Annotated in this window: 53 protein-coding genes and 2 pseudogenes (1 of these 55 only partly in view); 34 read left to right on the top strand and 21 right to left on the bottom strand. The window is 34.9% G+C overall.

Annotation, left to right across the window (positions count from 1 at the left end; all coding sequences use genetic code 11):
• Positions 1 to 224 precede the first annotated feature (224 nt).
• The gene (gene bla, locus BR72_RS23040; protein WP_420482263.1) at positions 225 to 1,154 is read right to left on the bottom strand and encodes a class A beta-lactamase; all 930 of its coding nucleotides are present in this window, start codon (positions 1,152 to 1,154) and stop codon (positions 225 to 227) included.
• Positions 1,155 to 1,466: 312 nt separating this feature from the next.
• On the opposite strand from bla, the gene BR72_RS23035 reads away from it, so the two are divergent.
• From BR72_RS23035 to BR72_RS23025, 3 genes are all read left to right on the top strand, one after another.
• Positions 1,467 to 3,239, top strand: a complete 1,773-nt coding sequence (locus BR72_RS23035; protein ID WP_035437612.1) for a BlaR1 family beta-lactam sensor/signal transducer — start codon at positions 1,467 to 1,469, stop codon at positions 3,237 to 3,239.
• Between the two features lie 20 nt (positions 3,240 to 3,259).
• The gene (gene blaI / locus BR72_RS23030; RefSeq protein ID WP_035437551.1) at positions 3,260 to 3,640 is read left to right on the top strand and encodes a penicillinase repressor BlaI; all 381 of its coding nucleotides are present in this window, start codon (positions 3,260 to 3,262) and stop codon (positions 3,638 to 3,640) included.
• A gap of 443 nt (positions 3,641 to 4,083) precedes the next feature.
• Positions 4,084 to 4,785 (top strand): hypothetical protein, encoded by a 702-nt coding sequence (locus BR72_RS23025; RefSeq protein ID WP_035437549.1) that lies wholly within the window; start codon positions 4,084 to 4,086, stop codon positions 4,783 to 4,785.
• A gap of 279 nt (positions 4,786 to 5,064) precedes the next feature.
• On the opposite strand, the gene BR72_RS23020 is transcribed toward BR72_RS23025, so the two are convergent.
• The 3 genes from BR72_RS23020 to dhaS all read right to left on the bottom strand — a co-directional run bounded on the left by BR72_RS23020 (position 5,065) and on the right by dhaS (position 8,358).
• Complete coding sequence (locus BR72_RS23020; RefSeq protein ID WP_035437546.1) at positions 5,065 to 6,414, bottom strand: erythromycin esterase family protein; 1,350 nt, start codon at positions 6,412 to 6,414, stop codon at positions 5,065 to 5,067.
• Between the two features lie 360 nt (positions 6,415 to 6,774).
• Positions 6,775 to 7,773, bottom strand: a complete 999-nt coding sequence (gene dhaQ, locus BR72_RS23015) for a DhaKLM operon coactivator DhaQ (protein WP_035437545.1) — start codon at positions 7,771 to 7,773, stop codon at positions 6,775 to 6,777.
• Between the two features lie 15 nt (positions 7,774 to 7,788).
• On the bottom strand, positions 7,789 to 8,358 hold the full coding sequence (dhaS, locus tag BR72_RS23010; protein WP_035437543.1) for a dihydroxyacetone kinase transcriptional activator DhaS: 570 nt from the start codon (positions 8,356 to 8,358) through the stop codon (positions 7,789 to 7,791).
• A gap of 278 nt (positions 8,359 to 8,636) precedes the next feature.
• Between dhaS and dhaK the strand changes: the two genes are divergently transcribed.
• From dhaK to BR72_RS22980, 6 genes are all read left to right on the top strand, one after another.
• Complete coding sequence (dhaK, locus tag BR72_RS26055) at positions 8,637 to 10,394, top strand: dihydroxyacetone kinase subunit DhaK (RefSeq protein ID WP_035437541.1); 1,758 nt, start codon at positions 8,637 to 8,639, stop codon at positions 10,392 to 10,394.
• Between the two features lie 504 nt (positions 10,395 to 10,898).
• Positions 10,899 to 12,551: a pyridoxal phosphate-dependent decarboxylase family protein gene (locus BR72_RS23000; protein WP_035437540.1), complete on the top strand. Its 1,653-nt coding sequence runs from the start codon at positions 10,899 to 10,901 to the stop codon at positions 12,549 to 12,551.
• A 117-nt stretch (positions 12,552 to 12,668) separates the two neighbouring features.
• Positions 12,669 to 13,316, top strand: a complete 648-nt coding sequence (locus BR72_RS22995; RefSeq protein WP_035437539.1) for a GNAT family N-acetyltransferase — start codon at positions 12,669 to 12,671, stop codon at positions 13,314 to 13,316.
• Positions 13,317 to 13,607: 291 nt separating this feature from the next.
• The gene (locus tag BR72_RS22990) at positions 13,608 to 14,369 is read left to right on the top strand and encodes a class I SAM-dependent methyltransferase (protein ID WP_035437537.1); all 762 of its coding nucleotides are present in this window, start codon (positions 13,608 to 13,610) and stop codon (positions 14,367 to 14,369) included.
• 29 nt (positions 14,370 to 14,398) lie between these two features.
• Complete coding sequence (locus BR72_RS22985) at positions 14,399 to 14,926, top strand: DUF6886 family protein (protein WP_035437534.1); 528 nt, start codon at positions 14,399 to 14,401, stop codon at positions 14,924 to 14,926.
• A 336-nt stretch (positions 14,927 to 15,262) separates the two neighbouring features.
• A complete protein-coding gene (locus BR72_RS22980) occupies positions 15,263 to 15,466 on the top strand; it encodes a hypothetical protein (protein ID WP_141771586.1) in 204 nt (67 codons plus the stop codon).
• Between the two features lie 227 nt (positions 15,467 to 15,693).
• Here the strand turns inward: BR72_RS22980 and BR72_RS22975 are convergent, their stop codons facing one another.
• The gene (locus tag BR72_RS22975; protein ID WP_035437532.1) at positions 15,694 to 16,437 is read right to left on the bottom strand and encodes a GntR family transcriptional regulator; all 744 of its coding nucleotides are present in this window, start codon (positions 16,435 to 16,437) and stop codon (positions 15,694 to 15,696) included.
• 144 nt (positions 16,438 to 16,581) lie between these two features.
• Here BR72_RS22975 and BR72_RS22970 point away from each other — a divergent pair, with 144 nt between their 5' ends.
• On the top strand, positions 16,582 to 17,166 hold the full coding sequence (locus BR72_RS22970; RefSeq protein ID WP_035437531.1) for a Crp/Fnr family transcriptional regulator: 585 nt from the start codon (positions 16,582 to 16,584) through the stop codon (positions 17,164 to 17,166).
• A gap of 4 nt (positions 17,167 to 17,170) precedes the next feature.
• On the opposite strand, the gene BR72_RS22965 is transcribed toward BR72_RS22970, so the two are convergent.
• Entirely contained in the window at positions 17,171 to 17,893 is a 723-nt protein-coding gene (locus tag BR72_RS22965) for a DUF4386 domain-containing protein (RefSeq protein ID WP_035437530.1), read from the bottom strand.
• Positions 17,894 to 19,152: 1,259 nt separating this feature from the next.
• Here BR72_RS22965 and mraY point away from each other — a divergent pair.
• Together mraY and BR72_RS22955 are read left to right on the top strand one after the other, a co-directional pair.
• Entirely contained in the window at positions 19,153 to 20,106 is a 954-nt protein-coding gene (mraY, locus tag BR72_RS22960) for a phospho-N-acetylmuramoyl-pentapeptide-transferase (protein WP_051957401.1), read from the top strand.
• 260 nt (positions 20,107 to 20,366) lie between these two features.
• On the top strand, positions 20,367 to 21,245 hold the full coding sequence (locus tag BR72_RS22955) for a radical SAM/SPASM domain-containing protein (RefSeq protein ID WP_035437528.1): 879 nt from the start codon (positions 20,367 to 20,369) through the stop codon (positions 21,243 to 21,245).
• Between the two features lie 83 nt (positions 21,246 to 21,328).
• Here the strand turns inward: BR72_RS22955 and rluF are convergent, their stop codons facing one another.
• Positions 21,329 to 22,045 carry a 23S rRNA pseudouridine(2604) synthase RluF gene (gene rluF, locus BR72_RS22950; RefSeq protein WP_197059965.1) on the bottom strand — a complete coding sequence of 239 codons (717 nt, stop codon included), beginning with the start codon at positions 22,043 to 22,045 and terminating at the stop codon, positions 21,329 to 21,331.
• 212 nt (positions 22,046 to 22,257) lie between these two features.
• Here rluF and BR72_RS22945 point away from each other — a divergent pair, with 212 nt between their 5' ends.
• The 4 genes from BR72_RS22945 to BR72_RS22930 all read left to right on the top strand — a co-directional run bounded on the left by BR72_RS22945 (position 22,258) and on the right by BR72_RS22930 (position 26,757).
• Positions 22,258 to 22,578 (top strand): DUF4180 domain-containing protein, encoded by a 321-nt coding sequence (locus tag BR72_RS22945; protein WP_197059967.1) that lies wholly within the window; start codon positions 22,258 to 22,260, stop codon positions 22,576 to 22,578.
• A 40-nt stretch (positions 22,579 to 22,618) separates the two neighbouring features.
• A complete protein-coding gene (locus BR72_RS22940; protein WP_035437524.1) occupies positions 22,619 to 24,064 on the top strand; it encodes a DEAD/DEAH box helicase in 1,446 nt (481 codons plus the stop codon).
• Between the two features lie 346 nt (positions 24,065 to 24,410).
• Complete coding sequence (locus BR72_RS22935; RefSeq protein ID WP_035437523.1) at positions 24,411 to 26,036, top strand: ATP-binding protein; 1,626 nt, start codon at positions 24,411 to 24,413, stop codon at positions 26,034 to 26,036.
• Entirely contained in the window at positions 26,029 to 26,757 is a 729-nt protein-coding gene (locus tag BR72_RS22930) for a response regulator (RefSeq protein ID WP_035437521.1), read from the top strand. Before BR72_RS22935 ends, BR72_RS22930 begins: the two co-directional genes overlap by 8 nt.
• A 251-nt stretch (positions 26,758 to 27,008) precedes the next feature.
• Here BR72_RS22930 and BR72_RS22925 read toward each other — a convergent pair whose 3' ends face one another.
• Positions 27,009 to 28,043 carry a 2-hydroxyacid dehydrogenase gene (locus BR72_RS22925; protein ID WP_035437519.1) on the bottom strand — a complete coding sequence of 345 codons (1,035 nt, stop codon included), beginning with the start codon at positions 28,041 to 28,043 and terminating at the stop codon, positions 27,009 to 27,011.
• A 31-nt stretch (positions 28,044 to 28,074) separates the two neighbouring features.
• A complete protein-coding gene (locus tag BR72_RS22920; protein ID WP_035437517.1) occupies positions 28,075 to 29,133 on the bottom strand; it encodes an AEC family transporter in 1,059 nt (352 codons plus the stop codon).
• 511 nt (positions 29,134 to 29,644) lie between these two features.
• Between BR72_RS22920 and BR72_RS22915 the strand changes: the two genes are divergently transcribed.
• The 8 genes from BR72_RS22915 (at position 29,645) to BR72_RS22880 (ending at position 37,532) form a co-directional block, all read left to right on the top strand.
• Positions 29,645 to 31,102 carry a DASS family sodium-coupled anion symporter gene (locus BR72_RS22915; RefSeq protein WP_051957400.1) on the top strand — a complete coding sequence of 486 codons (1,458 nt, stop codon included), beginning with the start codon at positions 29,645 to 29,647 and terminating at the stop codon, positions 31,100 to 31,102.
• 657 nt (positions 31,103 to 31,759) lie between these two features.
• Positions 31,760 to 32,464: a lantibiotic protection ABC transporter ATP-binding protein gene (locus tag BR72_RS22910; RefSeq protein WP_035437513.1), complete on the top strand. Its 705-nt coding sequence runs from the start codon at positions 31,760 to 31,762 to the stop codon at positions 32,462 to 32,464.
• A gap of 3 nt (positions 32,465 to 32,467) precedes the next feature.
• Positions 32,468 to 33,220, top strand: coding sequence for a lantibiotic immunity ABC transporter MutE/EpiE family permease subunit (locus tag BR72_RS22905; RefSeq protein WP_035437511.1), 753 nt, complete (start codon positions 32,468 to 32,470; stop codon positions 33,218 to 33,220).
• A gap of 1 nt (position 33,221) precedes the next feature.
• Positions 33,222 to 33,980, top strand: coding sequence for a lantibiotic immunity ABC transporter MutG family permease subunit (locus BR72_RS22900; protein WP_035437510.1), 759 nt, complete (start codon positions 33,222 to 33,224; stop codon positions 33,978 to 33,980).
• A gap of 52 nt (positions 33,981 to 34,032) precedes the next feature.
• On the top strand, positions 34,033 to 34,695 hold the full coding sequence (locus BR72_RS22895; protein WP_035437508.1) for a response regulator transcription factor: 663 nt from the start codon (positions 34,033 to 34,035) through the stop codon (positions 34,693 to 34,695).
• Positions 34,683 to 36,044, top strand: coding sequence for a sensor histidine kinase (locus tag BR72_RS22890; protein ID WP_035437506.1), 1,362 nt, complete (start codon positions 34,683 to 34,685; stop codon positions 36,042 to 36,044). Before BR72_RS22895 ends, BR72_RS22890 begins: the two co-directional genes overlap by 13 nt.
• A 170-nt stretch (positions 36,045 to 36,214) precedes the next feature.
• Complete coding sequence (locus tag BR72_RS22885) at positions 36,215 to 37,048, top strand: GNAT family N-acetyltransferase (protein WP_035437504.1); 834 nt, start codon at positions 36,215 to 36,217, stop codon at positions 37,046 to 37,048.
• Positions 37,049 to 37,091: 43 nt separating this feature from the next.
• The gene (locus BR72_RS22880) at positions 37,092 to 37,532 is read left to right on the top strand and encodes an SMI1/KNR4 family protein (protein ID WP_035437503.1); all 441 of its coding nucleotides are present in this window, start codon (positions 37,092 to 37,094) and stop codon (positions 37,530 to 37,532) included.
• Between the two features lie 332 nt (positions 37,533 to 37,864).
• On the opposite strand, the gene BR72_RS22875 is transcribed toward BR72_RS22880, so the two are convergent.
• From BR72_RS22875 to prsA, 3 genes are all read right to left on the bottom strand, one after another.
• Positions 37,865 to 38,059, bottom strand: a complete 195-nt coding sequence (locus tag BR72_RS22875) for a DUF3955 domain-containing protein (protein ID WP_035437500.1) — start codon at positions 38,057 to 38,059, stop codon at positions 37,865 to 37,867.
• Positions 38,060 to 38,179: 120 nt separating this feature from the next.
• A complete protein-coding gene (locus BR72_RS22870) occupies positions 38,180 to 38,809 on the bottom strand; it encodes a formylglycine-generating enzyme family protein (RefSeq protein WP_197059966.1) in 630 nt (209 codons plus the stop codon).
• A gap of 565 nt (positions 38,810 to 39,374) precedes the next feature.
• Positions 39,375 to 40,223, bottom strand: coding sequence for a peptidylprolyl isomerase PrsA (gene prsA / locus BR72_RS22865; RefSeq protein WP_035437498.1), 849 nt, complete (start codon positions 40,221 to 40,223; stop codon positions 39,375 to 39,377).
• 245 nt (positions 40,224 to 40,468) lie between these two features.
• On the opposite strand from prsA, the pseudogene BR72_RS27250 reads away from it, so the two are divergent.
• Positions 40,469 to 40,540: pseudogene (locus BR72_RS27250) on the top strand (YjcZ family sporulation protein); the annotation flags it as partial.
• Between the two features lie 31 nt (positions 40,541 to 40,571).
• Here BR72_RS27250 and BR72_RS26040 read toward each other — a convergent pair.
• Positions 40,572 to 40,766 (bottom strand): hypothetical protein, encoded by a 195-nt coding sequence (locus BR72_RS26040; RefSeq protein ID WP_081904977.1) that lies wholly within the window; start codon positions 40,764 to 40,766, stop codon positions 40,572 to 40,574.
• A gap of 206 nt (positions 40,767 to 40,972) precedes the next feature.
• Between BR72_RS26040 and BR72_RS22860 the strand changes: the two genes are divergently transcribed.
• Complete coding sequence (locus BR72_RS22860) at positions 40,973 to 41,308, top strand: DUF1878 family protein (protein ID WP_035437496.1); 336 nt, start codon at positions 40,973 to 40,975, stop codon at positions 41,306 to 41,308.
• Positions 41,309 to 41,315: 7 nt separating this feature from the next.
• Here BR72_RS22860 and BR72_RS22855 read toward each other — a convergent pair whose 3' ends face one another.
• Both BR72_RS22855 and BR72_RS22850 read right to left on the bottom strand, forming a co-directional pair.
• Positions 41,316 to 41,873, bottom strand: coding sequence for an HTH-type transcriptional regulator Hpr (locus BR72_RS22855; RefSeq protein WP_035437495.1), 558 nt, complete (start codon positions 41,871 to 41,873; stop codon positions 41,316 to 41,318).
• A 298-nt stretch (positions 41,874 to 42,171) separates the two neighbouring features.
• Positions 42,172 to 42,534, bottom strand: coding sequence for a YtxH domain-containing protein (locus BR72_RS22850; RefSeq protein WP_035437493.1), 363 nt, complete (start codon positions 42,532 to 42,534; stop codon positions 42,172 to 42,174).
• A gap of 113 nt (positions 42,535 to 42,647) precedes the next feature.
• Between BR72_RS22850 and BR72_RS22845 the strand changes: the two genes are divergently transcribed.
• Complete coding sequence (locus tag BR72_RS22845; RefSeq protein WP_035437491.1) at positions 42,648 to 42,839, top strand: membrane protein YhzF; 192 nt, start codon at positions 42,648 to 42,650, stop codon at positions 42,837 to 42,839.
• Between the two features lie 37 nt (positions 42,840 to 42,876).
• On the opposite strand, the gene BR72_RS22840 is transcribed toward BR72_RS22845, so the two are convergent.
• Positions 42,877 to 43,311, bottom strand: coding sequence for an HIT family protein (locus tag BR72_RS22840; RefSeq protein ID WP_035437490.1), 435 nt, complete (start codon positions 43,309 to 43,311; stop codon positions 42,877 to 42,879).
• Positions 43,312 to 43,862: 551 nt separating this feature from the next.
• Between BR72_RS22840 and BR72_RS22835 the strand changes: the two genes are divergently transcribed.
• From BR72_RS22835 to BR72_RS22825, 3 genes are all read left to right on the top strand, one after another.
• Positions 43,863 to 44,609: an ABC transporter ATP-binding protein gene (locus BR72_RS22835; protein ID WP_035437489.1), complete on the top strand. Its 747-nt coding sequence runs from the start codon at positions 43,863 to 43,865 to the stop codon at positions 44,607 to 44,609.
• Positions 44,602 to 45,828: an ABC transporter permease gene (locus tag BR72_RS22830; RefSeq protein ID WP_035437488.1), complete on the top strand. Its 1,227-nt coding sequence runs from the start codon at positions 44,602 to 44,604 to the stop codon at positions 45,826 to 45,828. Before BR72_RS22835 ends, BR72_RS22830 begins: the two co-directional genes overlap by 8 nt.
• Before the next feature lie 87 nt (positions 45,829 to 45,915).
• Positions 45,916 to 46,632 carry an EcsC family protein gene (locus tag BR72_RS22825; protein ID WP_035437486.1) on the top strand — a complete coding sequence of 239 codons (717 nt, stop codon included), beginning with the start codon at positions 45,916 to 45,918 and terminating at the stop codon, positions 46,630 to 46,632.
• A gap of 377 nt (positions 46,633 to 47,009) precedes the next feature.
• Here BR72_RS22825 and BR72_RS22820 read toward each other — a convergent pair whose 3' ends face one another.
• The gene (locus BR72_RS22820) at positions 47,010 to 49,418 is read right to left on the bottom strand and encodes a PAS domain S-box protein (RefSeq protein WP_035437483.1); all 2,409 of its coding nucleotides are present in this window, start codon (positions 49,416 to 49,418) and stop codon (positions 47,010 to 47,012) included.
• Positions 49,419 to 49,728: 310 nt separating this feature from the next.
• Here BR72_RS22820 and BR72_RS22815 point away from each other — a divergent pair, with 310 nt between their 5' ends.
• From BR72_RS22815 to colA, 4 genes are all read left to right on the top strand, one after another.
• Positions 49,729 to 50,205, top strand: coding sequence for a PH domain-containing protein (locus tag BR72_RS22815; RefSeq protein WP_035437480.1), 477 nt, complete (start codon positions 49,729 to 49,731; stop codon positions 50,203 to 50,205).
• Positions 50,198 to 51,640, top strand: a complete 1,443-nt coding sequence (locus tag BR72_RS22810) for a PH domain-containing protein (RefSeq protein WP_035437477.1) — start codon at positions 50,198 to 50,200, stop codon at positions 51,638 to 51,640. Before BR72_RS22815 ends, BR72_RS22810 begins: the two co-directional genes overlap by 8 nt.
• A 103-nt stretch (positions 51,641 to 51,743) precedes the next feature.
• Positions 51,744 to 52,223, top strand: a complete 480-nt coding sequence (locus tag BR72_RS22805) for a GNAT family N-acetyltransferase (protein WP_035437607.1) — start codon at positions 51,744 to 51,746, stop codon at positions 52,221 to 52,223.
• Between the two features lie 336 nt (positions 52,224 to 52,559).
• On the top strand, positions 52,560 to 55,448 hold the full coding sequence (gene colA / locus BR72_RS22800) for a collagenase ColA (protein WP_035437475.1): 2,889 nt from the start codon (positions 52,560 to 52,562) through the stop codon (positions 55,446 to 55,448).
• A 266-nt stretch (positions 55,449 to 55,714) separates the two neighbouring features.
• Here colA and BR72_RS22795 read toward each other — a convergent pair whose 3' ends face one another.
• The 4 genes and pseudogenes from BR72_RS22795 to BR72_RS22785 all read right to left on the bottom strand — a co-directional run.
• Positions 55,715 to 55,921, bottom strand: a complete 207-nt coding sequence (locus tag BR72_RS22795; RefSeq protein ID WP_231559757.1) for a hypothetical protein — start codon at positions 55,919 to 55,921, stop codon at positions 55,715 to 55,717.
• Between the two features lie 52 nt (positions 55,922 to 55,973).
• The gene (locus BR72_RS22790; RefSeq protein ID WP_035437473.1) at positions 55,974 to 56,606 is read right to left on the bottom strand and encodes a hypothetical protein; all 633 of its coding nucleotides are present in this window, start codon (positions 56,604 to 56,606) and stop codon (positions 55,974 to 55,976) included.
• Positions 56,607 to 56,861: 255 nt separating this feature from the next.
• Positions 56,862 to 57,124 (bottom strand): annotated as a pseudogene (locus BR72_RS27525) (helix-turn-helix domain-containing protein); the annotation flags it as partial.
• A gap of 232 nt (positions 57,125 to 57,356) precedes the next feature.
• Positions 57,357 to 57,671 carry the end of a M4 family metallopeptidase gene (locus tag BR72_RS22785; protein ID WP_035437470.1) on the bottom strand. It continues 1,359 nt past the right edge of the window, so the window shows 315 of its 1,674 coding nt (coding positions 1,360-1,674); its start codon lies beyond the right edge, outside the window — the gene reads right to left on this strand; its stop codon occupies positions 57,357 to 57,359.

The following is a 57,671-nucleotide window of genomic DNA, read 5'->3' as shown; positions in this document are numbered from 1 at the left end:
ATACATCTTAACAATGAAAAGGATACCATACCTTTTTGTTGCTCACAAGTCATCTTTTCTTTTGGAATTTGTCTGTTTTGTTACAAAAAGAGAAAGGTTGTATATTTGAAGAGTTTGTAATAATTGAAGTAAAAAAGAGTTAGCATGACGCTAGCTCTTTTTGTACTTCTTTGTTTTATCCTTTAGATAACATTGGATTAATAAATGGGGAAACTGGGATATTATTACTTGAGAGCGTTAATTGTAATCGTGGCAGTCTGCGCGATCAGTTCATTATCATAGGTAGCATCCTTTGTATCACGACTGGACAGAATTGCAATGATAATGGGTTTTCTATTCGGTGGCCAAACGATTGCAATATCATTTCGTGTTCCGTAGCTTCCGGCTCCTGATTTATCAGCGACTTCCCAGTCTTTTGGTAATCCAGCGCGGATAAGTTTGTCTCCTGTAGCGTTTCTACGCATCCAATCTGTAAGAATTTTACGTTTGTCAGCTGGGAGTACATTTCCAACTGTGAAAGCCTTAAGATCGGTAGCAAGTGCTTTAGCTGTACTTGTATCACGGATGTCACCAGGAATAGCTTCGTTTAAATCTGTCTCAAAGCGATCTGCCTGGGTAACTCCATCACCAATCTGTTTGAGCGCTTTTTCAAATCCTTTAGGCCCGTCTAGTTCCTTAAATAAAAAGTTCCCTGCGGTATTATCACTGTAACGAACGGCAGCTTCTGCAATCTCTCCAAGTGTCATACCGGTATCTACATATTTCTCTGTAATGGGTGAATATTCAACTAAATCATCTTTTGTATAAGTGATAACTTCGTTTAATTTGTCAATTGGATTTTGCAGTAGCACTGCTCCTGCAGCTAAAGCCTTATATGTTGATGCGAAAGCAAACCGTTCATTTTGTTTATAAGAAACTGTTCGATTTGTACCGGTATCAATAGCATAGACACCTAGTCGAGCGTCGAACTTTTTCTCAAGTTGAGCGAACTCCTGATGAGTCGCATGATTTGTATGTTTGGTTTGCTTTGTTTTTTCTTTTGCTTCCACTTGCAATGGTTCACCTGTAAAGAGTTTTACACTTGCAAGACTTAAACTTAGTATGCCAACACACATCCCTATTTTTAGCATCCTTGTACTTTTCAAAATGATCATTCCTTTCACACTTTTAATACTTAAAACAAATGTTAAATTAGATACAATGTATACAATTTGAACACCGGTTTTTACTATTACATGTAAAACCTCCTAATTATTTGATTAGACTCTTATGTACGAATTGAAAGAACAACCTTATTCAAGGAGTTTCAAAAGATTACATTTGTAGTCTGATTACATCTGTAGTACAATATTACAGATGTAATCAAGTAAAGTCAACTCTTTATTTTTCATCATCAAGCTACTATAAATATGCTATATACCTGTTTTTAAAAATTAAAAAATCCAAGAGAGTTGGTGTTGAGAGACATGTTTTTAACTCATTTTATAATTGGCCTATTGGTGTCTTCATTTTCCGTTGTTGTTATTCTACTTACACGAAAATGGTTTGGAAGACAACTAACAGCAAAATGGCACTATCATTTGTGGATGTTTCTTTTTATCGCTTTAGCACTTCCATTCATACCTACTCATTTATATAATTTTAGTTCTCTCTTTAGCGGTGGGAATACATATCAGACTAATGCGCTCAGCCCTAATACAGAAATAACTGGAACTAATATGATGCAGGGTCTACACCTGATACAAGACTTTTCTGTATCTGTCAATCGGCCGGATCTGTCCTTACTTAATATGGGAGTGATGGGATTATGGATGTCAGGGGTGCTATTGTATACTTTTACTATAGTTCGTGGATGGATTACACTTAGAAGGATAAAGAATTATTCTTCTACGTTTTCCAATCAAGAAGTTCTCGTGCTTTTCGAAGAATGCAAGAAAAGACTACAGATTAAAAAATCAATAAAGATTGTTATTTCGAAAAAAGTCCAATCTCCAATGATATTCGGACTTTTTCAAACATATATCGTCTTACCTTCTCAGCATGAAAACTGGCTCAACTTGAAACATTACGAGTATATCTTTTTTCATGAACTGAATCACTATAAAAATAAGGATCTGCTGACAAATTACGTGATATTGTTCTATCAAATCGTTTATTGGTTTAATCCCCTTGTCTGGCTTGCTTTTAGAGAAATGAGATTAGATCGGGAAATCGCATGTGATACATCTGTTTTACATTTACTAGATGATAATTCATTTAGTGAATATGGAAATACAATCATTAATTTTTTAGATCTTTCGAAACGGTCAAGTAAGCTACAGTTAGTAACACAAATAAACGGTTCGAAGAGTCAAATCAAAAAACGAATTGAACAAATTGCTGCCTATAAGCCTGGAGCAAAGAAATCAATAAGAAAAAGCGTCTTTATTTATGTGTTGGCCAGTATCATTTTGACAGTCCAATTACCTGTCATTTCTGCATTTGCGACGGAGAACGACCGATACTATTTTAATAATGACGGAACAGTTTATGAGGATTTACATCAATTCTTTAAAGGGTATGAAGGAAGTTTTGTTTTATATGATCAGAGTGCAAAACAATATCGCATTTATAATGAAGAGAAAAGTGCGTTGCGGGTATCACCTGATTCCACATACAAAATCTATAGTGCCTTATTTGCACTAGAATCAAATGTGATATCACCCGAAGAATCCACCCTTTCATGGGATGGGACGGAGCAACCCTATGACGCTTGGAATATGGATCAGGATGTCTCATCTGCTTTACAAAAATCTGTAAACTGGTATTTCCAAGAACTAGATCGTAGAACAGGAATTGAAACAATACAATCTAATCTACAAGATATAAACTATGGAAACTCCAATGTATCTGGGGGGGTAGGTGAATTCTGGCACGAATCCTCATTAAAAATTTCTCCAGTCGAGCAAGTGCAACTGCTGCAAGCCTTTTATTATAATCAATTGGGATATAAGGAAGTGAATATCCAAGCTGTGAAAGAAGCACTATTCTTAGAAAAGAATGAAGAAGCTCGCCTATCAGGAAAAACGGGTACAGGAACAGTGAATGGAAAAAACATCAATGGTTGGTTTATCGGGTATGTAGAGACGAAGAACAATACTTATTTCTTTGCTACCAATATACAAAATGAAGATGATGTATCTGGAAGCAAGGCTATAGAAATTACTTTATCAATTTTAAAGGATTTAGGAATCTATTAAAGAAAATGGAGGGGATAAATATGGAGAAAAACATCCCTAGTATATCAGAATCAGAATGGGAAATCATGAACGTGCTTTGGGATAAAGCTCCTCAAACAGCGAATGACATCATACTTTCCTTACAGGAGAGTACTGATTGGAAACCGAAAACCATACGTACTCTTCTCGATCGGTTAGTTCAAAAAGATGTAGTAGGTGTCAATAAAAATCTAAGAGTTTACACCTTTTACCCGCTCTATACACAGGAAGAGTTCCAGCGTGCCGAGACCAAATCATTTATTAAGCGTATCTATGGAGGTACCCTGAAATCCATGCTTGCCCAATTCATTCAGGAAGATACCCTATCTGATGATGAAATCAATGAACTACGCTTTATTTTAGATAGGAAACCTAAAAAGTAATAATATTAAAAAAGGCGATTTGGAATTTTTTTAAATCGCTTTTTTCGGTCGAAATCGAAATAGTGGGGGACATATTACTCATGTAATTATCATTTCTACTCAGATTAAAAAGAATCACTTTCTTCCCGTCCGTTAGTCATAATGAACGAAACGACCCCATGCTCATTCCACCCCCATACGATAAAATGAGCTTTTTGGTTACAAGTTAGCACAAAATTTCGTTCTGGGGGCATTATGAGATCTTAACTTGATGGGCATGGACTGTTACTGCTTCTTTATTTGCAGGGTTTACTACATGGTCGGATAAAAAATCTTTAGGAAAGGTAGCAGTTACTATAGAGCGGATTTATTCATACTCATTGATAGGAATAGAAACGTCTTATATATTTTCTTATTGTTATTATATTTAAATAATACATAAAGATGAAAAAAGGGGTAAAGCCATGGATTATAACGCATTTCTTAAGCAAGTAATTAATGGAGATTGGAAGTCAACTCAAAAGGGTTTTATTGTTTATACTCCTGAAAAAACCATTGAATATTTTGAAGATATATCAAATGAAAAGGATATATTTTTAGCGGATTTTAAGTATGTTGAAGATTTATTTTTTGAAGCATGTTCTAATGTCATAGAAAAATTTTCTCGTTCCGAAAATAATAAAGATGTATTTGTACTCGCATTGTACGTTGATACTGAGGGCGGCTATTTTGGTATATCAATAAATACAGAACCGGAATACCGAAAGATAATTGATAAGTGGTATCCTGATGAATCAGAAGAAGAGCTTAATAACTTATATGGAGTTCGGTACCATGATTCAGCATTTCCGTTTACCTTTTTCAGTGAATTAATCACTCCGCAATTAGAAGAAATCACAAACGCATACTATTGTATAAATACGGAGCATCCAATACTTGATGTTCAAAGAAAGATAGCATTTCGTAAATCCTTTTTTGAAGAACATCTAATATTAATAGGAATCAACGTGATGAATAGACTTAAAAATATATTTTCATTGTTGGATACAACAGAAGATTTTTTTGCTTATGTAACCTTGCATGATGTCAATGCTGAACTTTCCGAATTGTTGATCAAAAAAACAGTTCCAAATTTATTGTTCGAGCAGCTATTTTCCAAAAAATAAATGAAATGAATACAAAAGTCATTGAGGGATGTTCATCCTACGAAGGAATAAATCAAATCCTTTTTATAATTATTTTTTGAGGTGAAGAGAAAAGGAATAGTTCTAACTAGTTTGTATGATACATGAGACTCTTAGGCACCTATATAAAGTGTCTTTCCTTGTTCACATTCAGCAGAATACGTATAACCTAATCGTTTCATAAAATTAAAGAATAATATATTTCTTAAGGAACTATAAAACAAAAAGCGCACCATTTATTGCATTGGCGCGCTTTTTGTTTTACTTAATTCGTGAAGGGCTAATATGCTCTAGCCATAGAATCCCATCATATTGTTGGTTAGGAATCATGACTTCATCTAGACATCCCCAATACTGTCCGATAATAGGCATATACATCCAAGAGGTTTCAGGACGATTTTCCTCACCTTTTAAATTTACAAATACTTGCGGATGTTGTGCAGCCTTCAAAATTTCTTCGACACTATTTGTTTGATGTTTTTCTATTACAGAATAAGGCGTCTTATTATCCGTATCTAAACTACTACCACTATATGCATATAAACCGACTGTGTACATTTGATTTTTCAAATACTGTGGTATCATATCCATCATATTTGGGAATGGGCGTTCGGTTGCGGCTTGAATCATTTTAGAATTTTGTTTTCTAATATGATAATTGTGTCCCCACACAATTATTTTTTTATTCTTAAATTGCATCTCGCTTAACCATGCTAAATTCTGTGCCATCCGTTGATCTCGAGTGTAAAATGAGTAATCATCTGGATATTTTTCACGTGGAATTTTCTTCTGCTCTTTCACATCGCTTGGCATATATGTTTTAAGCGCATCGATTCGAATCTTGATTGATTTTTCTAGAAGATTTACATCATAGGATGTTTTAGGTGCTACTTGTTGCAATTCATTTTTATGTTGTTGGATAAACTCTTTTATGTTTTCATATTTGTCTAAAAGGGGTGCCTGCATTGCTTGAAATTCCTTATAAGAAGAGACAGAACGGTATTTTACGATTTCTTTTTCTGCTTCTACAAGTAATTTACCTACTTCAGGATCCAATTTCCCAATCCATTCATTTGCATATGTTGCAAATGTAGCAGTATTGACATTCCAAGGTATTTGTATATCAAATCCTGTTAAAATAAGAGGTGTTCCTTTTTCTTTTTGTTCTTTTATGTATTGAAATAATTCTTCCACATCTTCTGTAAACCACGGGTTATAAATAGCTTTCTTCATGGCTTGTTCAGCTGTTAAATCATCTATATTTTGATACACAGCATTCGCTTCCGCAAAGTTTGATTCAAATGCAATCACATCATAACCCATTTCTTCATGCAAATACTTAATGATACGAACCTTTGATTGATTCATTTCTGTTGAACCATGAGTAGACTCACCTAGTGAAACAATCCGTTTGCCCTGTAAGATTTGTTTCAAAAATGATAAATCTTCATTCGAGCTAGCAGTTGGTTCTTGTAATTTAACTGCATGTTCGCGAACCCAACTCTGCCATTTTTGTTGATCTGCAGGCATTTCTTCAGCAGATGCTACTGTCGAAAATGTTGTTAGCGCAAATAAAGTAGTTATGAATCCTTTTTTCCATTTTGAAAACACACATACCCCTCCTGATTTTTTATAACCTTTATTACATAAATCTAATTATCTATCATTCATTTGAAAAAATAGGAATAATTAGATTTATATATTTATACTAGAGGATAGGGTTTATAAAAATCAAGAAAAAGGTGATAATTGAGTTAAGTCATAAAATTCTGTAAATTTAAAAAGAACCGTTAGAGTAGAGTTCTAGGAAATATTCTGCATGGTTACTACAAGTATATGGCGTTATTAAGATTTGAGTTAGATAGGATTTAAAGAAAGACGGCTGCTATTTAATTTGTTGAAGTAATCAATATGTTTACGAAACACACAAAGCCTCAAGTGTGTTCATACATTCACACCTGAGGCTATTAGCTACCAGTTAGCCACTTCAACATTTGTCTTTAGCCACTTTTCCCAAAGGGGGTCCTCTATTTTCAGTAAACTTAATGACGTGCCTTGCATGTCTAAAGATGTTAGATGGGTTCCGACTTTGACAAATCGAATATCTAATCTTTCAAGTTCACATAAACGACGAATGTCATTGGCGAAGATATACTGTTCCATTAATGGGGTAGCACCTAAGCCATTAATTAGAATGGCAAACCTGTCTCCTTGTTTCCAGCGGTAAATGCTTTTGAGTTTGTTCATAAGCTCGATTGCCAATTTTTCAGAAGAAAATAATGCCTCTTTACGGTATCCTTTTTCTCCGTGGATGCCGACTCCATAAAAAACTTCATTGTCTTGCAAGGTAAAAGAAACTTTGCCTTGGATAGGATTGGTTGCTGGAGAGAGGGCGACTCCTAATGTATGCAGATTATGAATAACAGAGTGACCAACGTCTGTTAATTGTTGTAATGAATAGTTTTCAAGAGCTGCTGCTCCGAGTATTTTATGAACAAAAATCGTTCCAGCTACTCCTCGCCTTCTTTTATTAAAAGAAGCATCATCTTCAATGGAAACATCGTCATTTACAATTACATGATCAACAAGTCTTCCTTCCTCTTTTGCCAAAGCTTCAGCAGTTAAGAAGTTTTCTACGTCAGCTTTAAAGTTTTTAATGATTAAGAGGACACTCTTATCCTTAGGAACAGAGCGGATTGCTGCTAATATTTGTTCTGGTGTAGGAGGAGTGAAGATTTCTCCATTGACTGCTACTGAAAGCATTCCTTCACCTACATAACCAATATCAGCTGGTTCATGCCCGCTGCCGCCGCCGCTTATGATTACAACGTTTTGTCCAATTTCGGAAAGATCTTTCTGATAAATAATGTTATGTTTTGCGTTGTAACATATTTTATCGTTATGTTCAAAATAAAAACCATGTAACATATCCTGAACAATATTTTGAACATCATTCATGATTTTTTTCATTGTTTTTCCACCTTATCATTTGTTTGCTGATTGCTGGAGTAAAAGTACTAATTGATTGTTTATCATATTTTTCATCATAGAAGACATGATAGATGGATCTACAGCGCAGTGGTTTTCAATCCAGTCTTTTATCGTCCCAACAAATCCATGACTATAAAAAGAGGCCAGTGTATCTTTTTTCACTTCAGAAATAGCTAAATTACAGCCAACTAATAGCTCATCGATAATTTTGATGTATAAGTTTTTCGTATGTTCAAATAGATAGTAATTAAATGAGTTTTGCTCGATTACTTTAAATGCATTTTGGTAGAAGTGTTGATTTTGGTGAAAGTAATCAAATAATAAGTCGAAAATATTTTCCCATTTTTCATAATCAAGAAAGTCTATAATATTTTCCTTCGTTTCTTCTTTATAAATCCAACCTAACAGTTCAAATTTATCTTTAAAGTGATAATAAAAAGTTTGCCTGCGCATCTGACAAATTACCATAATATCACTCACAGATATTTTATGAAAAGGTTCTGTTTCCATTAATTGTTTTAGCGAGTTGGCTATAATTTTTTTGGAAATAATAGAAGAGGTCATTTGAATCCTTTCTACAACTTTATTCTTTTCTAATAATTAACATCCTATCTATAAATAAATAGGGATGTCTTTAGACAAATCGTAAATTCTGTCCGTTTATTGTAAAACGCTTTCATTTTAATATAGTTAGTAATAATACGCTTTCAAATATATCATAATTCAGAAGGGAATGTACCGTGGCAGCAATACTCTATGAATAAAGAAATCTATGAAAGTGTGTATACGAATAAGATAAACAATTTAAGAAAATAGCAAAATGTATAGAGGAGGAGTAATAAGTGAAAAAAATTATAAATAAACCTGAAACTCTCGTTATGGAGATGTGCAATGGAATGGTTATGGCTCATCCGGAGCTGGAATTGTTGAAAAAGTATAAGGTAATGAAGAAAAAAGAAATGGACGAAAATAAAGTAACGTTAATTAGCGGTGGCGGTAGTGGACATGAACCGGCACATGCGGGTTTAGTTGGGAAAGGGATGCTGGATGCTGCAGTCTGCGGGGATGTGTTTGCTTCACCTTCACAAATACAGGTATATCAAGCGATTAAGGCAACAGCTAGCAAAAAAGGTACGCTGCTCATTATTAAGAATTACAGTGGAGATATCATGAACTTTAAAAATGGAGCTCACTTAGCTACTGAGGATGGCATTCAAGTAGAATATGTCCGCGTAGATGATGATATTGCCGTAGAAGATAGTCTGTATACAGTAGGACGCCGCGGTGTTGCAGGGGTTGTATTCGTACATAAAATAGCCGGTGCAGCCGCAGAAGAAGGTATGGACTTGCTGCAGGTTAAAGCTGTGGCGGAAAAAGCAGCGGCAAATGTTCGCACAATTGGCCTAGCGCTAACATCCTGTACAGTTCCTGCTAGTGGATCACCTACTTTCAAATTGGGTGAAGATGAGATGGAATATGGCGTTGGTATTCATGGAGAGCCGGGCAGAAAACGGGAAAAAATGGCGACTGCAGACGAGTTGGCTTTACGCATGACAAATGACCTTGTGAAGGATTTACAGTTAGATGGTAATGAGGGTGCTGAAATTGCTGTTTTAGTAAACGGATTTGGTGGTACACCGCTTCAAGAACTTTATTTATTTAACAATGCGATTACTAGGGAGTTAAGCGGCAGAAATATACGGATAAATAGAACGTTTGTCGGTAATTACATGACTAGTATTGATATGGCCGGAATTTCTCTAACAGTAATGAAGCTGGATGATGAGCTGAAAACGTTGCTATCGAAAGAATGTAATACACCTGCATTTAAGGTAGACGGGCCAGTTGAGAGTGTAGAATACGTTGCTGTTGAGGAGAAAGAGGAAGAGAAACCAGTTTTCTTTGAGACGGAAACAGCGGAAGAACATGCGATCATCAAGAATGAGGTCATCACATTAGATAACATGGTTTATCTTGTAGATAAAATGAGCGAAGTCATTATCAAGAATGAAGTGCCTTTCTGTGAATTGGATACCCATGCAGGTGATGGCGATTTCGGAATGAGCGTCGCGAAAGGATTCAAGCAATTAAAACGAGAATGGAGTTCGATTTTGAATCAAGAACGTTTACATATAGGGAAATTCCTAGATGCATGTTCTATGGTTATTATGGAACATTGCGGCGGAGCATCTGGTCCAATTTGGGGCGGAGCTTTCCGAGCTGCAGCTAAGGCTGTAGAAAACAAAGAGGAATTAACAGTTAAAGATTTTGCTGACATGTTGCAAGCTTCACTTATCGGTATTCAGTCTATTGGAGAGCGATCTTTCGGAAGAGGGGCAGAAATAGGTGATAAAACGCTTGTGGATGCACTTGCGCCTTGTGTAAATTCTTGGTCAGAAAGTGCGATAACTGGCGTGGACGTTAAGACTGCTTTTGAAAAAGGGGCAGCGGCTGCCGTTAAAGGAGCGGAATATACGAAAGAAATCGTTGCTCGAATGGGCCGCGCTGGAACAGTTGGTGAAAGAAGCTTAGGTTATCCAGATGCAGGAGCCTACGCTCTAGGGGTTATATTTACAGAGCTCTCTCGTAGTTTAAAATAATAGCACTACTTTAGAAACGTTATCTTTTCTAGATATGACTAGGAAAGATAACGTTTTTTATGTTAGGGGGTCCCCATATAGTAAAAAATATATGAATAGGTGCCTATATCACTTCACGATAATCCTTTATAAAATGAACTCCCGCTCCATGATTAACAACCAACAAAGGGAGCTATCTCCAAATTTATTAACATAAAAAAACATATATGTTTGTTAATTTAGAATTTATTGTTAATTATTTATCAATTTCAAAAATACATATTCTTACATAATATACAAATATATACCTTTACTTTAATTTCCAAGGGAAATATAATTTTCTATGTAATTACATTTTTATGGGATTTTATCGTAAAAATTGGAAAAAGGGTAGGGGAAACAGAGTTAAACAGTCGGTGTTTGTTAATTTATTAACTTTGTTAAGTTTTTTATTCTCCTGTAAGTAATTTAAGTATTTTCATATAAAGAAATTGAAAATAGATATCTATAAGGAGATGAACACATATGAAAGATATTTTAGAATTATTCCCAAGTGCTGATGGTAATCCAAAAACACAAGAGCTATTTTTGGAATCGATAAAAAGAATAGTTAGCAATCTTGGTCATTTAAAAAATGAAAATCGAGCAACCTTAGGAAATATTGAGGAAAAATCAGTAGAATATTACAATGAATTAATTTGTAGCAGTCATATACCAGAAACGGGTATTGGTATCCCTAATGTTATTGAAGAGCTAAACCAATTTATGAACGGACACCCTTATCCGAATAAATATTATTTATCTAATGCTGTACCTCTTCCGAGCATTCCATCATTACTAGGTACATTGACCATGACACTATTAAATGGTAATGGCGTTTGGGATGTATATGGTCCTGCAGCAGCAGAAGCAGAAGTAAAAGTTGTGTCTATGCTCTCGAAATTGATTGGTTATGATCCAAATAATAGTGGTGGTTATACAACATGGGGGGGACAAGGCTGCGTATTTTCAAGTTTACGCTTAGCTATTTCAAAAAGCTTTCCACAAGCAAAAGAACAAGGTGTTCCTCGAAATGTATATTGCTTTGCTTCTGAGAATGCACATTATAGTTTATTGAAATCGGCGGAGGCAACAGGAATTGGTACAAATAATTTAATTAAAGTAAAAGCTGATCCTTATACAAATTCTATAGACATAGAAGATTTAGAGAAAAAGATCATAGAAGTTATCGACAAAGGAGGCATCCCTCTTTATATTCTAGCAACTATGGGTACAACAGATACATTTGCGATTGATAATATAAAGAAAATTAAAGAGGTTGCTGAATTAATAGAAGATCAATACAAATTAAACCCTATTTACATTCACGCTGATTCTGCAATGGGCGGTTTCTATAGTTTCTTTAATCATTATGACTTTGAACAGAATCCACTATTGTTTGAACCTTTCGTAAGAGATGCCTTGCAACAAATACAAGAACAAATGCAATACATGTATCTTGCTGATAGTGTATGTTTTGATTTTCATAAATTGGGTCAAACCCCTTATGCTACAAGTATTTGGATTGTTAAAAATCATAATGATTTGCGCATTATGGATATAGAACAAAATGACACCCCTTATCTTGGTAACAGATCATATGGTAGTTATCATACAGGCTATACATTAGAATGCTCACGGTCTGGAAATGCTATTCCAATGTACGTGAATTTACTAGCATTTGGCGTGGAAGGATATCAAAAATTATTAGCAAATTATGTTCGAGTAAATCTTTTATTTAGAAAAAAATTAAGAACAGCTTTACCTCAAGTAGCCGTAACGAATGATTACACGTATGGTCCAATTACGACATTTCGTTTCTATATGCATGGCGATGGTGAAGAGAATTGGAATGAAGAAAGAACAGGAAAATCAACGCAAGAAACTATAGAGGAAACAAACAAATTAAATATTGAAATATTTAATCACCTAGGAAAAAATCGAGATCAGATCTTTTTAGGCGATACAACTCGTTCTTGTGTAGTTAACGTTATAAATGGAAGTGAACGCTATCCAATTTCAACTATTAAGTTTTTCTCTATATCCCCATATACAACAGTTGAATGTTTAGATGAGATTGTGGCATTTATTAAAAAACATGTTCTTATTGTAACGAATAATATCTATGCTTGTGTTTAATAAATTCATATATTATTGATTTAATATTCAAGGTTTAGTTCATTTTTCATTAAGAAATATCACTAATATCTTTATAAACATACCTAATTTAATTGTCTATGAAAAGAGGAATAATAGATGAACATAGAAATACTAGGAACTCAACATATTAAAGATGCAGCTACCTTAATTGCACAATCTTTCGTAAATGGTGAACCCCTTGTGAGTGGTTTGCAAATTCCTTTCGCTTCTTTTAATAAAATGTGTGAAGAAATGGTAAGTCAAGCCGTTTCTCAATCTATGTCATTTGTAGCAATGGAAAATTTCCAAATGATAGGCGTTCTCTTAGTAAGAAAAGCCAATCAACCACTTATAGATAAAGAAAAAGCAAACGAAATATGTCCTCAAATGGGCTCTATTTTTCAACTATTAGATACATTAGAAGTAAACTCAATAGAATTCTCCCATCTACATAAAGAAAATTTAGTTTACCTAGATATGGGAGCTTGTCACCCAGATTGGATGGGGAACGGCGTAGTCACTGATCTTCTTTCACATGCAATGCAAGAAATAGCTCTAAAACGAAATTTTGATATAGTTGCTGCTTGTACAAATAAAATTTCTCAACAAGTTCTCAAAAAACGATATAAACCTGTTCAGATTAACGAAATTGTATATAGTGACTTTCTTTATCAAGGTATGTATCCATTTTCACACATAACATCTTCTTTAACAGCTCAGTTGTTATATATACCTCAATCACAATTAGTAATTAAGGCTATTTAAAATATATAGAGGCCAACACATATTGAAAGATTTGGGTGTGAATGCCACTGTTTAATAAAATGGAACAAAAATACAGTGTAAGTAAAGGTTTATAAAATATTATAGGAATTAAAAAAGCCAGACATCCAATTCAGGATATCTGGCTTGATTTCGTATTAAAAAAGACATGACACTATCTACATGATATAAAAAACTGAATTATAAGTCTATATCTTTTTTTGAAAAAATGAAAAAATAAGAGTGTGCACAAGAAACGTAACGTTACGACCAATATAGAAAAGAGGGCGTACGATGAGAAGAACAATGACGACTGATGAAGCAATTAAGCGTTGGAACAAACATGCTGAACATTTTACAGCAAACTATGATGAGCATGGCGGTATTCATAGAGAGGTATTGTTAAATCCTGCACTTTTTTCATTAATAGAAGATGTGAAGGGAAAAAAACTTTTAGATGCTGGATGCGGAGAGGGTTATTTAAGTAGAATCCTTGCCAAACAAGGAGCCACTGTGACAGCTGTTGATTATGCGGAAAAGATGATTGAAATTGCTAAACAAAGAACGAAAAGCGATGAAGCAATCGAATATAAACAAGGGAATTGTGAGAAACTCGATTTTCTAGCAGATGCACAGTACGATATGATCGTTTCAAATATGGTTATTCAAGACTTAGAAAATTATGAAGCAGCATTAGGTGAGATGTACAGGCTCTTAAAGCAAGGTGGTACATTTATTTTCTCCATTCTTCACCCTTGTTTTATCACGCCAAATAGTGGATGGATGGGGCGTGAACAAGTCGATCAACAATATTGGAAGGTTCAGCGTTATTTTTATGAAGGGGTATATGATCAAAGGTTTCCGATAGATTCTGATGAAAAGATTGTATTTTATCATCGGACATTGACGAGCTATTTTAAAGCGATTCACCGAGTTGGGTTTACTTTAGTAGATGTTATCGAACCGATGCCTTCTGTAGAAATGCTAAAAAAGTATCCGCAATTTGAAGAGGATTTACACTGTGCGGACTTCATTATATTTAAATTAAGAAAATAAGCAGTCATATATGATAAGGAGGGAAATGTGTGCGGATATTTCATGTCAGTGAAGAGAGTGATATTCAAGTGTTTCAGCCCCGATTACCGAATCGACCGGATTTAGATCCAATGAAAGGGCTCGTATGGGCAATAGAGGAACGGTGCTTACCTAATTTTTTAACACCGAGAAATTGCCCGCGTGTTTGCTATTATATCGGTCCAAATACATCTGAAGTTGATATGCAAGCATATTTATCATCAAAGTCATGTTCGCATGTTGTCGTTATTGAAAACAAATGGTTTGAAACGATGAAAAATACGAAATTATACTTGTATGAATTTGATAGAAAGCAATTCACACTGCAAGACGAGAATGCTGGCTATTATGTAAGTGAAACAGTGCAAATTCCAATTGCCAAGTGGGAAGTAGTTGATATATTTCAAGAACAGTTCACACGTAATGTTGAATTGCGCCTAGTAAATAACTTGTGGGATATTTGGGATGAAATTCAAAACACAACATTTCATTGGTCAATGTGTAGAATGCAGTTTGCGCAGCCGAGGTTTGAGGGATAAGTTGTGATCTGATAAGGGAACCTCTTTTGAATAATCTTTTCAAAAGGGGTTTTCTTGTTTTGATGTAATAGGAGAGTTTGAGAAGGATTTTTATAAAGTGAAACTTCCGTCAGTGGGGGGGTCTTCATCCCTCACTGACGGTTAGTTGAACCAATCGGGCTTTTACGGGCAGTAAGACCCCACCTATCTTCTTTGCTTCTCTCTAAATCTTGAGGTGGGGGTCTTACTGCCCACGAATAGCGGGATAAATCTGAAATAGAGTTGTACCGTTTTAAAAAAAGGGATTTGCAAATGTTAACAGAAAAGAATATTGAGAAAGAAAAATGGAGGGTATATATGACGAATTACTTATTGCCGAATTTTATTATTAAAGAACGTAGTAAGGTATCGGAATATTTTATTAAATTAAACATGTATGATTTTCACCGTTCTTACATACCGATGTGGCTAGAAAAACATAAATTGAATCAAGAATTTGATTTGGATAGTCTATGGAAAGTTAGAGAAGAATGTATCCAAGAGTTGTCAGCAACATCATAAGAATTTTAGCTTCCTTATGTAATTAACAGGATGTCTTATTTATATAAACATCATGGAAATTAGTTGTTTTTTATAAAAAGTAAATTTGTGATTATGTATGTAGAGCAAGTTTTGATCAATCTGCTTTCTCCTTTTGTTTGAAACATTACATGTGGCAGAAAAGAGGCCCTGACCGCTTCTATGTACGGCCAGATCCTCTCGCCCTCCTAAAAAAGGGGTTTCTCTCATTACTTCGATGTTTTAATCTTAATCTGACTAAACTCTTTCGGTATATAATATTTGTTATAAACAACAGGATACTTATCGCTAATATAGACACTTTCTAAAATTAAATCACATTCCTCACCGTGGAACAGCTGATATTTTAATGACGACGGTGTATTGACAGAAGTAGACCGCTTAATTTCAATGGTAGAGGAATTAGCGAGTTCATATATTTTCTCCTCCAACAGTTCTAATAATTGGTTCTCGTTTTGTAAGTCAAGGTTTAACTTTGAAACTGCTTCGATTGGCATCATCGTAAAAGCAAAAGCTACGATTTTATCGTTACTTTTATACCAGCGTTCCAATGCAACCACTGCAGTCATTTCTTGATTTAATACTTGCATCGCATAGTCTGTGACTAAATCAATTCGAAAAATAAGTTCGATATCATCTATTTTTTCTGTATAGCATTTATATAAAGGGTTCCCTAACTTTTCCAAGCCATCCATACTTTCATTATGATGAAAGTATGTAATGAAATTTCCTTTTCCATGGATATTTTTCACCAATCCATCTTCTTGCAACAGTGCTAAAGCATGTCGTAATGTCATTCTGCTTACACCAAATATTTTCGCTAATTCGGGTTCTGTTGGAAGTTTGCTGTTTGGAGGAAATGTTCCATCCATGATTAATGTATACAACTGGTCATATACAGTGACAAATAACGGCTTTTTTTGTTTGCTGAGTTCTTTAAGTTTATTGTTCATGTTTTTATACCCCTATAGCTTTTTCAAATTCATAACTATCAATTGCGAATTCTTTGTTCTATTGTAACTTACTTTTTGCTGGAAATTAATGCGCTTTCAAAAATTCATTATTTCGATTGAATCAATCGGTGAAAGGGAAGTTATATGGAAAAAATATTATTGAAGTATTTAAGTAAATTTACAACGTTTAACGAAAAAGAGCAACAGCAAATTGTTAAAGACATACTGATTGAAGAATATAAAAAAGGAACAATGCTCCTTAGACAAGGGGATGTTCCTATAAAATGTTACTTCGTATTACAGGGCTGCGTTCGGCAGTATTCAATAGATGAAACTGGGAGGGAAGTCACATCTAATTTTTACACAGAAGAACAGGCGATTGCGAATTTTAATCATCATAAACAAGATAAGGCATCGTCGTATTCTTTAGTTTGTATAGAAGACTGCATATTGGTCGTTGGTGATCTTGCTGCCGAACAGGACATGTATAACAAATATACACAATTGGAAACAATGACCCGCAAGATGATTGAGGAAAAACTAGGTGACATGCAAGATGAATTGGCTTCATTTATCGCCTCTACACCTGAAGAACGCTACAAGTCACTATTACGGAAACGACCTCATTTAGTCAATCGTGTCCCTCAACATCAGTTGGCGAGCTATCTTGGGATTACTCCAGAGTCGTTAAGTAGAATTAAGAAGCGCATTTATAAAGAGAATTGTTAGGAAATTATCGTCCATTTTGCGAGGTTTTTCCGCCTTTCAATAAGAGCCATATGCCAAAGCCAAGTTCTCCGGCAATCATCGGTATACTAAACAAAATTTGAAGTATGGAAATGAACTTGTCATTCTCTGGAGAAAACGTGTTGCAAAAGTGAATGACAATATAACCTACTGAGGCAAGAAGCAATAAGATGCTAATGACTTTTGGTATGCTGGCTGATTTAACAGTTAAGTAGCCGACAATCATAAGGTGTCCACCAAAAATGATTAAGCCAATCGACCAAATCGATTCAAATGCTTCTAAAAATAGCATAATATGTGCTTGAAGTTGATCAATTTTAAAGAATGATAGATAAGTTGTATTTTTCGTGAGAAGCAGTACAAATAGTAAATTGAGTATGGCAATTCCTAATACCGTCGCATAAATAAGACGGAGCCATGCCGCGAGCAATGAAAAGTTTTTATGAATGGGCTTTAAGAAGATATAGAAAGCCCAGGCGACCACAATATCCGTTATTAGGATGATGAACCAGCCAAAGATTTCCGCCTTGAAAAGAAGAAGTGCCGCCATGATATTGTGATAGGTTGCACTATCGTCCCCTTTTACAACGAGGTTTGCATGGGCAAATCCAGAGGAAAAAAATGCAACAACTGCCATGATGATAAGAGATATGCCAGCAGTCAGAGCAACTTTTCGCTGATTGGATTGCTCTTCTATTGAAACGGTCATAAAGTAACCTCCTAATTATATGTTTGGTTTTATCCCGCATTAACGGGCAGTAATACTCCCACCTCAAAATTCGGCGAAAGCAAAGAAGTTAGGTGGGAGATAAACTGCCCGTAAAAGCCCGATTGGTTCAACTAATAATCAGTGGGGGATGAAGAAAACCCCCACTGATTAAAGTTTCACTTTATTTTAAGGGGGAAGGTTATGTGCGGGCATTGACTTAAGTCAAGAGCAGGAATTCTTTTTTCTAAAAAAGCGAGTTTCCTACTCATACAAATGAGCTCCATAGGATTACGGCCCCTACCCTTGTTCTTTGCGGTGATAAGAAAAACGTCGGACCGGAGGAGAAAGCGGGGACTATTATATTTAACCATATTCCAAAAGCTACTCTCGGTGTATTTAAAAATGCTTTTGATCCCTTAACGACGATGAGACGGGATATCTTTAACGAAATGGTACTGGATTTTCTTGGAGATCGGCCGTTGCAATCTTATGAAACTGTGACGTATACAAGTAAGTAACTTAAAAGAGGTAAAGTGAAATCTTTATTTTATTGTAACTACTCAGTCCTTCTATGAAAAAAAGGCAGAAAAGCCCTTTTTTTCATAGAGGGACTGGCAATGTATGGCTGAGTAGTTACATTTTATTTCTTATAGCAGCTTCCAAACAAAATATAGTAACAACAGTTTCCTCAAATATGCATATTTTCGTTTATGAGAGATTATGCTGTAATAGTGATAGAACAATAGTTAATCCTGTTTTAAGATTTAGAGATAACCTGATCCCTGAACAGGAAAAACGGCTGGCTCGTCATCAGTAGGGAGTAAAATAGTAAAAAAGATGGTAAAGGCAAGATAGATTTTATAGTCTCTTATGAAAAATAATTTAATTCTTCTTAAGTCACCCTAAGTTACATATAAATACTTTATTGTAAATTACCATGCTTGTATGGTAATTTTTATTATATAAATTTATGTTTGGAGGTAAATATGGAACGTTTCTCAATTTATATTTTTTGAAATTTGTACTTCTGTGAGGTTAAGTTGCATACATAGAACTGTATTAGTGTTATTCACTATGAAATTTGTGAGATTTCTAAAATATTTACTAGATTTAGAAGGTGAATTTGTCCAAGTATACTTAAATAAATGGAATTACATTCGCCTCTCTTTAGCTAAAATGGATGCAAAGAAATCTTTAATGAAAAATTCTTAACTTAAAAATTTTGAATATACCAAAAACGAGAAACGGGTGAATAAATTATGTTAGTGGATCTTAAACTACTTATACTGTCATTTGTTTTAGTCGTTATTGCTACACCATTTATTCTCTTTATATTGAAAAAAATCAACTTTACCCAACCTATTCGAAAAGAGTTACCTTCTGACCATCAGAAGAAAAAAGGAACTCCTCTAATGCTGGGGATTGTTTTTTACATTGGAGTAATTATTTGTCTATATTATAACCATTCGCCTTTAATGATACTTTTATGTTCTACATTTATACTATTTGGATTTATCGGATTTCTTGATGATTTTTGGAAGGCTTATAATCAAGATCCTGGTGGGGTATCTAGCAAAACTAAATTAATTTTACAGTTCGCGTTTACTAGTTACATTCTTTATACTTTAATAATGAACTTTGACTTTGAGTTCAAGATTTCTCTTACTCAAGATAATACTTTATATTTACCTAGCTTTGTATACATCATTCTTATTACTTTATTTATTGTAGGTACGGCCAATGCAATAAACTTCACTGATGGAATGGATGGACTTCTAGCTAATGTTTCTATACCTTCATTTTTATTTTTTTTCTTAATAAGCGAGCATCAAGAAATAAGGATTTTTTCATTAGTGATGATTGGATGTCTAATAGGATTCTTAATTTATAACTTGTACCCTGCAAAAGGGTTTATGGGTGATACAGGTTCTCTTGCAATTGGTGGAATTTTAACCTTCTTTTCTGTTATTGAACACGTAGAGATTTTAGTACCATTATTATTTATTATTTATTTTGCAGAGCAATTCTCAGTAATTATGCAAGTGTATTATTTCAAAACAACCGGATCTAGAATATTTAAAATGACTCCTATACACTTTCATTTCGCATTAAAATATGGTTGGCGCGAAAATCAAATTGTAAGTATATTTGGTTTAGTTTCTTGGATAACTATGCTGATTTGTTTTGTTTATTATAAATTATTTTTGATTTGATTAATAAATTAAAAATAATTTCTCCCTCTTACTACAATTGAATTTCGGGAGCACGACAGAGGAGGTGTCAAAGATACCTTCTCTGTTTAATATGCGACAAGGAAATTACTTTAAGATATCCTTCCATTCTTCCAAACAAAAAAATAGAAACAATAGTTTCCTCAAATAAGCATGTTCCCATTTATGAAAAATTATGCTGTAATAGTGATAGAACAATAGTTAACCCAGTTCTAAGTAGTCAAAGAAGTGAGGAATTGAGATTGGGAAAGTTTAAGAAGTTTTATTTAGAGATTACGAGTGTATGTAACCTCGCATGCAGCTTTTGTCCGCCAACAGAACGACAGAAGCAATTTCTTTCTGTGGAGGATTTTGCAAAGCGATTAGATCAAATTAAACCTCACACAGACTATATTTATTTACATGTAAAAGGTGAGCCGCTGCTTCACCCTAAAATAGGTCAATTGTTAGATATCAGTCATGAAAAAGGGTTTAAAGTTAACATTACAACGAACGGAACATTAATTAATAAAAAGAGAGACAAATTATTAAATAAACCTTCGCTCAGACAGATGAATTTTTCACTTCATAGCTTTGATGGCCATGAAGGTTCTACAGATAAGGAAGGATACGTGCGAAGTATACTTTCTTTCATTAAAGAAGCAACGAGTCAATCAGACTTGATTGTTTCGCTCAGACTGTGGAACTTAACGCAAGACAATAAGACGAACGTTGAAATAAAGCGAAACAGAGAGTTGTTAGCAATCATTGAGAAAGAATTCGATTTACCATACAAAATTGAAGAGAAGATCACACCAGGAAGTGGCATAAAAATTGCGGAACGCATTTTTATCAATCAAGATTACGAGTTTCAGTGGCCGGCGCTGCATGAAGAAGAAGACGATGGAAAGGGCTTCTGTTATGGCCTTCGCAATCAAGCAGGTATTTTGGCGAACGGAACGGTGATCCCTTGTTGTTTAGATGGTGAAGGTATTATTAACCTTGGAAACATTAACGATGCCCCGTTTTCTGACATTATCGAAGGGGAACGAGCAACAAACTTAGTAGATGGTTTTTCACGAAGAGAGGCAGTAGAGGAACTATGTAGAAAATGCGGATATCGTAAGAGATTTGGAAAATAGATAGAAAAACGAGTGCCACGCAAAACGTGTACAGTAAAAAAAGATGGACCAAAACAGTTTCTTACTGTTTTGGTCCATCTTTTTTACCATTCCTTTGGCTCATAGTTCAAGTCTTGGAATAATCGATTGCGCTCTTTTTTAGATAAGTCTCTCCATTGTCCAACGGGTAGATTACCTAAATGAATATTCATAATTCGAGTTCGCTGTAGTCTATAAACATCGTATCCAAGCGCTTCACACATGCGACGAATTTGACGATTTAGTCCTTGTGTTAAAGTGATTTGAAAAACATATTTAGAAAGTTGTTCCATCTTACAAGGCAGCGTTTTCGTACCTAAAATTTTTACACCTTCAGACATCCGTTTTAAAAATTCAGGAGTAATCGGCTTGTCTACTGTAACAATGTATTCTTTCTCATGCTTATTTTCAGCACGTAAAATTTCATTGACTATATCACCGTCGTTCGTAAGGAGTATTAAGCCATCTGAATCTTTATCTAGTCGCCCAATATTAAAAATTCTTAATGGGTGATTGACTAAATCAACAATATTACCCTTAACATTTTTTTCTGTTGTACTCGTAATACCAACGGGTTTATTTAAGGCAATATAAACATAATTACTTGCCATTCGTATTTGGTTACCGTTTACACGAACATCATCCCCGGGCTCGACTTGGCTGCCTATTTTCGCAACCTTTCCATTTATCGTGACTCTTCCTTCATTGACTAATTTATCTGCACCACGTCTAGATGCTTTTCCGGCTTCACTAATGAACTTATTAATACGCATGTTAAACACAACCTTAAGTAGAGAGTTAATAGTATTAGAATATTGGTTTCACATAAGATTTTCAAGGGCTTATTAAAATCTTATGTAGATTAGTGTCGGTGGTAGCATAAATGACGTGGACTTTTTATCAAAAAATTGGCAAGAAAACTCCATCTTCAAAACGTTTTGGGCATAGCACAGTTTAAGGTGGAGATGAATTGCCATCGCATTTGTAAAAATATATTGAATGTGTTTCTGTTGAGAGACAACTTTGTTCAGAAAAAGATGTGTTAGATTTTGTAGGCATATGTGTTGAAAATGACGTATACTTATTAATACTCTACGTTGATGCATTTTCGGAAGACTTCTTCAATCTGAAAACAGGTCTTGCAGGAATGATGTTGCAAAAATTCATAAACTATCATATAAGAGTTGCTGTTATTTTAGAACATTTAAGAATATTGCAGATGCTGAAACTTGGATTTCGAGTTTATGATACCAAGGAGAAATTAAAACGCCATAGAAAAAATGGAAGTATGCATATGGTATTCATACAATGGTGAAAAATAAATAAAAGAATATATAACAAAATGAGGTTAGTATATGAGTCCACAAAGTTTTAACAATTACGCATTGAGTAAGGAAATTATAAGAGCACTTGCTAGCTTACAATATGAAAAGCCAACAGAAGTGCAAGAGAAAGTCATCCCAATTGCATTAGAAAAGAAAGATCTTGTTGTAAAATCACAAACAGGAAGCGGTAAGACAGCTTCTTTTGGGATTCCGCTTTGTGAAATGGTTGAGTGGGAAGAAAATAAGCCGCAGGCGTTAATCCTTACACCAACAAGGGAACTTGCTGCGCAGGTAAAAGAAGATATTACGAATATAGGCAGATTTAAGCGTATTAAAGCAACTGCGGTTTACGGGAAATCTCCATTTGCGCGTCAAAAATTAGAACTAAAGCAAAAGACACATATTGTTGTCGGCACTCCTGGACGTGTATTAGATCATATTGAAAAAGGGACTTTCTCGTTAGAGTGTTTGAAGTATTTGGTGATTGATGAGGCAGATGAAATGTTAAATATGGGCTTTATCGATCAAGTAGAAGCGATTATTGACGAACTACCTACGAACCGAATGACGATGCTATTTTCTGCGACATTACCAGCAGATGTTGAAAATTTGTCTCGTACATATATGGAATCACCAATCAACATCGAGATTAAAGCATCTGGTATTACGACAGATAAAATTGAACATAGCCTTTTAGAAGTGAGGGAAGAAGAGAAGTTCTCTCTTCTGAAAGATATAACAACTATTGAAAATCCAGATAGTTGCATTATTTTCTGCCGTACGCAAGAAAATGTAGATGATGTATTTAGACAGCTAAAACGTTCTGGCTATCCTTGTGATAAAATTCATGGTGGTATGGTGCAAGAAGATCGGTTTGCAGTAATGAATGACTTTAAAAAAGGGAAATTCCGTTATTTAGTAGCGACAGATGTAGCAGCACGAGGAATTGATATTGAGAATATTACGCACGTCATCAACTACGATATTCCATTAGAAAAAGAAAGTTACGTACACCGTACAGGAAGAACAGGACGTGCTGGTAATAGCGGAAAAGCAATTACATTTGTAACTCCGTATGAAGAGAGATTTCTAGCAGAAATCGAAGAGTATATCGGTTTTGAAATTTTAAAAATAGATGCACCTTTAAAAGAAGAAGTTACAAAAAGAAAGGCGGCATTTGAAGAAAAAATAAATGCTAAGCCAATTATTAAAAAAGATAAAAGTGCTAGTCTAAATAAGGGAATCATGAAGCTTTACTTTAATGGTGGGAAGAAAAAGAAAATCCGAGTAGTGGATTTTGTTGGTACAATTGCCAAAATTCCAGGTGTTACAGCGGATGATATAGGAATTATTACGATACAGGATAATGTTTCTTATGTTGATATATTAAACGGAAAAGGACCACTTGTTTTAAAAGTAATGAAAAACACAACGATAAAGGGGAAGCAGTTAAAGGTTCATGAGGCAATTAAATAAAAGGTAAACTATACCCCGAATCATGGACACTTAAAAAAAGCTCCATGATTCGGGGTTTTTGTGTATTTTTATACTTTTCGGTATGACTCAGCTCAGCGAATCGACTACTTGTATGTTGAACATCGTCGAAGGATCTTTATATCGTGTCGAATCGCCGATATATTGCAAAGAACGGTCGATAACGGAAAACGTACTAATCTTAGTATGTTTTTTCAACACACAATTGAAGGCAATGCACTTCATTTTCGATTGGTAAATATATACTTGTGACGTATTTTTGAAGAAGTAGAAGCGGAGATAGAAAATTGTTAAAATAGCAATAAACTAATATAGAAGGATTTTAGATATGATGCGAAATAAATGGTTATCTAAATTATCATTAAAAACAATGACGACATTATTGGTGTTACTATCAGTCATCGTTTCGTTAATAGCAAGTGCGACTCTGTTACATTTTTATGTATTGGATCGAGAAAAAGATGTTGTAAATGAAAAATTGAAAAATACTGCTAGAGTGGTTGCAAAAGATCCTCGTGTCATAAATGGAGTCGCGAATGATTCGTCTAGTGCGGCTATAGAGCAGTATACGCTGGAAGTGATGGAATCAACCGGTGTTAGCTTCGTTGTCGTGCTTAATAATGAGCTCATTCGAAAATCACATCCAGATAAAAGCGTCATAGGAAAACCTTTTTCGGATATTGAGGATGCCAAACAGTCATTAAATGGTTCTGAGCACTTTTCTAAGCAAGTTGGTGTATTAGGAGAGGGAACACGTTTCTTTACGCCGATTTGGAATGAAAAAGGTCAGCAAGTTGGAATTGTTTGTGTAGGTTTTGTACAGAAAACAATAAATAAAGAGTTATGGAATGCACAGAAAAATCTATACTTTGGCTTAGGGGTTGGGCTTTTTGTAGGAATATTGGGTGCGTTATATTTAGCGAAGCAATTAAAGAAAATATTATTAGGATTCGAACCTACGCAGATCGTAGCGAATATAAAGGAACGCGATACGATTATAGATTCTGTAGGTGAAGGAATCATTGCGGTGACTCCAGATCGAAAAATCCTTTTACAAAATTTAAATTTTACAGAACTCATAAAGAAGGCTAAGTTTATCGGGAACAATATGAAAGAAGGATACCTTGATAAAGATATCTTTTCAACATTTTTTGGAGAAGTATTTACAACAGGAGAGTCAATTTCCGATCATGTAATTGTCGTGAATCAGTTTGAGTTCATCGTTAATATTCAGATTATTCATATAGATAAAAAGGTTTATGGAGCGGTTGCAACGTTACGTGATCAATCAGAAATGCAGCAACTTATTCGAGAGCTTAGTGGAACAGAACAATATATTGACGCCTTGCGTGCGCAAAATCATAAATTTATGAACCAATTGCATACGATTTTAGGATTGATTGAATTAGAAAAATATCAAGACGTCAATCACTTTATTCGTGTGTTAAATGCCGATTATCACCGAGAGATCGGGTTTGTAGCTGATAAAATTAAAAGTCCAGCAGTTGCAGGGTTTTTAATTGGAAAAACGAGTGAGTTAAAGGAACAAGGTGTAACGTTAATAATAGATGCAGACTCTTATTTTCCAAGTATGAAAATGGGTGAGATGCTTCATGATTTGTTATTGTCAATGGGGATTTTACTAGATAATGCTAAGGAGGCTATGTCGTTAACGTTGATAAAACAAGCGACGATCTTTCTGCACTATGATGATGAGGAGGAAGTGATTCTAATTGAAGTGAAGGATACAGGAGTAGGCATAGATGAAGCGCTAATGGAACGAATATTTGAGAGAGGATTTTCAACAAAAGGCGGGGCCAGAGGCTACGGATTGGATGCTGTTCAATCAATTGTCAAACAATATGATGGGCTTGTTGAAGTACAATCAGAAGTAGGGAACGGAAGTGTTTTTCGAATGGAAGTACCTTATAAACGGAGGAACATAGATGATTAAAGTTATCATAGTTGAGGATGACCCTATGGTTGCAATGATCAATCGGCAATTTATTGAGCGGTTTGAAGGTTTTCGAATTATCGCTTCTGTCGGCAATATTGGAGAGCTATGGGATGTAATTAATAAGAATGTACCTGATTTAATCTTACTTGATGTTTATTTACCAGGAGAAACGGGAATTGATTTTTTACAAACGGTACGTCAAAAACAGTTTTCCATACCAATTATTATGATTACAGCAGCTCATGATATACCTACCATTAAGAAATCACTAGAGTATGGGGTAATTGATTTCTTAATTAAACCCTTTTCATATGAAAGGTTTGAACTGGCAATAGAAAACTTTCTTCAATATCATTCACTAACTACTAAGTTAGAAGAAACCGATCAAGATACGTTAGATCAGTTATTAATAAAAGAGAGAGTCCCTTCTCTTGTAAATCCTGCTTGTAAGGAATTGCGTTCAAAAATTCCTAAAGGATTATCTAAGCTAACGTTAAAAAAGATTCTTCATGTGCTAGTGAAACAAGAGGGGCATTTTTCAACAGAGGATATTGCGAAAGAAGTTAATTTATCACGTATTTCAACAAAGAAGTATTTGCTGTTTTTAAATGAGATAGGTTATTTAAGTGAAGAATTAAAGTATTTAGCAGTTGGACGACCAATTATGGTATTTCATGTTGTTCCTGAGAAAGAGCATTTGATCATGGCTTTTAAATAAGTAGCATTGTTGACAGATATAAAACCCCTTTCTTTTTATGGGAGGAATGAGAGGATCTGACCGTGCATAGGAGCGGTCAGATCCTTTTTTCTGCCACATGCGAAGTAAAACAGATAGAGCGAACGAGTGTAGTATGCATAGCAGGGATTGAGAGGTTGAAAAATTTACATCTTATACGTCGAGGCGTTGAAGCCTTATAAAAAAAGAGTCAAACTCGATACAGTTTGACTCTTTTTTATGGAATATAGTAATCAATTCATAGAAACAAGTTCTCGTTTGTTCGGTAAAGGAACAGCGTTGGCTGTGTGCCCTTTTGTAATGATATCATGAAGGTTTTCGTAGCTTGTTTCAATCATATTCGTAAGTGCTTCATCTGTATTCGATCCCATATGAGGTGTCACGAGGACACGAGGGTATAGGTCTAGTAGCGCTTGAACGGTTGGATCTAATTTTTTAGTTGTTCTGTCAAACTTTTGAAAGAATATGTTTTCTTCATTCTCAAATACATCTGTCGCAAATCCTTCTAGTTTATGAGATTGCAGCGCATGAAGAATGGCTTCGTTATCTTGCAGTTCACCACGAGCAGTGTTAATGAGAATGGCGCCATCTTTCATTTTTGAAATGAATTTGGCATCGATCATTTTATCATTTGCTCCTGGAATATAAGGGACGTGTATACTTACGATATCACTTTCTTTTAATAAATCGTCCAATTCCATAAAGGTAACCGTCTGCTGTGCTGCATCACTTTGGAATACATCATATCCAAGCACTTCAGCGCCAAGCCCTTTAAAAAGTTTCGCTTCCGTTAATCCAATTTTACCAGTACCAATAATACCGACTTTACAGTTTCTAATTTCTTTGCTGAACATAGTTCGATCTACAGTAAAGTCTTGATTCGCAGTTTTTGTTGTTGTGTAGGTTGTATGTCTTAATAATGACATAGCAAGTGTTAAAGATAGTTCTGCAATGGCATTTGGAGAGTAGGAAGGAACTCTTGCCACGTGCATATCGTAATCTGCTGCGGCTTGCAAATCAATATGATTATAGCCAACTGTACGTGTGAACAAATATTTTACACCGTATTCTTTTAGTTTTTTAATATTTTGCAAATCTGCTATGCAATTTCCTCTTAATAAAACAGCATCCATTCCTCTAGCAGTTTTAATATTGTCGTGTCTAAGTAAATCTTCAATCAAGCATAGCTCGAAATGATGCTTATTTAATTGATTAAAAAATGGTACTTCATTGTCTCTAACTCCGTAACAAACTACTTTTAATGTCATTTTTCATCTCTCCATTATCATAATAATTTTTTTATCCAAATATCCCTGTAACGCTAATTAAATTAATGACGATAATCCAAAGCGGAATCATGACAACTGCACAAATTGTAGAAAGTAAAGATGCATTAGAAGCAAGCAGCGCATCTTTATCAAAACTAATTGCATAGGCGGCTGCTACAGTAGCGGTTGGTGTCGCCATCATAATGACAACAACACCTACGGAAATCGCGCTCATTGAAAGAATTCCTGTTAGTGAAAGAATCGCTAGAAATACAATATTGATAATAGGAACTAACACAATTTTGTTTATGCTGTAGATGAAAGATGTTCGATCTGTAATCGCTGTTTTGAAGTTTACAGCGCCGAGTGTTGCCCCAATAGAAAGCCAAGCAAGTGGTGAAGCTAGTCCTGATAAATAAGTCATCGGTTTATAGAGCCAAAGGGCAGTCCGATCAATTCGTAAAAATGCAACATTTGATAGTTTTCCATTAGCAGCTGCAACGGTCACTTGAGGTAAATATTCCTGGAACATCCAGATAAATAATCCGAGAAAAGTTGCAATGACAATCGGATTTACAAACATTTCTTTTATATTTTTTGCTTCCATTTTCAGTCCGCTCATCTTGATATAACCATACGAGTATAGAAAAATGCGGTAGCCAATATTAAAAATGGAGGCGTATAGGACACCTTTAGGTCCATATATAGCACCTACAATAGGAATACCAAAGAAAGTTGTTGAACCGAAAATTGTTAAAACACGCAACGTATCTTGCTTGTCACCTTTAAATTTCAGGTACATCGGCTTAGAGGCAACAATTAAAATAATGTAAATAAGTAATCCCCAAATTAAAATGTTCATTCCTTCAGCCAAAGATTCCTGATTAATATCCATCATAAAAGATGTAAAGGCTAAAGCAGGTAAAGCAACGGATAATACGACTTTTGATAGCATCTTTCCAACTTGATCATTAAAAATCCCTTTTTTACGACAAAAGAAACCTAGTAAAATAATGAAGATTGTTGAAGTAATGGCACTGACAATATTCATATCAGTAACGGTCTTCTGAATAATTTGAAATACATTCATGGATTTTTCCTCCAAACCAATTTTTATGTGAATAAATTCACAAATGTTGATAAAATTTTAGCCGGCTATTTCTTATAAGGTCATCATAAAGTTATTTGACTTATTCAAAAATAATTTGAAATTAACATAAATTATGTAATTAAAGTAAGTGAAACATTGAGCAAGGTTTATGCAGCTTTACAATAATAGGAAATGATAGGATATCTTTCGATAGTTTCAAATCACTTTCGTTAATTACGTAATATAGAATTGAGGGAATATTTCGTATAAAATTAAGTCAAAAAAGGAAAGATAATGAAGTTGTAGGTGGAACAAATTATTATGATCGCTGAGATTTCATTAGTGATTGAAGCGGGATTAACAGCAGAAGAAGATGTAGCTTTAACGATTCATGTTGTTAAATGATAAATTGCTAGTTACAACTTCTGTAATGAACGAAAGTGATATGCAATTTGTAAAGCGCTTTTATTAATTTCACGATAGATTGTAATAACAAAAGGTGGAGAATAAATTGGAAAAGAAAAAATTGATATTCATTTGCCTCGCATTTGCAGTATTTTTTATAATCGTTTTGCTTCCAACACCTGATAGTCTCCCGGTTGCAGGACAAAGGGCACTGGCAATATTAGCTTTAGCAGTTATTCTTTGGGTGACTGAAGCGGTAACGTATCCAGTAAGTGCTGCGATCATTGCCTCATTAATTACGATTTTTATAGGACTTGCACCAACGATTGAAAATCCATCCGTAACTTATACGAGTCAAGGTGCTTTAAAATTAGCGCTTAGCGGATTTAGTTCTTCGGCTGTTGGACTTGTGGCTGGAGCACTATTTATCGCTGCCGCTATGGAAATAACAGGTTTGCATAAACGTCTTGCTCTATTCATTATGTCAAAAGTAGGAACAAAAACGAGTAGTTTAGTATTTGGAACGATTGTAGTCAGTATCATTCTTGCTTTATTCGTACCGAGTGCAACGGCACGTGCAGGTACAATTATTCCGATTCTAATGGGAATTGTAGCAGCTTTCGGCTTGCCAAAAACAAGTAGATTATCGGCTTTACTTATGGTAACGGCTGTTCAATCGATTTCTATTTGGAACATTGGGATTAAAACGGCGGCTGCACAAAATATGGTTGCTTTAGGATTTATAGAACAATCATTTGGTTCTAATATTACGTGGGGACAATGGTTGTTGTACGCTGGGCCTTGGGCTGTTATCATGTCAGTTTTATTATTCTTTGTTATGAATAAGCTCATCAAACCTGAAATCGGAGAATTACAAGGTGGAAGTGAGATTATTGGTGCTCAATTAAAAGAATTAGGTAAAATTTCATCAAAAGAGTGGCGATTAATTATTATCTCACTTGTATTGTTGGTCTTATGGGCAACAGAAGGAACTGTTCATCCATTTGATTCTACTACGGTTACTATTGCTGCTGTTGCAGTTATGTTGTCCCCTGGCATTGGAATCTTTTCATGGAAAGAAGTTGAAAGTAAAATTCCGTGGGGAACAATTCTTGTATTCGCAATTGGAATTTCGTTAGGAACACTGCTATTGCAAACGAAAGGTGCATCATGGTTGTCCGAAAAAACATTAGAATCTTTTGGATTAACTAGTATGCCGCTGATTTTCATTATTATGGTGCTAACTTTATTTAACATATTGATCCATTTAGGTTTTGCAAGTGCAACAAGCTTATCTTCAGCTTTTATTCCAATTGTTATTGCACTTGTGATATCAATGGAACCAACGTCCTTTCATGGACCAGGGCTTGTATTAATTCAACAATTTGCTGTTAGCTTTGGATTTTTATTACCAGTAAGTGCACCGCAAAATATGCTTGCGTATGGAACAGGTGCATTTACAACAAAAGACCTTTTGAAATCTGGTATTCCAATTACTCTCGGAGGTTATATCTTAATTGTCATTTTCAGCTTAACATACTGGCAATGGGTAGGTTTACTTTAAAAAGAGGGAGAATTAAAAACATCATCATGGAATCGGACTATGCCAAAAACTTTGCAAAGCAGCATGGCGGGGCAAAAGTTATTTTGGAAATAGCGGTGTAGTGGAGAAAATGAAAAAAAACATCAGACGTTAATCTGATGTTTTTTTTTGATTCTGTAAATCAGCATCTCAAAAAGAAGGAAACCCATAAAATTATTATGAGACCAAAAGGCGCGCCAGATTAGGAATGTATAAAAAGATATATAGAATCATAGAAAAGGAAAAAGCGAAACCTATTGATAGAGCTGGGGTTTCGCTTTTTCCTTGCTACTGATAATGATGTCTTATATATGTATACAACATTCATTGTAATTCGTTGTTTGTTCGGTAAGGTTTTTGTGTCGAATATCGTCGGAGGGTCTTTAAATCTTGTCGAATCGCCGATATATTGTGAAAATCGCTGATATATTCTAAAAAGAGGTCGATATATCGTGAAAATCGCCGATATATTGCGAGGAACGGTCGATAACGGAAAATGGGTTAGCTTCTTATTTACGTATATAACGCGGTGAACCAGTAATTAATAAATTTTCAATTGCCATGTTTTTTCATTTCCTTATAAAATCCTTATAATTGTCATTTATTCTAGACTCACCAAATACAAGGAGGAAGTTTAGAATGAGTGAGATGATTTTAGAAACAAAGAATCTTTGTAAAACATTTCAAAAGCAAAGGGTGGTACAAGATATTTCACTTTCTGTACCGAAACATTCAATCTATGGATTGTTAGGTGCGAATGGGGCAGGGAAGTCGACTACTTTGAAAATGATAACGGGCATGCTTGCGCCTACTTCTGGTGAGATTTATTTTGATGGTCATACATGGACGCGGCAAGATCTACATTCTATTGGTGCCTTAATTGAATCCCCTCCGCTTTATGAAAATTTAACAGCAAGAGAAAATTTGCTAGTTCGTACGACTGCTTTAGGATTGCCAAAGTCAAGAATTGATGAAGTATTGCGTGTTGTGGAGCTAGAGAATACAGGTAAGAAAAAAGCAGGGAAGTTTTCGATGGGAATGAAGCAGCGATTGGGAATTGCGATTGCGTTGCTTAATCATCCGAAGCTTTTAATATTAGACGAACCAATGAATGGACTTGATCCTTTTGGAATTCAAGAATTAAGAGAATTGATTCTTTCTTTCCCTGGCAAGGGGATTACTGTCATTTTATCCAGTCACATTTTAAGCGAAGTAAGCCAGGTTGCAGATCATGTTGGGATTATATCGAACGGTGTATTGGGGTATCAGGGGGAACTGAATAAGAACGATGACTTGGAAAACTTATTTGTACAAGTTTCGAGGAAATATAAAAGGGAGGCATAAGAAATGATTCCATATGTTGCAGCTGAAAAAATAAAAATCAAGCATACTTTTTTGAATAAACTCATATGGCTAGCACCATTCGTCCCCATACTGTTTGCTTTTTTAGTATCGGGTGATTATGTTCAATTAAATAGTTACAACTGGTGGTACACTATGATTCTTCCCGGAATGCTCTCTTTAAGTTGTGTCCTTATTGCGGAGAAGGATAAAAAAATGAATAATCGGGCTGTTTTATCGTTACCTATTTCCTTAAAACGAGTATGGCTTTCTAAAATATTACTAGTTTTAGGGATTCTGATTTGTTCTTGCGTGATTTTTTTCTGTGGAATTCAGCTATTTGGTTTACTTGTAAATATAAAGGATTTCAAAATGATTCCTGCGGTGAATGCATTATTAGGAATTGTTGTTGTAATCGTTACTTTTATGTGGCAAATTCCTATATGTTTGTTTTTAGGTCACAAAATAGGTGTATTTCTGACGATTTTATTAAATATGGGTGTAAATGTATTTTTAGGAATTCAATTTGCAACAAAAAGTATGTGGCTGATTAATCCATTTACATATCCAAGCAGACTCATGATTCCGATTGTAAAAATACTACCGAATGGTTTGTATGCAGAACCAGGAAGTGTAACGTTCACACCAGAGCTTCTTTCCTATCATGTAATACTGCCAGGAGTGGTTATTTCTGTAATGCTGTTCCTTTTGTTCACTTATGTGACAGCAAAATGGTTTGAAAAACAGGAGGCAAAATAAAATGGGAGTTTTGTCAAGGGTATTAAGAGCTGATTTTCTAAAAATGAAACACACAGTTTTTTTCTGGATACATATAGTGATGCCAATTATCGGAATTGCTTTATTTTTAGGTTACTATTCCTTTTCAAATTTTGCTTCTATTAATAAGGCTTCAGGCTATATACAAGTACTATCGATAACTTTTCCGCTCTTAATTAGTATTGTAAGTTCTTTCGTTGTGGAACAGGAAGCGTTGGCAGGAAACTTTACAGAACTTTTATCAACGGAATACGGAAGAAGAAAAGCATTTATTAGTAAAGTATGTTTGCTTTTAATATGCGGGTTTTGTTCTACCATATTGGCAGTCTTTGGGTTTGCAGCAGGGTTTCATTTTCTGCTAGGGCAGAATGAACTTCCACTGTCTTTCTATGTTGAGATTTCTTTCGTCCTTTTTGGATGCCAGATTTTTATGTATCTATTCCATCTGTTTTTGAACTTTCGCTTTAGTAAAGGTGCTTCCATTGGGGTGGGCATTATGGAAAGCTTGCTGGCAGCTTTAATGTATACTGGACTGGGGGATGTGATTTGGAAATACATGCCGTGTGCGTGGGGGATGAGGTTGAGTAATAGTTTTTTTACATACAGATTAAATCCAGATTCGTTTCATGCTTTACTAGTAGATATTCAAATGGGAGTAGTTATATGTATTTGCTCGACGATCATTGCGTTTGTTATATCACTTATATGGTTTTCCTACTATGAAGGGCGAAAAGAAATGTAAACACATTTTGTAAACACATCATTATAATGGAAGTTGAAGGAGGGGGAACTATATGGCAAAAATATTAGCAATTGATGATGAAGAAGGCATTCTTTATATTATAAAAAGCGCTTTAGAAAAAGAAGGACATGAGGTAACTGCCGTTCGTAATCCTCTAACAATTTCCAAAAATAAATTTTGTCATTATGACTTAATTCTATTAGATGTCATGATGCCGGAAATAGATGGATTTACACTCTGTCAGGAGATCCGAGACTTGGTTGATAGTCCGATTGTGTTTCTAACTGCGAAAACAATGGAAAAGGATTTGATCACAGGGTTTAGTCTTGGCGGAGATGATTATATTACAAAACCTTTTGGGATCGGTGAACTGCGTGCAAGAGTGTCGGCACATGTAAGGCGTGAACATAGAGAAAAGCAAAATGCATTTTCTCTATCAGGTCTTACATTTCATCTATCGAGTAAAGAAATATCGTATGACGATACAGTTATTCCATTTACGAAAAGCGAGTACGGAATTTGTGAGTATTTAGCTCTGAATCACGGCCAAGTATTTTCAAGAGAAAAGATTTATGAAAATGTTTTTGGGTATGATGGCGAAAGTGATAATCAAGTCATTGTGGAGCATATTAAAAACATTCGCTCTAAATTATCTAAGTATGGTATGAATCCAATAGAAACAGTATGGGGAATCGGGTATAAATGGAAAAGGTAAAAAAACAAATCAATCTTCGCAAAATTTTTATACGGTATATTTTCGCATTTTCAATAGGGACAATTGTTTTAGTCATTTTTCATCTTAGCTTGTTCAGTACTGGAGTTAACACAGGGGTCATTCTTCCGGCAAATTATTATGAGAAACAGATTGAATCGCAAAGAGACGCCATAGTAAAAGCAGAACAGGGCGATGATCGGATTTTAAAACAATATAAATATGTTGTGTATGACTTTTCAGGAAACATCATTCAAGGGAATATTCATAAAAATGATGCGAGGAAAATATGGGATAACGTACAGAAGAATGAAATAGGTGGCGGAGGATACTACTATGCAGTTATAAAACGAGATAAAGATATTTGTGTCGTTTTATACACTTTGCATACTAGTTATAAAAATCCTATTTTGCAGAAGTATTTACCAATCCCGGACATTTCTTTGATTCTCTCTTTTATCCTATTATTTGCTGCAGAAGTGCTATTTCTATCTCGTTCTTTTGGAAAATCATTGTCAAAGGAAATGCTGATTTTAAAAAAGGTAACTGATAAAATTCAAAAGGAAGATTTAGATTTTCAAATAGGGAAATCTAGAATAATAGAAGTGAATGAAATATTAGATTCCTTAGTAAAAATGAAAGATGAACTGAACGAATCACTGCGTAAACAGTGGGAGATGGAATCGAATAGAAGAGACCAGATTGCTGCTTTAGCACATGATGTCAAAACGCCATTAACGATACTGAGAGGGAATGCCGAGTTGTTAAACGAAATCATGCTGGATTCGGATCAAAAGAAATGTAATGAGCATATTTTGAAAAGCGTTGCTGAAATGGAAATGTATATGCAATCTTTGCTCGACATTACGAAAAGTGAAGAAGGTACTTCACTTCAATTTAAGCAAATAGACCTTCAAAACTTTATTGATAATATTATAGAAGAAAGTGCAATTTGTGCTTTGGACAAACAGTTAAATCTAATAAAAGAAGTTAAGGACATACCGAAATGTATTCATGGTGATGAGGCTGCTTTGAAAAGAGCGATTATGAATGTAATGATGAATGCGATGGAATATTCCCCAGTAAATGGTGACTTGATGTTTTCAGTTGAAACGAGTAATAATAAGATCCGGTTCATTATCGAGGACTCGGGAAGAGGATTTACAAAAGAAGAAATGACTTCAGCTACAGAACAGTTTTATCAAGGAGATAAAAGTAGAAATTCAAAACATCATCATGGCATCGGACTATACATTGCCAAAAATTTTGCAATGCAGCATGGCGGAAATATTTACTTAAGTCATTCAGAAAAGCTAGGCGGAGCAAAAGTTATTTTGGAAATAGCAGTGTAGTAGAAAAAATGAACAAAAAACGCATCAGACGTGGATCTGATGCGTTTTTTTTATGATTCTATGAGATGTTACAAATATATTTTCATATCTTTTGTAGGAAATCAAAGTATTGTAGAGAATATTTTCATGTTGGGGAGCAAGATGAAATTTCAATTAGAGGAGAATTGTACATGATAAGGGAATGTAAGTTTGAAGATTTAGAGCAGCTTATAAACATGGGTAGTATGGAAGTAATAGATTATGATTTGAATTATATGATGAATATTTTTAAGGACGCTAAAAATTTTTTAGTGTGGGATGAATTAGGAGTAAAAGGCTTCGCTTATGTAATTGTAAGAAATGAAGAGAAAAGAGAGTGGGATGTCCAAGTTTATGTAGATCCAAAGGAAAGAAGAAAAGGAATCGGTACGTTACTTCATCGAGAAATTTATAATATTGTAGAAAGAGAAAATCCGAGTGTTTTAGTTACAGAAGTGAGAGTGGATAAGGAAAATCCAGCTGTTTTTTACGAAAGAATGGGGTATAAAAAGTGGTTTGGATCACCAAGTATGTGTTATACGGGAGGAGTTCAACCAGATGTCGATATTGAATTTATTCCGTATGAAGATAAGTTTTACGGACAATATGCTGAATGCAGGGCAGAATGTTTTTATGATATAGCTGTGAAAAATGATTTTAAGCCCTATGTAATCCCGCTAAGTGAAAAAGATAAAAATGCGTTATCTAAAAGGCCGATATATGTAACGTTACATAATGAGCAACTTGTTGGAGCAGTTACTGTTGAGGATGGACATTTAGATCATATTATGGTTTCCCCGGCATATCAGGGGAAGGGATATGGTAAGAAAATTACGCAGTTTGCGATGAATAAAGCATTAAGTAAAGGGGCTACTTCTGTTCAACTTTGTTATATAGAAGGGAATAGTAAGGCGGAGAATTTGTATCAATTGTTAGGGTTTGAAACGGTTCAGATTATGCATGTGTATAGGAAATTTATGGAGTAATGATGCTTGGATAGCAAATAGAAAATCCGAGGGGAGATTTTGAATGAAATGGATAAACTTCATTAAGAGTATCTCAGTAGACTGCAAGTTTTATCCGCCAGCACGAGAAGAAGAAATCATCCGTATAGAAGAGAAGCTTCAAGTGCAATTTCCAGATGAATTGAAAGATTTTCTTCGTGAAACGGATGGAGTGACATACACTGCGTATGACCTATCTTTAGTTTGGAGCGCTAAGCTAATTCAAAGAGAAAATTCTTATATGTGCGGACAGGAATGTTTTGAAGCGTTTCATATGCCTTTTGATTCGATGCTATTTATTGCTGATGCTGGGAATGGAGATCTCTTTGGCTACCGCGTAAACAATGGAGTGATTGGAAAGCGTGATATTTATGTTTGGAATCATGAAGATAACAGTACAACTTGGGTTGTGCATTCTCTACAGTCATTCATAGATGGTTGGTATAATGGAAGGATTTCTATTTAGGGAAATAAGCAGTTTTCGGTATGATTCAGTTCAGTGAAGCGACTGCTTTTGGGGCAGCTTTTTCACCCTGCCATAAATAAGAAAAAGAACACCTCGTTATGACATCCCGTACAGCTATCTCCCGAGAAACACCAAATCGTTCTTTTAGTTCAAACTAATATAGATAGCTTTAAATCTCCTAATAGATGTAAGTGTAGGTAGTCATTACGTTCAACTAAAAATGAAGAATAACTTCTATTTAACAAAGTTATTTATAAGTAATTGGGCATCTATAAAAAAGATAATAAATTTAAAATTAAAAAAGAGCCTTATTAAGGCTCTTTTTTAATCTATTACTTAACTTTTTTCATTTTACTTACAAAAAGACTAACGATACCGATAGCAATTAATGAATAACCAATTGGTAGTAAATAAAATGGTGCGACTAGAGTACCATCCGAAGCGACTGTAGATCCGGCAGTATTAAAGCCAACGATACATCCGATTCCGAAAATAAATGGTAGTGAAGCTAAAATATATTTTTTCATATGAAACCTCCAAGTGTAGGCCTTTTTTTATAAAATAACTGCTTTATAGTTGTAATTATAGTACTGTCATATAGTTAGTAGTATTTATATAGGTGACAAAAAGCTTACAGTATTGTCATGTTAATAAGACCGGGCAAGACGAAATCCGAGGTCGTCGATGCTAAACGTTGGATGGCTACGCCGACGACAGGAAGCCCCGCAGCCTCTGGCCTCTTCAGCCCAGCTGCCTCCTCGGAAAATGCGGTAGGAGCCGTAAACTTGTTCATCATATAAATCCCAGCACCACTCCCAAACATTCCCTAACATATCATATAGGCCCCATTCATTCGGTTCCTTTCTTCCTACTTCATGGACCCTGCCTCCTGAATTTTCATTATACCAGGCAATTTGATCAAGCTCTCCGTATCTATAACCAGTAGTCCCTGCTTTACATGCATATTGCCACTCTGCCTCTGTAGGAAGGCGGTAGCCATCTGCTTCCCAATCACAAATTATGTTGTTACCATCTTTATTTATTGAATAACACTCTTTCAGTCCAGCTTTTTGTGAAAGGAGATTACAAAAGGAAATAGCATCGTGCCAAGAAATATTTACAACTGGTTTTAAATCTTCATTAAAAGAATGAGGTGCACAGTATAGACCCATAGTTACAGGATACTGGGCAAGAAGAAACGGTTTTATGTCAGCTTTCCATTTACTTTTTATTCTGTCGTCTCTTAATTCTACTTTGCCCCCTGGAATTTTTATCATTGGATAGTCAATGTAACTCTTTATTTTATTTGACACTATGTCGACCTCCTAATGAACTTTATTTTACAAATTTTACCTCGTTTAGAGGTGTTAAAGCAATCTAAAAATTACGCTGTTTTTTGCAGATAACGGCTTGTTAGTGTTGCTTTAAATGAAAGCCTGTATTTACAATTAGCTACTGGTTGGGGAATTTATCAACTGCTATTGGAGGAATTATTGGAGCATTTCTTTTTAAAAACTACATGTTTGAGTTGTTTATTGGGATTTCACTTATCTCTTTGTTATCTGTATTCACGACCGTACTCTTCATCACAGAAACCTACACACCGAAACCTTCATCTAAGTCTTCTAATAATAAGAAAAAATTTTCATCAAATGAAGGAAAAGTACCTGTTTCTTATTAAAGGGCTAACGGATGAAAAGAAACGAACTAGGAAACGATTTTCCGCAATCGAGCGCGATATTTTGCTTATTTCAGATTTTTAATCAAATTTTATTCCAAACGAACAGTTAGCCTTATATTCAATCTTAAAACAAAAAAGCCCGGCAATTGCCGAGCTTTTCATTATTTCTTAGCTTCTTTGTCTGCTTTTGGAGCTTCGAAAATATCTTTTAAGTCTTTATCTTCGATTTTCACATCTGATTTTTTCATTTCTTTTGTAACAAGATCGTTCATAAATTGAGCATCTTGCATTTTCTTGTCAACAAGATCGTTTTTAATGCGGTCTTTTTCTTGATCAAGTGGTTTTAATTCTTTAATATCAGTTACTTTAATGATGTGGTAACCGTATTGTGTTTTTACAGGCTCACTGATCTCGTCTTTTTTCAATTTATATGCAGCATCTTCAAATTCTTTAACCATGCTACCTGATTTGAAGTATCCTAAGTCGCCGCCTTTATCTTTTGAACCTGGATCTTGAGAGTTTTGTTTTGCTAACTCTTCAAAAGATTTGCCTTGTGCAAGTTCACCTTTAATTTTTTTCGCAGTTTCTTCATCTTTTACAAGAATGTGGCTTGCTTTAATTTCAGGCTTGTAATTGTCTTTTATTTCTTTATCTGTGATGCTTTTCTTCACAGCTTCTTTCATTGCAAGTTCACCGCGAACAGTTTCTTTTAAATCTTTTTCAGTCATGCCGCTTTGTTTTAATAAAGTAGCAAATTGATCGCCGTATTGCTTCTTATATTCGTCAAATTGTTTATTAACGGCATCATCTTTAACTGGGTAGTTTTTAATAAATACTTTTTGCATTACTAGGCTACGTAAGACGTTTTTACCGCCTTGTTTTTTCATTGCATTGTATAGCTCGTCTTTTGTTACGTCCCCAGCTTTTGATGTTACAACTTTGTCAGAAGTGCCGCATGCTGATAATGTGAATACACTTGTTACAGCTAGGGCAAGTATTGCTTTCTTCATGAAATAAACACTCCTACTATTATGTATTTTTGAATCCCGCATAAACGGGCAGTAATCCCCCATTAATGGAAGTTTCACTTTATAGTATAAGCAATATGTACAAAAATTAATATAACATATTTCGATGCATTTTCCTATTGATAAAGAAAAAATACCCATTTGCCTGCGGCGATTGTCAGATTCGATCATGGCACCATTCTGGGCTTACATGCATACAAAGAGAAATGAGGAGGTTGAATTTATATATGAATCAACAATTAATTTTGTGGCTTGTGTTATTTATTTTATTAGTAATAGTAGGTATAATTTGTTTATAGAGGAAAAAATGTGAGGAAGGGGTTTCCTTCCTCACTTTGCATGAAATATAATTTCTATATAACTAGAAATTAATAGAATGGTAATACATACGTTAATGAACCGAAAGACACTCGTTTGACGTCGGTCAGATAATTGTTTCTGTTGACACAGTGAATGTGTCATAAGGTTTGTATAAGTTAGAACGATAAGTGCAAAAGCGATAAATATAATTGTTATAATTGTCACGAGGAGAGTCCTCCTTTAGAAAAAATACATATAATCCTATTGTATCATACGATAATTTATTCGTGTTATAAAATTCTGAAATGGGAAAATCTAGATTATATACATATCAAAATGAAAAAACATGTCCTCTTTTTAATGTGGGCGAGAACGGGTTTGTTTTTATATGCTGCATAGGAAACGATTTATATAGAAAGAGAGGGAAGAAAGTGAACGTTGTGAAACGGTTAGAACAAGCAGAATATTATGTATCACTTCTTTTTAATATGATAGATGAACAAAAGTGTCCATTTTATTCTTTAATTATAAAGAATAAAGTGATGAAACGTGATGTGGAACGTTTGTTAGCTCTTTGTGAACAAATGAATGAGCAATACATAATGGAAAAGCAAGAAGGTTTGCTTTTATTTGATGAGCTGCTGGATAAATTTGAAGAAGCGCTTCCAGAAAGTCTCGAAGGAAAAGAGACGGCGGAAGCGCTCGATCGTCAAGGGTTGTTTCAACCATTGATGCAAGAGTTTTTACGTATGATGGCGAAAAAATAATGAATTATCACTTTTTAACAAGTTTTTCATCGTGCTCTATAAAATTATCCTCGATATTATCCAGTGATTTCTCGAAAATGTCGATAAAGTCTTGCCCGTAAATATTTCGCAAAATGGCGATTAATTCGATGTTTTCTGGAAATTTACCGTAGAAATTGCGAAGAGCTAAAGCTCCATTAAAGACAGAATTACTTTCAGGCTCGTATTCCTCCATTAATTGTAACAGTAATTCTTCACCTTTTTCTGTAATTTCAATATACGTGTTTCGTTTGTCATCTTCTTTCTTTGAAAAGATAAGAAGACCGCGTTCTTCTAGTTTTTTAGAGAAGTTAAAAGCGGTGGATACGTGCATGACACCGAACTTCGCAATTTCTGAAATAGAAGCCCCTTTTAAATGATACGCAATCCATAAAATATGATGTTCATTAATATTTAAATCATATGGTTTAATCCACTGTTGCCAATCTTTTTCCACACACTTCCATAATGCTTTTGATAATTGAGCCATGCGTTGGCTGAAAATCATCGCTTCTTTTATTGAATAATTTTTGTCACCGTTTTTCATCGATTCACCCACTTTATACAATTCTTATTCATTACTATCTATTATGCCAGTAAAATAAAAATTAATAAAGTGTTTTTGTTAGAATTGTGAAAATTTTTCGTTAAAATGACAAAACTATACAAATTTCGAGTAATTATAAAAGTGTTATCTTGTTAGACAGGACAAAGATTGACGGAATTTTATTCTGATTTGGGCGTAGCAAGGAGAAGAGGATCATTGTATAAAAAATACGGCACATGTATGTCATGTGCCGTAAAAGAGACGGTAAGAATCAAAACGATTTGTTATATACGAAAAATTACGCTTTATCAGGAACCGCTTGTTGTAATTTTTCAATTGATTTTTGAATGTTTTCAATTTCTTGTTCAATGTGGCGCTTATTTTGAGAAATATCTTGTCTCCATGTTGATAATGTTTCGTGCATATCATCTTTTAATTCTTGAATGACTTCTTTTCCTTCAGAAGCTGTTTCAACAATTTGTCGACTTAGTAATTTTGTATCTGCTGTAATATCAGCTAATGTTTTTTTTATATCATTTCCTTTTTCTTTTAACTTATTGCGCATATCTCTTCCAGATGAAGGAGTAGAAAAGAGTACAGCAAGTCCAGCGACAGCTCCGCCGCAAATGATGCCAGTTAGAAAGGATTTTGATTTTGACATAAAAAGTGCCTCCTTAATTTGTAAAACTTTCCGTCATAGATGGAAGCTTTATAACATTGTTATACTCATGATGTGTGAAACTGTGCATATGCATAAGACAAGGGGGGAGAAAAGTGAAATGGATTACAAGCATTTGTTTTATTGTCAGTCTTTTCTTTCTTGTACGAGCAATGCAATTATTATTTATTTTAAAACAGAAAAGATCGTACCCGCCAATCCTTTTAGTAAAGCAGCAAATTGTTAGGTTGGCGTTTATTGGCGGGGTGTGCACGGCATGTACAATCTTATTGTACATACTACAATAGATCTAATCTTTTCAATTCATCGTTTTAGGTGCAAGTGTTATTTTACGCTAGTTGCAATTGTGTTTGCGATGTTGTGTAATTCTTCCATTGTGTAATCACTTTGGTGAGATTTCCACACAGCACCGAAACCATCTTTTTCGCCGTAGCGTGGGATTAAATGAAGATGGAAGTGAAAGACAGTTTGTCCTGCTTTTTCTCCGTTATTATTTAATAAATTGAAACCAACTGGATTATATTCAGTTTTTATCGCATTCGAAATTTTTGGAACGACAGAGAAAATGTGTGAAGCAATTTCTGGTGTTAATGCAAATACATCTTGTTTATGTACTTTTGGAATTACGAGTGTATGTCCTTTTGTCACTTGGCTAATATCAAGAAAAGCGAGTACATGTTCATCCTCATATACTTTTGCGCAAGGAATTTGCCCCTCAATAATTTTACAAAAAATACAATTATCCGCTGTATGATTCATATTCCTCATCCTTTCAGTAGTCTTAGCCGTATTTTATCATAATTACATAATAGAAAAAACACGAAAAGCAGGAAGCTGGTGAGCTTCCTGCCTTCGGAAGAAGGTTTGAAAAAGCATTTTCGTTTAATCTACCTTTAGGAGACACCTCATTTGTTAGGAAATGCGCGGTAACTCGACATATATTCTGCCGTGGACACCCCATTTTCAATGAAATGATGTTGCAATCCTTCAGAAATGAATTGTTTATTTTATAAAACAGTATCTACTCTCCTCGAGACACCCCGTTTCTAAAATGAAACAACTTATATGACTCCGTGTAAATTACCTTTGTCCATTATAGACACCCCGTTTCATGATGAGTTCGCTAGGCTGTGTTCATCACTTTTGTGGTTGCTTTTTCAATGTGTTCCTTCCTCACTAATTATGATGTCCGCTTTTGCTTAATATATGCAGAGGAAATTTTTTCTTTTAATCGTAGGTCAGTACTATGAAGGAGCTTTACTTTTTTGGTAAGATGATTACATATAGATAAATGAAGAAAGTGGTGTCATATGGAACAATTATTACGTGTGGAAAATGTTACAGGCGGATATACGAAGCGACCTGTATTACAAAATATTTCATTCTCTGTTAAGAAAGGAGAGCTTGTCGGTTTAATCGGTTTAAACGGTGCAGGAAAAAGTACAACGATCAAACATATTATCGGATTAATGGAGCCGAAACAAGGCCACATTACGATTAATGGTAAGACGTTAAAAGATGATATGACCGCATATCGCTCTAGTTTCTCGTTTATTCCAGAAACCCCAGTGCTCTATGAGGAGCTAACGTTAGAAGAGCATTTAAAGCTAACCGCAATGGCGTATGGCATTGATGAGAAAGAGTATGATAAGCGCGTAGACAAGCTGTTAAAAGAATTTCGCATGAAAAATCGTATGAAGTGGTTTCCATCTCATTTTTCAAAAGGGATGAAACAAAAAGTAATGATTATGAGTGCGTTTTTAGTTGAGCCTTCATTATATATTGTAGATGAACCGTTTGTTGGATTAGATCCGCTAGCGATTCAATCATTGCTGCAAATGATGGATCAAATGAAAAAAAGCGGTGCGGGCATTTTAATGAGTACACATATTTTAGCAACAGCAGAGCGTTATTGTGATTCCTTCATTATTCTGCATCAAGGTGAAATCCGGGCACAGGGTACTCTCAAGCAGCTGCAAAGCGAGTTTAACATGCCGGGAGCAACGCTTGATGATATTTACATAGCACTAACGAAGGAAGAAGATGCTGATGAATAGTAAAGGGTTATGGAAAGAAAGGTTTCGTTATTTTTTAAAGGAAACGCGCACATACGGTAAGTATGTATTTAATGATCATTTGAAATTTATTTTTGTGTTTATTATCGGTGCCGGTGCATTTTATTATCAAAAATGGCTACAAACATTAACACCTTCATTTCCAACCGCAGTTGTGATGGCGGTGCTGCTTGGACTTGTCTTAACCGCAGGATCAGTGCAAACGTTATTAAAAGAAGCGGATCTTGTATATTTACTTCCAGTAGAAGAAAAATTAAAAGCATATTTCGTAAAAGCATTTCAATTTACGTTTACGATCCAGTTATATATTGTAGCGATGGTAAGTGCAGCGCTTGCGCCGCTCTATTTCCAGCAGATGAAACAATCAGGACAAACATACATAATCATTGTACTTGCGATTGTGCTAAGTAAAGTTTGGAATTTATTTGTGACGTGGGAGAAGTCTTATATGACAGATGGCCGTATTCATCCTACAGACTGGCTTATCCGTTTTGTACTTAACTTTTTCCTTGTTTATTTCCTTGTTGAGCGCGCTTCAGCTTTGTATACGGGAGCAATCGCCTTTGCGATGGTCATCTATCTCGTATTTTTACAGCAAAAAGTAAAAGGAAAACCGCTGAACTGGGAATATTTAATTGTTGAAGAAGGAAAGAAAATGATGCTGCTATACCGCATCGCCAATATGTTTGTTGATGTACCGGCATTAAAAGAACGGGTCGCTCGCCGCAAATGGATGGATTTTGTACTGCAAATCGTACCCAATAAAAGTACCTATTTATTCTTATTCTTGCGCACGTTTTTACGCTCAGGAAATTACTTTGGACTGTATGTCCGCTTACTAGCAATTGGCGGTATCATTTTATCCTTCGCGCCGTTTCTTTATGTCCGTCTTCTTGTCGGTGCTGTGTTTTTATATTTAATCGGTTATCAGCTGTTAAGCTTATGGAAGCATCATCGTTTGAAATTATGGCTTGATCTATACCCTGTCCCAGAAGAAGCAAAAATGAAAGACTTTCTGACGTTATTATGTACGTTGCTGTGCGTAGGCGGCGCTATTTTCACTGTACTCTTTGCGTTTGCAACGAAAGATATGATGATGACAGGACTTGTTTTTCTTGTAAATATGTTATTTAGTGTGGGATTTGTTTATCAATACGGGGCAAAGCGCTTGAAAAAATTATCCCGCATAAACGGGCAGTAAGCTGGAGAAGACGGGGAAGCGAACTGCCCGTAAAAGCCCGATTGGGAAGTTTCACTTTATTCCGCATATAGGGAAAGGAAGAAGAGCATGACTGAATATGAACAAAAGGTCATCTTAGAGTTACAGCAGTGGAAAAGAAAAATTATTAAAAGCTCATCTGTAATGACACGTTTCTCTAAAACAGTTCAAACGAAAATGCAGCAGCTCATTCCAGAAAAAGTGCAAAATATCCTTACAGAAACGATAAAAAAGATGGTGCAAGGCATTAGTATTGGTTCGAATTTCATCAAACCGAGGCTAAAAGAAACAGATTGGTCACTGCAAAGAAGAGATGAAGAAGTGCTAAAGAAGATCGATGAGTACAAAAAGGTTGCAGCGGCAGAAGGAGCCGGAACAGGAGCAGGTGGTTTTTTACTCGGGCTTGCTGACTTCCCGCTCTTGCTTAGCATTAAAATTAAATTTTTATTTGATGCGGCAACATTGTACGGCTATGATACAAGTAAACAAGAAGAGCGCTTATTCATTCTTCACGTATTTCAGCTTGCGTTCTCAAGCGATAATCACCGAAAAGAAATATGGAAGGCGATTGAGACGTGGGATACAAATAAGGAAAATCATGTAGACTGGGAGAAGTTCCAGCAAGAATACCGCGATTATATTGACCTAGCCAAAATGCTGCAACTCGTACCTGTCATCGGTGCACCGGTAGGAGCGTATGCGAACTATCAACTCCTGCAGCGGCTTGGTGAAGTGACGATGAATTGCTATCGGCTGCGGTTATTGCAGCGGGAAGGTAAGATGTAATTTATATAAAGGACCTGACTCTCATGTCAGGTCCTTTTCGTGTACTGAACGTGTCGGACATTGCCGAGAAATCTTTAAATCGTGTCGAAGCGCCGATATATTTTAAAAAGTGGTCGATACATTGTGAAAAGCGCTGATATATTTTAAAAAGCGCCGATATATCAGTGAACATATAAGAAGGAGCCGATTCAAATGATGAGTCGGCTCCGTTTTTCTTAAGAAGTTAGGTGGGAGATAAACTGCTGGCATGCGCCCGATTGGTGAGGGCAAATAATCAGTGGGGGATGAAGAAAACCCCCACTGATTAAAGTTTCACTTTATAAGTCGCTCCTATGCATGGCCAGATGCTCTCGTCTTATACAACAACTTTCGTTCTATCATCTACTAATAGGGAGAATAACTTCAATCGTTGTTCCCTCATTCACTTCACTTTCAATCCATATCTTGCCTTGATGCATTTCAACAATTTTGTAACAAATCATTAATCCTAAACCAACCCCATCTTCTTTAATGCTATAAAAAGGTTCGCCAAGGTATGGGATACGTTCTTGCGGGATCCCGCATCCTTGATCAATAAATCGAATATTGATTTGATTATGATCAGCCAGGTCGATTTGAATGGAAATTTCTCCTCCCGTTGGCATCGATTCAATGGCATTTTTTAAAATATTAATGAATACTTGTTTTAATTGATTCCCTTCACAATGTATCATTGGAATAGTAGACATAACTTCAGTCTTCATTTGTACATTATTCATGAGTGCTTGGGGTTCAAGTAGCATGACAACTTGATTCATTAACACACTTATATCATTAGGTTGAATTTTCACTGCTTGGGGTTTGGCGATTGCCATAAATTCATTCGTAATGCTTTCAATTCGATTAATTTCGGATGATACTATATCTATATAGTGATGATTCGTTTCATTTTCCACCGTTTTTAATAATTGCATAAATCCTTTCATTGCAGTTAAAGGATTTTTAATTTCATGAGCGATTGCTGTAGATAATTGACCTACAACAGCAAGTTTTTCAGATTTTCTTAATAATTCTTCCGTCTTGATTCGTTCGGTAATATCGCGAGAAATACTTAAGAAAACCTCTTTTCCATTCAATTTGAATACACGAATACTAAACTCTGTCACGATTTTCTTTCCTGTCTGAAAAACATATTCATCTTGCAAAGTAAAGGAATCTTCCCCGTTTTTCATTTTTTCTATTAAATTTTTTAAAAGGGGAGAATCCGTAGAAACAAGATCAGAAAATGGGGTACTAACAATTTCATCTCTACTTAAATTAAACCTTTCACACCCAATCGCATTTACTTCAATCACTCGAGTGGGAGTTCGATTTTGATCCAATTCTACTACGTAGACCGCATCCGCCGCCTGTTCAAATAGGGCACGATATTTCAATTCACTTTCTTGCAGTTGTTGATATAATTGATGTCGTTCTTTTTCTGCTTGTTTTCTTTCAGAAATGTCCCTGCATATCGCAGAGAGAGCCATTATATTCCCTCTTGCATCTAGAACAGGTGAAATTGTCATGCTTATATCAATTAAATCCCCGTTTCTTCGTTGTCTAACGGTCTCTAATCGAGTAATGGCAGATTTTCCAGACAAAATATTTTGAATAATTTCTATCGATTCATTCATTAAGAAATCGGGCACACAAGGAATTTTTTTACCGATTACTTCGTGTACAGACCAATCAAATATCGTTTCATAAGCTTTATTTGCTTGTAAAATATGCCCTTCGCGATCAATGATCACAATCGCATCTATGTTGTTATCTACAAATGACTCCAGCAACTCTTTAGTCGTTTTTAATTCATCTTCCACTTTTTTTCTCTCTGTAATATCAATTGCAGAGCCAACAACTTCAATTACTTTTCCATTTCGTTTAATTGGCCGAAGTGCGATTAGCGCAATGGTTTCATTATCCGGCCAGGGGATTTCAAATATAACTTCACTTCCTTCCCATGCTTGTACATAATACTTCAGTAATTGAGGAACGAGATGGGGAGGGATAATGGAAGGATCGATTGTACGTAAACTTTTTCCTACCACTTGTTCAGAATAAAATCCCTTTTGATAATAAAATTGTCCATCACACATCGTATGTATAAAGTGTGTATCTACTTTAATAAATTTAAAAATTCCACCTTGTAGTTCACGGACAGTATCTTTGAGTTCTTGCTTCGATCCTTTTAATTTTTGATTTGTTCTAAATAATTCTTGTGTTAAGAAATATAACTTTTGATAAGCTTCCATCAGAAAAATGCCGCTTAAAAGGCCTAAACTTATAAAAAATAAGTTTTGCATGTAAAGAATGTTAGATATTACAGCTGGAATGAAAAATTCGCCTACCAATCGAATCATAGCTATATAACAAATCAAATAAAGAAAGCTAGCTTTAAACGGATGTAAGTTTTTGAAATATGTTTTAAAGATAGTAAATAGAATGCCTATCCCTAATAAAGCAACGAGATACGGTACACAATATCCATCCATATAAGTAACACGCATGATAAAAATACTAAGTACCGTAATCCAACCAGCAGTACGACCAAAGTAAACAAACGAAAAAATGAGAGGAACAGCTCGAAGATCGTAGTAAAACCCCATGTATTTAAAAGAAAAGGCCATCAAAATAGCTGCAATAATTGCCCCATATATTTTTTCAATGAACTGATTGGATTTCAATATAAACACTTGAATGAATATAGTTGAACTCACTAGGAAAACAAAAATAAAAAGGTTAATGAAAAAGTCTTTGATAAACATATTGTGAACCTCCCTATATCAAACAAATTCGACAAAAAAGGGTAAAATCCTACAAATATTTTATAGAAATAGAGAGACTGTTTTTTTTTTACTAAGCTGCTGCTATGCAGAATACAACATGACTGCTTCTATGCATGACCATTTGCTCGCGGTTGCCTAAAAAGAAAGAGGGTTTTTATGTTGATTATTTAATTTGTAGCTTTGATAAAGGAAAACATTCCCTTTATATATCTTGTTTTCCAATTATGTTTTTAATATGATTATAGAGTCATAGAAAAGCCGCACTAGACTAAAAATTAGAGGTGAAAGAATGCAACCATTAGAAAATGAAATTAATCCAAAGATGGTAAGAGTATGGCAAATTAGCTCGCTCATTACATCTGGAATCGGTCTTATGATTACAATTGCTTATTCTATATTTATGATTAAATTTGATTGGACAGGCTGGATATTTGGTGCACTTGTAATTGGACTTCTTGCGTATGCACCGCTCGGTTATCTTGTTTTTCCAAGTTTACGTCAGCGCTATTATAGTTACGAGTTAAATGAAGAAGAAATGGAAATTCAAAAAGGAATGTTTACTGTAGAGCGAGTACTTGTCCCAATGATTCGGATTCAGCATATTACAATTGAACAAGGCCCTATTATGCGTAAGTTTGATTTAGCTGAGTTGAAAATTTCAACAGCCGCAACAGCACATAGTCTTCCAGGGTTGACGATGCGCGAAGCCGAAAGGTTAAAGCGTCAAATTGCAGAACTGGCAAAGGTGAGTGATGAGGATGTATAAGCGGCAGCATCCGATTACGATTTTATTTGAGGTAAAACTAAGTAGTATTTTACCCGTATTTTTTGTTTTCGTTGTGAAAGACGGTTCATTTCCGTTTTGGTATTTAATCCCGATTCTTATTATTGGTGTAGGGGGGATTTTTAACTTCATTTCATGGTACTACAAAATGTATTGGGTTGAAAATAATGTATTGCATATTAAGGAAGGCCTCTTTACAAAGAAAGAAAGCTACTTAAATAAAGATCGTGTGCAAACCATTAATACGAGCTCAAATATTTTATATCAAATATTAGGTCTCACAAAGTTAAAGATTGAAACTGCTGGTGGAGCTGACAAAGCAGAAGTACAGTTAGTAGGGATTACCCAAGAAGAAGCAAAAAGTTTAATTGCCATGTTAAATAAAAATAGCGATGTGAACGATGAACCTGCATTAGAGGTTACTTCGATTGAAACAAAAGAACATAATGCAGTCGCTTATACAGTAACATGGAAAGAAATTTTACTAGCAAGTATTACATCTGGGAAATTTGGCCTTTTATTTTCAATCCTTTTCATTTTAGCAGATAAACTTCGAGAAATTTTGCCGAATAATATCGTGAAGAAGGTTGAGAATTATGTGGAAACGTATGTATTTGAAAGCGACATAGCTGGCTGGGTATATATGTTCGTTGCTTTATTTCTATTATCGTGGATTGTTTCAACGATTCAATATGCGTTACAGCATGCGAATTTTACTATTTCACGTAAAGGAGATGAAATTCGCATTTCACAAGGTTTGCTGGAGAAAAAAGAGCTTGTCTTGAAAACGCATCGTATTCACGGTATTAAAATAAAAGAAGGTATTCTTCGCAAGCCTTTTGGATATTGCTCTGTTCATGTAGAAGCTATTCAAAAATTTGAAGAAGGACAAACAGGCGTAACGCTCCATCCACTTATAAAAAAGAAAAAAGTACGAGAGATGCTGCACTACTTACAATTGCCATATGATATAAACAGTGAGATGACAAAATTACCAAAAACGGCAATGAGACGTCACATGTTAGATAATTTTATTTTCGCTTGTATTGTAGCAGTACCAATTATTGGTTCGAGTATTTATTTTCACAAACACTTTCTACTTGCGTTATTATTACCACTTTTCTTAGTGTCCATCTGGCTTGGCTATGCGCAGTACAAAGCAGGCGGATATCGAATTGATGACGATCAGTTAACAATGTCCTATCGCAAAATCGCAAAATATACAGTTTTTGTGAAAAGAAGACATATTCAATCTTTAAAGAAAAGTCAGTCATACTTCCAGAAAAAAGATGCACTTTGTACATATGACTTCCATAATGCCTCGGCTAGTCATGAGCTACAACATGTGCGGATGGAAGACGCGGAGAAGATGCAAAGTTGGTATAAGAAGAGTAATGAAAAAAACACCCTCATGTAAGGGTGTTTTTTTATGTGTATAAATTTGGTAAAATCATGGTGTGAATTCCTAAAAAAGGAGCATGCCTATGGAATATGTATTAGAAACATCTGACCTTACAAAAATGCATCAACTAATCTTTAAGAAATTTGAAGCAACAGACTTTAACGATTATTTCCAACTAGTGTCGAATGAACAAGTTATGGCACAAATTACAGAACGAGCGATTCCGTTAGAAGAGGCTCAAGTAAACTATCAAAAATTATTAGAGCGTAATGAAAAATATGAGCTATATGGCTCATATAAAGTTTATATGACGGATGAATTTATTGGACTTGGACATGTAACATTAAATGAACAAAAAATCGAAGAAGCTGAAATTGGCTATATGATATTGCCGGAATATTGGGGTAAAGGATATGGAGGTGTAATTGCCAAGCAATTAATTGAATTAGCGAAGCAAACAAATTTGACCATATTAAAAGCGATTATCGATCCGGAAAATATTCCTTCTAGAAAAATTTTAATACAGCAAGGATTTATATCAGAGAAAATTTGTGAAATCGAAGGGTTACCTGGAGAAATTTTAAGTAGGTTTATATAGGGAGAAAGTAGAAGATATCCCGCATAATAAACAACTTTAAAGGGCAAGGCTACTTACAAACTGTAGTCTTGCCCTTAGGTTTTCAATGACTTTATAACCATATATAAAATGGTTCAAACTCTAAAATAGCTGGAAAGAGAGTATATAATTTTGATGTTTCTATTAAAAAAGAAATGTTATTCAGTTTATTTATATAGTTAGAAAATGCTGATATCATTGAGTTTTTATAATTTGTTCATAAACATAAAGAAATAATATGCAATCTTGCATAAGACATTGCCTTATCGGAATAACGTGTTATTCTTTTGGATGGATTATAGAAACGGAGGAAATGTTATGAACAAGAAATTAAAATTTACGCAAGTGATGCTCGGTATTAGTACAGTGGCCTTATCATTTGGAAGTATTCAAACACAAGTGTCAGCGGAAGAAAAAACACCTTATAATGTGTTACAAGTGAAACCACCTGGGATCGGAACTTCAAAAGATGAACTTGCCCATTCTACAAAAGCAGACGAAACATTGTCTTATGAAGAACGTTTAAAAGTGAACAATTTTTCACAACGTCCAGCTCCGGCCGTGAAACGAGCAGCGGCAAAACAATATCAGCAAAAGTATTCTGCAGCAGAGCTGAATAGAATGAGTAATGACGAATTAATTGATACATTGGCAAATGTTAGTTGGGATCAAATCGCGGATTTAGGTCAATTTAATCAAGAAACAAAAGCATTTTATCAAAATAAAGAGCGAATACAGGTTATTATTGATGAGTTAGGTCGTCGTGGAAGCACATTTACAAAAGATGATACAAAAAGAATTGAGACGTTTGTTGAGGTTTTATATTGCGGTTTTTATTTAGGCTTTAATAATGAAGAGTTAAGCTATTTAAATGAGCAAAGCTTCCAGGATAAATGTTTACCGGCATTAAAAGCAATTGCAAAAAATCCGAATTTTAAACTTGGTACAGATAAACAGGATGCAGTGGTATTTGCGTACGGTAAATTAATTAGTAACTCTTCTTGTGATGCCGAAACTGTTCAATATGCAGCGAATATATTAAAACAATATAACGATAATATTTCTACATATGTAGGTGACAAGAAGAAAGGGGACGCCGTGTATGAGATCATGCAAGGGGTTGATAATCACTTGTATGGTAAAAGTAAAGAAGCGAATGAAACAATATGGTATGGGAAAATTGATGGTTTCATAAATGAACTGAGTCGAATGGCTCTTCTAAATGATGTAACAGCAGAAAATAGCTGGTTAATTAATAATGGTATTTATTATACCGGCCGTTTAGGGAAATTCCATAGTAATCCAAATAAACCTTTAGAAGTACTTACACAAGCAATGCATATGTACCCTCGCTTAAGTGAAGCTTATTTTACTGCGGTAGAGCAAATTTCAACAAACTATGGTGAAAAAGATTATTACGGAAATACAGTAGATTTAAAGAAAATACGTGAAGAAGGCCAGAAGCAGTACTTACCAAAAACGTATACATTCGATGACGGTGCTATTGTATTTAAAACGGGAGATAAAGTAACAGAAGAAAAGGTTAAGAGACTATATTGGGCTGCTAAAGAAGTAAAGGCGCAATATCATCGTGTAATTGGAAAAGATGGAGCGCTAGAAGCAGGAAAAGCTGATGATGTACTGACAATGGTAATTTATAATAATCCAGATGAATATAAAAAAAATAGCCAACTATATGGATATGACACGAATAATGGTGGACTTTATATTGAAGGAATCGGAACGTTCTTTACATTTGAGCGTACACCAGAGCAAAGTCGTTATAGTTTGGAAGAATTGTTCCGTCATGAATTTACACACTATTTACAGGGAAGATACGAAGTTTCAGGATCATGGGGACAAGGAGCAATGTATCAAAATCAACGCTTGACATGGTTTGAAGAAGGAAATGCAGAATTTTTTGCGGGATCTACTCGTACGAATAATGTTGTTCCGCGTCAAAGTGTCATTAGCGGATTATCATCTGATCCTGCACAGCGTTATACAGCAGAACGAACATTATTTTCGAAATATGGAGACGGACCAGATAAATGGGACTTTTATAATTATTCTTTTGCACTGCAGTCTTATTTATATACTCATCAATTTGAAACTTTCGATAAGATTCAAGATTTAATTCGTGCAAATGATGTGAATGGTTATGATGCATATCGTGAAGCTTTAAGTAAGGATCCAAATTTAAATAAAGGATACCAAGACTATATGAAGCAGTTAGTTGATAATCAGGGTACATATAATACCCCGCAAGTATCAGATGATTATTTAGCTGACCATGCACCAAAACCACTAGCCGATGTAAAGAAAGACATTACAGGTGTAGCAAAGATAAAAGATGCAACGATTACAAAGCATAAGTCTCAATTTTTTGATACGTTTACATTAGAAGGAACATATACGGGCGGCGTAACAAAAGGAGAATCTGAGGATTGGAAAGCGATGAGCAAGCAAATCAATCAATCTTTAGAAAAGTTAGCGCAAAAAGAATGGAGCGGCTACAAAACAGTTACAGCCTATTTTGTTAATTATCGTGTGAATGCGAACAATCAATTTGAATACGATGTTGTATTCCATGGCGTTGCAACGGGAGAAGAAGAAAAACAGACTGTTAAAGTAAATATGAATGGACCGTACAATGAGATAGTAAATGAAAAAGTTGAGTTTCATAGCGATGGTACAGAAAGTACAGGTGGAAAAATTGTTTCTTATCTTTGGGATTTTGGAGATGGTACAACAAGTACAGAAGCAAATCCTACCCATGTATATGGGAAAGAGGGAACATATACTGCAAAGTTAACAGTGAAAGATAATAAAGGAAAAGTGAGCCGAGGACAAACAACGGTTACCGTGAAAAAAGATGAGCCAGCAGGTCATAACTATCAAGATGCAAAGGTACTTAGTTTTAATAAGCTTTCAAAAGGAAATATGGATAGACCTAATATGGCGTATATGTACACATTCAATGTCACATCTCCAAAAGAAGTAGATATCTCTTTTATAGATGAACAAAGAATTGGGATAAACTGGGATGTATATCATGAATCAGATCTAGGAAATCCTGTCATTACGGGCAAAGCGGATGGAAATAATATAAAAGGGAAATTTGAAGCGAAACCTGGGAAGTATTATATAGTTGCATTTTTTGATCAGGAAAATGGAAAAGGAACATATTCATTATTGGTGAAATAAAACGATTTCCAATGTATATGTAACTTTATTTTATGTAGAAAAGATATACAATTTTTGAATTTATCCCGCTATTCGTGGGCAGTAATACTCCCACCTCAAAATTCGGCGAAAGCAAAGAAGTTAGGTGGGAGATAAACTGCTCGTAAAAGCCCGATTGGTGAGGGCTGATAATCAGTGGGGGATGAAGAAACCCCCCACTGATTAAAGTTTCACTTTATATTTGCAGCAATAAGCACTTGAGAAATAGATTTCAAGTGCTTATTCAATTATTTACTCTCTTTTGTTCTTTCAGGAAAAAAACTAAAAGCGAAAATGATAACAGCTAATGTAAGCCCGAAGTTTTCAGTACTATCAATCTGTAAACCGTTTTTCCATTGGTATATAAAGGATAGCAATATGAAAAGTATAGCGGCTCCAGCCGTATATCTTACTATTTTTTTCTTCGTTCTCGTTTCGTTTGTTTTCATATTCATATGTATCCCTCTTTCTTATTTATTAGGTAAAGTGTGCAGCATTGTTATTCCTTTAATGGAATGCTGTCTGTTTAATCCATTGTAAGACTATTAAAGGCATCATGATTTTTTTGAAATCGAATGACAACTGAATTCGTTCTTCTAACTCTCCGTGTATATGTAATTTCTTTTGTAAGGCTAACATACATTCTGTAGCTTGCTCTTTTAACTTTTGATACATAAATTCTTTTGAATGCTGTATATTTCCGCTTTGGTTTATCATATATCCGATAGCTACTGGACCCTTTTGTTCACCTATTTTCGCCTTCAATTCCTGAATATTTATATCCTTTAAATGAACAAAATAATCATTACAAAAATCAATTGAATAAGCACCTGGTGTCGATATACCAGTTACAATACTCGGTTGAAAGACAAATAGAATAGGCACTAAAGCTGTAAATGTTTGATTGTGAAATGCTTCGTATAGAATTTGAGCTAACGTATTCATATGAATCAATGGTTTAACTAGGCTACTCATTTCTTTTTGTGGTGCTTGTTTATTCAATGAGTGTTTATACACATGATATGGCAATACTTCATATTCATTTGAATAGATTTTTAAATATTGATTATTTTTCTTACTCTGATTCAAATGATAATTTATATTGTCTATCATATTTGCAGAACGCTTTATCCCTAGCATCAGAATGGCCACACCTCCTTGCTGTTTGACTTTCTGTACTTAAAATATACGTGTTAATTTATGTTAATAACAATTAGTAAAATTTCATTAAAATTTAGGCGAATTATTATGTATTTTAAACGAGATATTTTACTTATTTTGAAATATTAGGAAATGTTTAATCTTCTTAGTCTGTATATTTGAAGAAGGGAATGCACTTGTATGGAAGAGTTCTAGCGTGGACGAATACATAAGAACCCCCACTTAAAGTTACGTTTAAGTGGGAGGGAGTTGGCTTGATATTTTCAGATATTTTGCTGACATTTATAAGCACGATTATCATAAAAATAGTTTCCTAGTTCAGTTATGAGTTCGCGAACTAAAGGGTATTGTTTCTTTTCTGGGCTCATTTCAATAGCTTTTTGCATATATTTTTCATATCCATAGTGATCTCCTCTTAATTTGGATATCTTCCCCTTAAATCCGTATAGTTGAACATGAGCGAAAGGAACATCAGAAATTGTTAAAAAATGAAATGCCTAACAAAATCCATTGCCCACCTATAATTGGTGTTCGTACCTTCGTATTTTTGAGGTGGAAGTCTGTTGGCGGAAAACGATAAATAATTAAGGGGATTTATTGTTAGTGTACGGAAAAGGTGATAGAGTCCTAAATCTATGCGAAATCTCTTTCATGATAGTGAAAAAAGGCCACCCTCGCCAGATATCTCTAGCAAGTGTAGCCTTTTCTATTTTTATAGCAATGAAACTATTATTTTATTACTCCTACATCATTCCAAGCTTTTTGCACAGCTCTGTATGTAGCGCTATTAACGCCATCGTAATCAGCTGCAGATTGCAATAAAGCAGCACGGGCTTTGCTGAAATCACTTGTTGGTGTAAGATACGTTGTTAAGGCACGGTAGTAGATTTTTTCTGCTTTTTCTTTACCGATAGCATTAATTGTTAAGTAGGCAGCTTTATTTGGAATACCGCTATTAGTATGTACGCCGCCATTATCGCCTTCTTCTGTTGCTGGTAAATATTGATAGTCTCTCATATGAGCAGGTTGGTCATGCTTTTCAGG

Source organism: Bacillus sp. UNC322MFChir4.1, assembly GCF_000746135.1.
In the GTDB taxonomy this organism is placed as follows: domain Bacteria; phylum Bacillota; class Bacilli; order Bacillales; family Bacillaceae_G; genus Bacillus_A.
The sequence above is the reverse complement of the archived record's forward strand: the minus strand, read 5'-3'. Positions and strand labels throughout refer to the sequence as shown.

What these genes read in the sequence shown, in the direction of transcription:
- BR72_RS23025 (WP_035437549.1), top strand. Translation starts at nt 4,084, where the DNA reads ATGGATTATAACGCATTTCTTAAGCAAGTAATTAATGGAGATTGGAAG.
- dhaS (WP_035437543.1), bottom strand. Translation starts at nt 8,358, where the DNA reads ATGACCTCTTCTATTATTTCCAAAAAAATTATAGCCAACTCGCTAAAA.
- BR72_RS23000 (WP_035437540.1), top strand. Translation starts at nt 10,899, where the DNA reads ATGAAAGATATTTTAGAATTATTCCCAAGTGCTGATGGTAATCCAAAA.
- BR72_RS22830 (WP_035437488.1), top strand. Translation starts at nt 44,602, where the DNA reads ATGAATAGTAAAGGGTTATGGAAAGAAAGGTTTCGTTATTTTTTAAAG.
- BR72_RS22910 (WP_035437513.1), top strand. Translation starts at nt 31,760, where the DNA reads ATGAGTGAGATGATTTTAGAAACAAAGAATCTTTGTAAAACATTTCAA.
- BR72_RS22815 (WP_035437480.1), top strand. Translation starts at nt 49,729, where the DNA reads ATGCAACCATTAGAAAATGAAATTAATCCAAAGATGGTAAGAGTATGG.
- BR72_RS22825 (WP_035437486.1), top strand. Translation starts at nt 45,916, where the DNA reads ATGACTGAATATGAACAAAAGGTCATCTTAGAGTTACAGCAGTGGAAA.
- BR72_RS22840 (WP_035437490.1), bottom strand. Translation starts at nt 43,311, where the DNA reads ATGAATCATACAGCGGATAATTGTATTTTTTGTAAAATTATTGAGGGG.
- BR72_RS22855 (WP_035437495.1), bottom strand. Translation starts at nt 41,873, where the DNA reads ATGAAAAACGGTGACAAAAATTATTCAATAAAAGAAGCGATGATTTTC.
- blaI (WP_035437551.1), top strand. Translation starts at nt 3,260, where the DNA reads ATGGAGAAAAACATCCCTAGTATATCAGAATCAGAATGGGAAATCATG.
- BR72_RS22895 (WP_035437508.1), top strand. Translation starts at nt 34,033, where the DNA reads ATGGCAAAAATATTAGCAATTGATGATGAAGAAGGCATTCTTTATATT.
- BR72_RS22930 (WP_035437521.1), top strand. Translation starts at nt 26,029, where the DNA reads ATGATTAAAGTTATCATAGTTGAGGATGACCCTATGGTTGCAATGATC.
- BR72_RS22970 (WP_035437531.1), top strand. Translation starts at nt 16,582, where the DNA reads ATGGAAAAAATATTATTGAAGTATTTAAGTAAATTTACAACGTTTAAC.
- BR72_RS22790 (WP_035437473.1), bottom strand. Translation starts at nt 56,606, where the DNA reads ATGCTAGGGATAAAGCGTTCTGCAAATATGATAGACAATATAAATTAT.
- BR72_RS22990 (WP_035437537.1), top strand. Translation starts at nt 13,608, where the DNA reads ATGAGAAGAACAATGACGACTGATGAAGCAATTAAGCGTTGGAACAAA.
- BR72_RS22925 (WP_035437519.1), bottom strand. Translation starts at nt 28,043, where the DNA reads ATGACATTAAAAGTAGTTTGTTACGGAGTTAGAGACAATGAAGTACCA.
- BR72_RS22975 (WP_035437532.1), bottom strand. Translation starts at nt 16,437, where the DNA reads ATGAACAATAAACTTAAAGAACTCAGCAAACAAAAAAAGCCGTTATTT.
- BR72_RS22940 (WP_035437524.1), top strand. Translation starts at nt 22,619, where the DNA reads ATGAGTCCACAAAGTTTTAACAATTACGCATTGAGTAAGGAAATTATA.
- prsA (WP_035437498.1), bottom strand. Translation starts at nt 40,223, where the DNA reads ATGAAGAAAGCAATACTTGCCCTAGCTGTAACAAGTGTATTCACATTA.
- BR72_RS22805 (WP_035437607.1), top strand. Translation starts at nt 51,744, where the DNA reads ATGCATCAACTAATCTTTAAGAAATTTGAAGCAACAGACTTTAACGAT.
- BR72_RS22810 (WP_035437477.1), top strand. Translation starts at nt 50,198, where the DNA reads ATGTATAAGCGGCAGCATCCGATTACGATTTTATTTGAGGTAAAACTA.
- BR72_RS22820 (WP_035437483.1), bottom strand. Translation starts at nt 49,418, where the DNA reads ATGTTTATCAAAGACTTTTTCATTAACCTTTTTATTTTTGTTTTCCTA.
- mraY (WP_051957401.1), top strand. Translation starts at nt 19,153, where the DNA reads ATGTTAGTGGATCTTAAACTACTTATACTGTCATTTGTTTTAGTCGTT.
- BR72_RS22850 (WP_035437493.1), bottom strand. Translation starts at nt 42,534, where the DNA reads ATGTCAAAATCAAAATCCTTTCTAACTGGCATCATTTGCGGCGGAGCT.
- BR72_RS22935 (WP_035437523.1), top strand. Translation starts at nt 24,411, where the DNA reads ATGATGCGAAATAAATGGTTATCTAAATTATCATTAAAAACAATGACG.
- bla (WP_420482263.1), bottom strand. Translation starts at nt 1,154, where the DNA reads ATGATCATTTTGAAAAGTACAAGGATGCTAAAAATAGGGATGTGTGTT.
- colA (WP_035437475.1), top strand. Translation starts at nt 52,560, where the DNA reads ATGAACAAGAAATTAAAATTTACGCAAGTGATGCTCGGTATTAGTACA.
- BR72_RS22890 (WP_035437506.1), top strand. Translation starts at nt 34,683, where the DNA reads ATGGAAAAGGTAAAAAAACAAATCAATCTTCGCAAAATTTTTATACGG.
- BR72_RS22835 (WP_035437489.1), top strand. Translation starts at nt 43,863, where the DNA reads ATGGAACAATTATTACGTGTGGAAAATGTTACAGGCGGATATACGAAG.
- BR72_RS22875 (WP_035437500.1), bottom strand. Translation starts at nt 38,059, where the DNA reads ATGAAAAAATATATTTTAGCTTCACTACCATTTATTTTCGGAATCGGA.
- BR72_RS22905 (WP_035437511.1), top strand. Translation starts at nt 32,468, where the DNA reads ATGATTCCATATGTTGCAGCTGAAAAAATAAAAATCAAGCATACTTTT.
- BR72_RS22795 (WP_231559757.1), bottom strand. Translation starts at nt 55,921, where the DNA reads ATGAATATGAAAACAAACGAAACGAGAACGAAGAAAAAAATAGTAAGA.
- BR72_RS22880 (WP_035437503.1), top strand. Translation starts at nt 37,092, where the DNA reads ATGAAATGGATAAACTTCATTAAGAGTATCTCAGTAGACTGCAAGTTT.
- BR72_RS22885 (WP_035437504.1), top strand. Translation starts at nt 36,215, where the DNA reads ATGATAAGGGAATGTAAGTTTGAAGATTTAGAGCAGCTTATAAACATG.
- BR72_RS22900 (WP_035437510.1), top strand. Translation starts at nt 33,222, where the DNA reads ATGGGAGTTTTGTCAAGGGTATTAAGAGCTGATTTTCTAAAAATGAAA.
- BR72_RS23035 (WP_035437612.1), top strand. Translation starts at nt 1,467, where the DNA reads ATGTTTTTAACTCATTTTATAATTGGCCTATTGGTGTCTTCATTTTCC.
- BR72_RS22995 (WP_035437539.1), top strand. Translation starts at nt 12,669, where the DNA reads ATGAACATAGAAATACTAGGAACTCAACATATTAAAGATGCAGCTACC.
- BR72_RS22980 (WP_141771586.1), top strand. Translation starts at nt 15,263, where the DNA reads ATGACGAATTACTTATTGCCGAATTTTATTATTAAAGAACGTAGTAAG.
- BR72_RS22920 (WP_035437517.1), bottom strand. Translation starts at nt 29,133, where the DNA reads ATGAATGTATTTCAAATTATTCAGAAGACCGTTACTGATATGAATATT.
- BR72_RS22870 (WP_197059966.1), bottom strand. Translation starts at nt 38,809, where the DNA reads ATGATAAAAATTCCAGGGGGCAAAGTAGAATTAAGAGACGACAGAATA.
- BR72_RS22965 (WP_035437530.1), bottom strand. Translation starts at nt 17,893, where the DNA reads ATGACCGTTTCAATAGAAGAGCAATCCAATCAGCGAAAAGTTGCTCTG.
- dhaQ (WP_035437545.1), bottom strand. Translation starts at nt 7,773, where the DNA reads ATGAAAAAAATCATGAATGATGTTCAAAATATTGTTCAGGATATGTTA.